The sequence below is a fragment of the Fodinibius salicampi genome (assembly GCF_039545095.1).
Lineage (GTDB): Bacteria > Bacteroidota > Rhodothermia > Balneolales > Balneolaceae > Fodinibius > Fodinibius salicampi.
In genome coordinates, this window is sequence record NZ_BAABRS010000001.1 from 115343 (window position 1) to 173013 (window position 57671).

A 57671-nucleotide genomic window follows, 5' to 3' on the forward strand; every position below is an offset into this window, starting at 1 on the left:
GGCATGCGCACGCGGGGACTAAAGATAGAGTCTACATCTTTAGCAATTTTCATAAAGTCAAAAATGTGTTCCCGACCCTTATACAGCTCCACATTCGGAATCATCTGAGGAGCAACCTGACTGACATACGATTTGATCTTTTTGTGCATTTCGGGATCGTCAACAAGTACCCGATCATACTGTTTTGCAAAAAGATCACGGACCAGGCTCTCGGTCATATCCAGATCTTTATAGAGCAGGGCGGGCGGCTTGGCAGTCTCCAGCCGTTCTAAAATGCCTTCCCATTTTTTGAGGACATTACGCATATCCTCTTCAATTTCCTCTTTGTCTTTTCCTTTAGCTACGGTGCGAATAATTACTCCAAATCCATCGGGGACCATAGAGCCCACCACTTTCTTAAGGCGCCGGCGCTCTTTGCGGCTGTTAATTTTTCGGGATACCGCAATATATTCCCCCATGGGAATAAGTACGAGAAAACGTCCTGCTACCGTAATATCGGTAGAAACCCGTGGACCTTTAGATCCAATAGGTTCCTTAACGATTTGAACAAGCAACTGTTGGCCGGGACGCAAAATTCTGCCCGCCCATTTCTGCTTTTCGTAGTTGGAAATTTTATTAAAGTCTGTCTTCTTCAGCTCATCACGGACGTTTTTGTGGATGGCATCCTTGTCATTCAGCATCTGAACGTATTCTTTCAGATGATCGCCGGCATCAGAGAAGTGAAGAAAGGCGTCTTTCGGGGTACCCATATCGATAAAAGCCGCACGAATGCCGCTCATTACCTTGTGTACCCTTGCTAAGTAAATATTCCCAACCGTTCGCTGGTTTTCGTCAGATTCTATAAAAAGTTGGGCAAGCTCTCCATCTTCCAGCAGAGCTATTCGGGTCTGTTTGCCCGAAGCGTGAATTATAATTTGGTTCTTCATGGAAATATTCTTCTTTCACGCAGCTGTGGTCCTCCGGACTTTCAATCCTGATCAAATATGCATTAGGCATCATCATAACAGATAAAACAGTCTCAATATTCATAAGTCGTAGCGGAGGTCCATCAACCGCTATATTAAAATTCCTGTTAGGAAAAAATTTTGTCGGTGTAGATCTTTGATATTCAGACAGAAAGGGGGTTTGCTGGTTGTCTTTACCAGTAAGTAAAGAAGTAATCCGCTCTACCATACCACATAATGACAACAGCAAATACTTAATAAAAGTGTTAAAAAGCGCTGAAAATTTTTCTGAATTTGTCAAAGGTTTCAAATAAACCTGCAGTTAAATAATATTATCTGAATATAAGATAGACATCACTATAATATACAAGTTAGCCGCCACTTTTGTAAATGTTAAAAATAAGTAGTAGGAGGGAAAATATACGAAGAAGGGATATTTTCTATTTTTCCTCTTGGTTAACTCGCTTTATGCGTGCGCCTAAATTATTATTGGTTACGTAGTTCTGCTGCGTCTCTGATATGTTATATTATTTGTTAAGACGAAGCGCTTATATATTATTTCTTTCCTTTATAATTTAAATAAGTCGTATAACAATATTAATTCGTATTCGTAGGCTTAATGTATTGCCAATTCGAAATGGAATATTCAAATGGTAAAATTATAGATATGGTTTTGAAAACTGATTTAATTTTGAAACTCTCTCTACTGTTCATCCTCTTGCGCGCAATTTCTGTATCTCCAATGCAGGCACAAGACCGAGAACCTATTAAAGTGATGTTCTTAGGGACTACCCACCTTGATAATCCAGGCAGGGATACGATAAATATGGACGTCCCCGATGTACTTACCAGGCAAAAGCAGAAAGAACTGAAGGAGGTTCGTGATGCGTTGGCTAAGTTTAGTCCCAACAAAGTAGCGCTGGAAGTTCAAATGAAGCATCAGTCTGCCTTTGATTCTTTATACCAAGAGTTTCGTAAGAGACAAATTGACACTTTTTCAACCGGTGATTTTGTATCCAAGAGAAGTGAACAGTTTCAAATCGGATTTAAGTTGGCAGATCGATTCGGTCACGATCACGTTTATGCCCTGGATCATTATATACCGATGGAGATGGGTAAAATGATGGAGTTTGCCAAGAAACATGAGCCTGAATTTTTAGAATATTTCAAATCATATAAAAGCAGTCACCATATAACAGTAAAGGACAGCTTGTTGCAAAACGGGACTTTACTTGAGCTTTACCAATATATGAACACCGAACAGAGTGTGAAGAAGTATCACGAACCTTATGTGCGGTCATTATCATTGGCAGATGACAGCTCTTATGTCGGAGCGGATGTGATAGCTGATTACCACCGAAGAAACCTGCGCATTTTTGCTAACTTGTTGAAAATTGCCGAACCGGGTGACCGCATTTTTATGATGTTTGGTGCCGGCCATTCTCCTTTTATACGTCCTTTAATTAAAGATTCTCCACGTATCGAATTCGTTGATCCGATGGACTATTTGTAATAGGGATTAATCTTTACTGGACACTTTGATAATAATCTATTAAAAATAGGTATAGGTAAGAGTTCTCATGGTTATGAAACTCTATTTCTTAAATATCAGGTTACGCATATCAGCTATATAACCTTATAACTATTCCTCCTGTTGGGTTCTCCTGATTCTAGCTCCAACATTGGTAAGCTTTTCCTCTAGATCCTCATAGCCACGGTCGAGGTGATAGATGCGCAAAACATCGGTTTTACCTTCAGCGACCATTCCAGCAAGGACCAGACTTACACTTGCACGAAGATCGGTGCTCATCACTGATGCCCCTTTAAGAGGAGTTTTTCCTTCAATATGTACTGTATTTTCTTCTACTTCCATATTCGCTCCCAAACGAGTAATTTCCGGTACATAACTGAAACGATCGTAATAGATGGTGTCGGTGACCGAAGATTTGCCTTCTGCCTGGGTCATCATAGTCGCCCATTGTGCCTGAAGATCTGTAGGGAAGCCAGGATATATTTCTGTTTTTATGGAAGTAGGACTTAGCTTCGCGGGGGCTTTAACGTAGACCGAATCTTCTCCTATCTCTACCTCAGCACCGACTTTGCGAAAAGTATCCGGAAACTCTCCGAGATCATCTACGTCTACATTTGTCAGCGTGACCTCCGATTCCGGATGCATAGCCGCAGCAATCATAAATGTTCCTGTTTCAATACGATCGGCTGCATTCCGGGTTGAAATCCCATCGAGGCTGTCAACGGCCCGCACCGTAAGCGTACTGGTGCCAATGCCTTCGATGTCTGCCCCCATTTCAACCAAACGCTTACAGAGTAGTACCACATCGGGCTCTTTTGCTGCGTTTTTAATCGTAAATTCTTTCACCCGCAATACAGAAGCCAGAACCAGATTTATAGTAGCTCCTACACTGCTGGGTTCCAGCTTAAAGGTGCCGCCCTCCATCATTTTAGGGGCACGCGCGATGACATAGCCCTCATCCAGCTTTATATCGGCTCCCATCTTGCGCATACCTTCCAAATGCAAATCGACGGGGCGAGGTCCCCATGCACAGCCACCCGGCAGAGAAACTTTCGCCTGACCAAATTTACCCAGTAGGGCCCCTAGCATGTAAAATGATGCCCGCATTTTGCGAACAAGCTCATAAGGGGCTTCCAGATGGGCCAGGTTCGCCGGATCAATGGTAAGCGTACTTTCCTCTTCATCAAAGTTTACATGTGTTCCCGTGACGCGAATGACATTGTTAAAAGTATAGATGTCGCGAAGCTTGGGTACATTTTTGATGGTAGTGGGAGAATTACCCAAAATGGCCGCTGCCATCAGGGGAAGTGCCGCATTTTTTGAACCGCTTATAGGTATTGTTCCTTTAAGAGGGGTAGGTCCTTCTATAATAAACTTATCCACTTGTTTCTATTTCTAAAATTAGTGCATTTTTATCTAATGAATCCCCTTCTGCAGCAGCAATCGTACTTATTACACCGCTGATGGGGGCTTTTAATTCGTTTTCCATCTTCATGGCTTCAAGTACCGCTACGGGTTGACCCAACTCTACTTCATCTCCTTCTTTAACCAGGATTTCAAGAATTTTACCGGGCATGGGAGCATTAAGTGCTCCTTCCCCGATCTCAGCTGCCGTTTTAAATCCAAGCCGGTCGAGCAGGAGATCCTGTTCATCACGAACTTCGACCGAACACCAGCGTCCGTTCAGGGTGAAGGTAACGGTATGTTTGTCATACTCTACATTATCGATCTTATATAATTTTGTTCCCATACGAAGCAGATAACGCCCGTTTTTTTGCTGGAAATGATAGGGACGAGCCTCCTCATCATCAAACAGAACTTTAGAGGAGTCATCGGGAAGTTCTAATTCAATATTTTTACCGCGCACAATTGTTTCGAACTTCATGTATCAGGTGGATTTTATTTCAGAAAGTCCCTTGCTGGTTGCTCGAAAAGTGAAATCCTGCAGGTTGTCGGCATCATAAAAAGCAGTCAGCGCAATTTTATTATTGTCTCGTTCGTAGGCTTCAATAAATCCATAGCTTAGCAGGTTAATAAGGTCATCGCGGAGCTCTCCATAAAGATGACCTGTTTCTTCGAGCACTACCTGGAAACGCTCAGGGAATATGAGTTTCTCAAGAACTTTTTGTTCGGATTCGGTAATTTTTCGCTTACCCATGCAAAAATTGTTCAGATTCAAATCAAAAAGGAAAGATAGGAGGAGCTCAGCTATTTAACAACTCATTGTCCACCCACTTGCACATCGCCATAACTGATTAAATTATCCCGTCCGTCATAAATGAGAATGCGATAGATGTTGGATGTAGACACGCCGGAATTATTGGCAAAATACCCGCTGTTTAAAAGGTAAGAGTCAAAACTAGCTAAATTCATAAATTCATCAATTGGTTGTAGTTCCAATTTTGGGTCATTGGGGTCAATTGCATAGAAGGACAACCTTTCTACCGTATCTATAGAAAACCCGAGATCAATATCAATACGGAAATTCTGATCGAATTGTACTGGATTGGGATAGGCTGGGGTCTGTATTGTAATTAGTCCTGCAAAATGGGGACTGACCCGCCAATCATTTCTATCCTTTTCCCCGCCTTCCGTAGGTTTTCCATGGACAGTCATTTCTGTTATTCCCGTAAAAGGCGGGTTGAACGCTTCATTTTCAAATTGTCGTTGCTCATCGCTTTTGGAACAGCTTAAAAGGAGCACGGAACTGCAAATGAGCAGAGCAAGTATCGAAAATGAATTGATGAACGATTTGTGCATGGAATACCTTCAATAATATTTCTAATTCTGGTTAATAATATCGAACTTTGGCTCCTTATTTAAAAATGAATCTTCAAGAAAGGTGCCCATTGATACAAACGTTTAAATATCCCTTGTTATGCTTTTTTGTTCTGACAATAGCTATTTTGGGCAGGGCAGAGGCACAACAATCATCCATAAGTTACGAACATCCCGAACGACCTCCATCCCTGCAGGAACTGTTGGAGTGGAAAGAGAAATTTACTTACGAAGTTCGGTACAGTTTTTTTAAGGTAGGAGAAGTAGAGACTGAAATTGTGAGGGATACTACATACGAGGGTAAGCGCCTATGGTGGTTGCGCACGGTTATCACATCCAATTCTTCCATTCCTTTCGTAGGAGAGGAAGAAAATCATTACAACACTTTTTTTGTTGAAACGGATACCCTGCCATATACCCGTTTATACTGGCGCGACAATGTGGACGAGGAAGAATACAATGCCGAGCGTTTTATTTTTAATTATGAGCAGGAAAAAGTATTTCTCTCGGAAAATGGAGAGCCTACCGATACCCTGGAATTGACAGAGCCCTCTACATCAGGGCAGTTGATTTTTATGTATAGCCGCTTGTTTGCCGGTACTGAAAAGGCGTATAGTTTACCGGTGTATCTGGAAGGTGAAAAGGGATATATAGATGTGATTAATAGTCGAAAAACTGAAATGCGGGAATACAAAGCTTTTCCCGAAGCAGTGACAACTTATTTTACCGAGGGCGATGCGAATATTGAAGGACCTTTTGGCTTTAGCGGAGAATTTAAGGCGTGGTATCGGGCGGATGATCTTCGCCTGCCACTTGAAGCTCATGCCAAAGTTTGGCTGGGTAATGTAAAAGTAAAACTTATAGATTATAAGAAAGAACGGAGATAGAGATAGAAAATGAAGATACAGTTTAAGAAACTACCTCATGCAAAAGATTTACCTCTTCCATCGTATGAATCAAAATATGCGGCTGGAATGGATATAAGAGCTGCTCTGGAAAAACCTGTTACATTAAAACCCGGAGAACGGGCACTCATTCCAACGGGATTAAAAATGGCGATGCCGGAAGGGTACGAAGCCCAAATGCGTCCCCGCAGCGGGTTGGCATACAGAAATGGGATTACCATGCTGAATACCCCGGGTACTATAGATGCCGATTATCGTGGGGAACTAAAGATGCTTGCTGTTAATTTCGGTGAGGAAGACTTCGAAATTAACCACGGAGATCGTATTGCTCAGATGATTATTGCACCGGTTATACAAGCCGAGGTACACGAAGTCGAAGACCTGTCCGATACAGAGCGAGGAGACGGCGGGTTTGGCAGTACAGGAGTGAAATAGCAATTAGTTAATAGTTAGTTTTTATTGGTAGGTGTTGCCAATTAACTAATACTAAATAACAGATAACTAAAGACTTGTTCGATAAAATACGTCCATATATCGACCTGGTTTCCCATAACCAAAACTATCGCCGGTTGTGGCTCAGCCAGATTGTATCCAATTTTGGCGACTGGTTCGGTATACTGGCCGTTTACGCCCTTATTACCCGTTACTCCGATTCCGAGTTTTTACTGGGACTGATAATCATCGTCAAGATGATGAGTCTGGCCAGCTTTTCACCTTTTGCCGGATACATTACCGATCGCTTTAATCGGCGTCGTATCATGATTGCCTGTGATCTGCTCCGGGCGGTTATAGTAGCGTGCCTTTTGCTGGTGGTTTCCTATGAAACCCTTTGGTTGGCTTATGTACTCACCGCACTGCAGATGATGCTCTCCGCAATCTTCGAGCCGGCCAAAACTTCTTCCATTCCAAATGTAACTACCAAAGAAGAACTGGTAGATGCCAACGTGTTATCGGCCGCCAGCTGGAGTATCATTTTTACTATTGGAATGGGGCTTGGGGGATTGGCGACCGCCTGGCTGGGTACCGACCTTGTTTTTATTATTGATTCGGGTACGTATGTCCTCTCTTCCTGGTTTATTTACCGGGCCGTTATCCCACAGGATGAAATGTCTGATGCTGAGCGAAAGCGAACTCGCAACCCGCTTATAGGCATTAAAGAAGGCTTCCGGTATTTAAAGGATAATCACCAGGTTTTACGACCCACTTTGGCTAAAGGATGCTTCACGATGTTTCTGGGCGCACTTACCTACATGCTAATACTGGTTTCCGAAGAAGTACTGATGATGGGAAGTATCGGGATCGGATCACTTTATTCCGCCCGCGGAGTGGGAACCGGCATAGGTCCTGTTATCGGCCGTCGTATATTTAGCGACGAACAGGATTGGGTACGGGCGATGGGCTATTGTATGATTTTTGGAGGATTAATGTATATGGTGGTAGGCTTGACGACCAGTTTAATAGTTATGCTTCTTTTTGTCTTTATCGCTCATGCCGCCTCCGGTGCTAATTGGGTAATGAGTACTGTTTTACTACAGCGACGTACGCCCGATACATTTCGGGGTAGAGTTTTCAGTACAGAATGGCTGCTGTTTACGCTGGCCCAATCTGTTTCTGTTATGGTGTCATCGTGGATTTTAGAAAATGACTGGTTGACAATACAGCAGACGATGATTGTTTTTGCTCTTCTTTTAAGTATAACAGGCATTATTTGGCATACTACCATAACTCAGGAGGAACAGGCCTTTCAGAAAGAACGCAGGGAAAACTTGACAGCAGCTCATGTAGCAGAATAAGGATGTCAGGTATAGTTCCGGATGTTTGAATAGCATATCGATAATTTTATGAGTACCTGTTTTTTACTGTTTTTATTTGGATATATATAAAAATATCGGATATTAAAGCTGCTTCAGGGTATTTTAAAGTATGTTTATATAGGTACAAAAGTACATCAGGCTCATATCTAAAAATAATTTATGGGGTTTACCGCTATCAGTAAGTTCGAAGTTAGGAATACTTTGGAAAATGAAGAGTTATTCCATTACTGGTACAGGCACTGTGGCAGTGAATCACACCCGTATATCCGCCGGGGATTAAAGCTTGTAAAGCGCAGCTTTTCTTTAGAGTATTTCAACCATATAACTTCTTAATTCTGAAATATCATGTCAGATTCAAATAGTTCTGTTGTACAGAGTTTGGAAGAACATAAGCAAGCGCTGGCGCAAATTATGACAGATCTCTATTTCAAGAATCATCCTGAGTTGGTAGAAGAATACGGTGAAAAAGCAAAAGAGAAATGCTATGAAGATGCGATTTATCACATTAATTATTTAGGTCAGGCTATTCGTGTTGACAGCCAAAAAATATTTAATAGTTATTTAGATTGGGCTCGTACAATGCTCAAAGAACGGGGCGAAGATGTAAATGATCTGATAGATAATATAAAGTTTTTAAAAAAGGCTATTTATCAAAGGATTCCCAGAGATGAAGCTTCTGAGCTAACTCTTTATATCGATCGGGGACTAGCCGTCTTACAGAATGAGGAGGTAAAAGAGCAATCATTTTTTCAATCTGGTGATCCATTAGTGGAAGAAGCCCAAACCTATCTTGACTTTTTATTATCAGGTAAACGTACAGAAGCTGGTGAATACATTGATAAGTTGGTAAAAGAGGGTGTTGCTATAAAGGATATTTATGAGCACATATTTCAAAAGAGTCAGTATGAAGTGGGAGCACTTTGGCAGTCCAATATAATTAGTGTGGCCCATGAACATTATTGTACGGCAGCAACCCAGCTTATAATGTCGCAGTTGTACCCCAAGATATTTTCCACGAAAAAGAAAGGATACAAGCTGGTAGCTTGCTCAGTGGCCGATGAACTACATGAAATAGGTATTCGCATGGTGGCCGACTTCTTTGAAATGGAAGGGTGGGATACCTACTATATGGGTGCCAATATGCCGGCACATAACCTGGTTAGCGCTATAAAAGAGTATGAAGCCGATGTCTTAGCCGTTTCGGTTACTATGCCACTTCATCTTGATAAAGCCGGTAAACTGATTAAAACTATCCGCTCCGATTCGGAAATTAACGACCTCAAAATACTGGTAGGCGGTTATCCATTTCGTATAGAACCTGAATTGTGGAAAAAGCTGGGAGCTGACGGATCAGCGACTTCTGCAAAAGAAGCTATCAAACTTGCAACAAAATTATCTACCCAAAAGTCATGAAACATATAGCTAAAGGAATCGCTTTACTTCTAGATGAAACGGGGTTGATTACAGAAGTTATACAGGATAACATGGCGTTTTTTGAAGATAAAAACCCATGTGGAGCTCCGCTTACCGCCTATTTGTATGATGATAGTGTCCAAAAAAGCTTTGAACTTATTTACAGGATAAAAAAAGAAGGGGCTGCGTTTGATTGGGAGATGCATGCCAGGGTAGGTGGAGGAAACCATTTTCTTACGTTTTCTGGTATTAAAATCGAGAACGGCATTATTATGGTTGGGACTACCAGCTCGGAAGACACCGAAACGTTTTTAAATGGACTAATGGAGATAAATAATGAGCAGCTTAATAAGCTGCGTTATTTTATAAAGAAGAAAGGGGGACAGGAAGCTAAAATTGGAAATGATTTTTCGATGTATAACAATATGTCCAGCCTTAATAATGAGCTGGCCAATACGAAGCGAAAACTGATCAAAAAGACAACAGAGTTGGAACGTATTAATAAGCTGAAAGATCAAATGCTGGGAATGGCTGCCCATGATCTGCGTAATCCCCTGTCAGTTATTCAAAATTATGCAGATTTTTTGATGGAAGATATACGAAAAGGAAGTGTCGGAAAAGAACAATACGAGCTGGCGAAAGAGATCAAAGAATCCAGTGAATATATGGTACAGATAGTGGAGGGCATGTTAGATATATCAGCGATAGAAAGCGGGAGCATTTCGCTTGACAGGGAAGATGTTGATTTACACAGACTCATTCAACGGGCGGTATCTCTCAATCGCCCCTCAGCGGAAAAGAAAAATATTCGTTTGGACATCAGTCTGTGTGATGAGTCTTGTGATAAGTTGATTGATTATCACAAATTTCAGCAAGTATTGAATAATTTGATTAGTAACGCTATTAAATACTCAGAAGCGAATACGACTACCACTGTTGGGATAGAAAAAGATGAAGAAGAAATAATTATTTACGTAGCTGATGAAGGGCAGGGGATACCAGAGGAAGACCGGCATAAATTGTTTCAACCCTTCGCTAAAATTGATGTAGAGGCCACTGCAGGTGAAAAGAGTACGGGCTTGGGATTGGCCATTACAAAAAAAATCGTAGAAGCCCACGGTGGCACAATAGATGTAAAAACAAAGGTAGGTGAAGGAACCACTTTTTACGTGCGCCTTCCCGGCTAATTTTTAAGTATCAGTTTTTTAGTTGAATGACCTCTTGTTGTAGCTGGATGTCAAAAAGAAGAAAACTGCTATACCTGATAAGAAAGTTAACAGTGAAATTGCGATTAGATAGCCGGATGGCCGGATGATAAAAAATGCAGCTACAAACTGAGCAATTATAATAATATAAAGCATAACTGCTATAGTAATACGGTTGATTTTGGTAATAAGATATGCCCCGAATGGGGCTCCAAGCATTACAAAGGGAATACATACCAGCCAATAATTGAATGCTTCGGTCTGCATATCACCAAGTAGAAAGATGTGTAACAGGGTGCCGACGATTGCATTCGAGGTCATCAGTACGACGGAAGTAGGGGTAGCTATTTTCTCTGATAGACCGTATTTCAATGTTACGAATGAAAAGGTGCAAATATCAATTCCATTACCAAATATTGCACTTAGGATGCCTCCAATTATACCTACTAATATCAGTTCCAATTGCTGATAATTCGATAAATCCGGCAATGTCATCCGAGTATCTCTTTTTCGGATGTGATTTATTACAAAAAGCGCAATTCCAAAGCTTAACCAAAACGAGACAAACATCATTTTAGCATAATCGGGTGGGACCAATGGCGCAATCCAGATAGTGCCAATAATGATACCGGCCAGCCCTCCGAAGCCTGAAAGAAGAAGGTATGTTTTTTCAATAGAAATTCTTTTTGCGAGAATCCACAGTGTGGCCGCTGTCATTCCGATACTTTGAATAGCAAGACTGAAATTACGGGCCACATCAGGGGAAATATTGAACACAAGTGTCATAACTGGATAGGCGATGGCTCCGCCGCCTTCGGAACTGGCGCCGGCAATAAACGACCCGAAGATCATGGTAACAGACATAAACCAATTATCCAGAAATAAGCTCCATTCCTGCATTTGGTACATGTACCCCAACCAAATGATGTACGTAACAAGTACAGGAAGACCAAACAGGAGTAAGGTTCTTCGCTCAGGAAAATATCCAGTGATGTTCAACTGTAAGCTCTAACTATGTACTGAAATTTAATAATTTTAGTTACCTAATGAACTGTTTATCTCTTATCTATGCAAATAATGCTTTAAATCCTTTGGCTTGGATGGATTAGTAAGTGAAAAATCAGATTATATTGTAAAATAACAAACGGATATTAACAGGATCCGAAGGAGAGGTGGTTCATTTAACGTTGTTAGATATTTGGGATTTTCTTGCCAACCTGATAACACCTAATGGAAAAAATATCTTTCTATGAAATGACATATGTAAAAATGAAAAACAAGAGGAGCATTTTCTTCTAAAACGGTATGAACTAAGTGGCTTCCTTCGTAATAAAACTATATGAGTATATCACATTTAAATCGCTACTGAAGAGTATATTACCGGAAGAGATAGACGATGAGAACAATAATAAAACAGACGAGGGCCCCGTAAAACTGATAGCTTCGGTACCATGGATTTTTTTTGCTCAGCGATAGCGTTCCGGTCAGCGAAAGTTGCCACACGCTGCCCGGAATGCTATGCTTTACTTTGTTTTTCGTAAAAATGCTGGTGATTATCATCACAGCCGAGCTGAAGATGAATATAATAGTGGCAGAATAGAGATAATGAATAGGAGGTACAAAATGATAAAAGTAGTTATTGATCATTAAGAATATTCCCATCAATCCACCTAAGATTAATGAATAGAAGGAGCTGTTTGCAGTAGCCTTGCTCCAAAATAAGCCAAATATAAAACACGTCACTACGGGCGGACTTATATAAGACAGCACCGCTTGTAAGTATTCCCAGAGCGTTGGGAATTGATTTATAAAAGGAGCCCATAATGAGGCAGCAAAAACGGCTACGAGGATAAATACTTTTCCTACCTTTATTAGGTGTTTCTGGCTGCTTCCGGGACGAACTTTTTTATAAAGATCTAGTGTGGCGATACTTGAAGCCGCGGTAAGTGCAGAATCGATACTCGACATCAGAGCCGCTACAAAACCCGTTAAGACAATCCCCAGGATACCGGCGGGTAGAAAGTCCAGCATCAGCTCTGGAAATATTAGGTTGGGGTTTGCTAGGTCTGGATAAATAATTCGTCCAAGTGTTGCAGGGAGGACAATAATAAATAACAGGGGCAGTTTAAGAGCCGCTGCAAAAATTACTCCTTTACGTCCGGCATCAATAGATTTTGCACCAAGTACGCGCTGAACCATATATTGGTTTGAACAGGCAAAGTAGAAACCAAGTATGGGCAGGCTAATCAAAAGGGTAGGCCAAGGAATGACCTCATCATCCAACGGACGGATAAGACTTAGAAATTCGGGAGCAATCTGTTGTTGGATTTCATTCCATGAACCGACCTCATTATATACAATGGCAGCAACCGCTATCGAACCGAATGTAAGCAGAATAGCCTGAATACTATCAGTTATTACAACGGCGCGAAGTCCTCCGGCTACCGTGTATAAGCCAGAGACCATAGCCATCCCTATAATAAAGACATAAAGGTCGATTTCCGGGAAAATACCTTTAAGAAAAAGACTGCTGGCATACAATGAACCGGCAATATCAATAAATACATTGATGGCGATAGAAATAAATGAAAAATAGGTGCGTGACCGGGAATCATACCTCCGTTCCAGGAATTCAGGCATGGTAATGAGCTGGTGCCTGAGATAATAGGGTACAATAAAGATAGCGAAAAGCACAAGGATGACGGAGCCTGTCCACTCATAATTAAAAACCGAAATACCGGTTTTATAGCCACTGCCGGCTAAGCCAATAATACTACTGATCGAGATATTGGTGGCGTAAAGGGAGAGTCCGATTAGCGGCCAGCTTAGGGTATGATCAGCTAAGAAGAAATCATCCGTCGTGTTATGAGTTTGGGCTTCCTGAAATCCCCTCCAGGTTATAAACAGGAGATATAATGCAATGATTGTAAGATCTAGAGCTGACAATATTAAATGCTTTAAGCGTAATTAGATACAGAAAGGAAGCCTGAATTTTAATTTCATAAAAAGCAACCTTACGAAAAGCCATTGTTAAATGAAAGTCTGAGGCAGACTTTGCTCAAATTTCAGCCTTTTATATTGGGTTAGCTGCTTCTATGAAATTTCTTGTGGAGAAGTTTTATTATTCTAGAAGCACAATCAGCAATTGGAAAGAAGTTGTTGAGTCGGGTAATTTCAAAACATGTAAAAAAGAAACCGACGTTGTGATAAAGTGATCAAATCTGGAAGACAGACTGTTTGTTACTCAAAGTGTTTGCGTTCTTTTTCAAACTCTTCGTTGGATACCAAGCCCTGTTGCCAAAGACCCGTCAGGTAGTCCATACGATCTTTAGTTCCCGGTTTCGTATCGGGTTCCGGTGTTTTTGTTTGTTTTTGTTGTTTCTGGAGTCTCTTTTGCTCAGCTATAGCCCGATCCAGCAGTCCCTTGAGGTTATAGGGATTTTCCATCCCATATAGCGTCATGGAGGTGGCGGAAGTGTGAAGCTCGAGGTCACCCACGTTTAGTTTCGCTTGCAGCCAGTTTTGTTGGACCTCAACCTTGTCTATATTTACGAGATCGACATTGCGCTGGTATTGACTGTCCCGCGAACTTATTTGGGTATCAGAAACGCGGTAGGTGATACGTTTCTGTCTTTTATAGACCCAATACAATCCCAGGAGTCCGATCCCAAACAAGGGGATAAGAAGCACGGAAAGTGCATAGCCCAGAAAATGATTTTTCCAACTGATACCCAGCGTTATAACCTTATCTTTCGATTGATCAGCCATAGTAAAAGAACCTGCTTTTAAAAGAATATTGTATAGAGTGTAAAGGTAGGTAAAATTTGGAAAATTCTAAGGTGAAAGGACTAAGTTTTCCAAAACAGATTTCGTATATTACCACGCTATAATAATACTCTGCTGTATGTGGGCAAAATTTTAGTAATTAATGAGTTTGAAACCCTGGAAATATATTGTTGCTGTATGGCTGACGGTTGTTATTGCAGCCGGCTTTCTGATTCCTATTCCTGAAATTGATATTTTACAGGAATCAGCCCGCAACCTCTTTCTGCATGTGCCCATGTGGTTTACCATGGCTGTCTGTTTTGCCGGGGGATTTATTTATAGCATTAAATATTTGAACAACCCTGATCCTGCAACAGACTTTAAAGCTGAGTCTTTGACACAGGTGGGACTATTATTTGGTATCTGTGGCTTGATTACCGGCTCAATATGGGCACGGTTTACCTGGGGTTCCTGGTGGACTTTTGCCGAACCGCGCATGAATCTGTCTGCGCTGGCAATGATGATATATGTAGCCTATTTTGTGCTCCGAACGGCTTTTGATAATCCTGAACAGCGGGCCAAGATAGCTGCAGTTTTTAATGTTTTTGCGGCTACGACCATACCTTTTTTACTTTATATAATACCGCGTCAGCTACCCAGTCTGCATCCGGGAGCGGAGGGCAACCCCGCTTTTAGTGAAATTACAGCCCCGGAACTGCGATACGTCTTTTATCCTGCAGTTATAGGGTTTGTAGCCCTTTCGATTTGGCTGTACGATATTTTGTATCGCTACAAGAAAGTAAAGTATCAACTTGAACAACAACGAGCATGACTTTTTTACCTATTCAAACACAAGAAGATACGGTTGCAACCGTTGATACTCTTTCGGAGTCGTATGAAGGCTGGGAAGGTACCGCCGGTTTTGAAGATGCCAGCATGTTTATTCAGGCGGCGGCTTCGTACGATCTTATTTTTATTGTTCTGGGCGTAAGCCTGATTATTTGGTTTATCCTTCTTTTCTTTATTATTCGGGTTGATAAGAAAGTAGGAAGACTGGAAGACGAAATTCAACAATCCCAAAACTCTTCTTCTCATGAAACCTAAGTTGATTCTTGGCATTATCGCCATCGTTGGTTTTACATCGTTATTGATGTACAACTTCGGAAACAGCATCAGTACCTACGTTAATTTTGAACAGGCCGTAGAAATGAATAATGCCCATGTAGTTGGCAGCTGGGATGATTCCAAAGATTATGGTTTCTCCATGGAGTCTAAACAGTTTTCATTCTATATGGAAGATGAGGATGGAAATATACGTCGTGTGGTATATCCCAAAGCTAAGCCTAATAACTTCGAAGAGGCCGATCAGCTAGTGGTAATCGGTGAGATGCAGGGTGAAGTTTTTTATGCCGATGAAATGCTGATGAAGTGCCCCTCCAAGTATAATAATGCTGATGAGGCGGAATTTGAAAAGGCAATGCCTGCTAACAGTTAATATTTTATGATTAAGTTTTTCGGAGAGTTTTTTGTCAATGCGGCTTTTTTGACCTCAATTCTGGCCGCTATTGGCTACTTTGTGTATTCCCAAAGAGAGGAGAAACGGTATCTGAAGGTCTCTAACTGGTTGTTTGGTATTCAGGGCCTTTTTTTGCTGGTGGCTTCAGGTTTGCTACTCTATATTATTCTTACCCATCAGTTTAATTTTTATTATGTATATAATTATACCAGCAGCGACCTACAGCTAAGATACCTTATTTCAGCCTTTTGGGGTGGACAGGAGGGAAGTTTCATGCTCTGGATCCTGTTCTCTATCTTTATTGGGTTCGGACTGATGAAATGGGCCCGTGAACCTTATAGAGGTCCCGTACTTTTCTTCTTAACATTGACTCAGGTTTTCCTTTTTTCAATGATCGCCGGTATCCCATTTGGGGACTTTACACTGGGAGCATCCCCATTCCGGACGCTGGCAGAAGCCATGCCTAATGCACCTTTTTTACAGTCTAATCCTGATTTCGTACCCCAGGATGGAAAGGGACTCAATGACCTGTTAAAGAGTCCCTGGATGATGATTCATCCCCCTATCCTTTTTGTCGGTTTTGCGATGATGACCGTGCCTTACTGTTTTGCAATGGCGGCTCTGTGGAAACGCAAGTACAACGAGTGGGTTGGTCCCGCTTTGCCGTGGACGCTCGGCGCAAATGTGGCATTGTTAACCGCTATTTTTTTGGGCGGATACTGGGCATATGTGACGCTTTCCTTTGGCGGTTATTGGGCTTGGGATCCGGTAGAGAATGCTTCCTTTGTTCCCTGGCTGCTTGGCACAGCGGGCATCCATACCATGATTATCCAGCGAAAGAGCTCAACGTCTCAAAAGGCTTCCATTGTTTTTGCGATACTGGCTTATGTAGCCATTGTATATGAAACTTTTTTAACCCGTTCGGGCGTATTGTCCGATTCTTCAGTCCACAGCTTTGTTGATTTGGGGCTGTATAATCAGCTGGTCGTTTTTATGGCGGCTGTAACGTTTATAGGATTAGGACTTTTTATCTACCGGTACAAAGAATTGCCCAAGCAGGAAAAGGAGTCGAAGCTGCTTAGCCGGGAATTTATGACCTTTGCAGGCGCGATGATGCTGTTTCTCATCGGTTTGGTCATTATTCTTGGAACGAGTTCCCCTATTATCGGTCGACTATTCGTAGATAATCCTACCCCGCCGGAAGTCAGTTTCTATAATGATTGGACCATGCCGATGGCTATGATTGCAGCCATAATGACGGTATTGGGTCAGTATCTCTTTTGGAAGCGACAGGATGGGGAATCTCTTGCCCATGATCTCACGCTGCCGGTTGCGCTGACCTGCGTGGTCACTTTAGTCAGTATCTTTATGGGGGAAGTGCGTAACTTATATTATATGCTCTTTTTACTGACGGCCTGGTTTGCCGTAATAGGTAACGTTATCATTATGATTCGGCTGGCCAGAAAGAAACCAATGCTTATTGGCGGGACCCTTTCACATGTGGGGTTTGGAGTGCTTTTGCTGGGTATTTTGGCTTCTTCAGCCTATAATGCTAATCTTCTGGATGATGCCACCAAGAGATATAATGCTGCGATTAAAAATGGAGAAATCACGGACGAGCAGGGATTCCGGAAAACCCAAACCGTTGACTTTTTGGAATTGGAGCTTAATGAACCCAAAGTAATTAATGATAAATACCGGGTTACTTACGAAGGATATACATTAAAAAACCAGGAGCGACCGGGTCAGCAGGAATATAAAATTAAGTTTGAACCAGCTGGTGGCGAAGGGCAGCAGTTTACGTTAAATCCGCAGGTATATCCTATGTTGAGCTCGTCGACTGCCCAGGAGATCCAATGGTCGGTGGATCCGGATGTACGCAGCGGTTTATTTAGTGATATTTATCTGTATGTATCGGGAAGTTCTTTTGTAGAAAGAAAGAATGAACAGGCCAAACAGCAGGGAAATAATACAGCATCGGCTTCCGGAGGCATGGAGGATAGCGTGGCTGTCCAGAAAATTAAATTAGAGCGAGGAGACAGTACCTCCGTAGGTCCCTTTGATATTGTCTTGCGGGATTACCGGCAGGTTGAGGACCAGCAGCTTCAGGACAGTACCGTTGTGGCGGTACGAGCCTATATTGATATAGCCCAACGGGGCAGTGATAACAGTAGAGTTATTGATCCCCTTTATTCCATATATGTGGAGAACGGCCAAAACTGGTCGTATGCGCCCCCACAACAGATACCCGAGTATAATGGTACCGTGCAGTTCAGCAGTATCGATCCTACAACCGGTGAGGTAGAACTTACTTTCCGGGGAGTAAAGGAAGAGGTTGAGGAAGAGTGGGTGCTGTTGGTAGCAGAGGAAAAGCCGTTCATTTCGATCGTTTGGTTTGGAACATTCCTGTTGATGGGAGGATTCAGCATATCCATCTTCCGGCATTGGGATAGAGAACGAAAGAAAAGTTAGCATTTGGATAGGAATAAGAACAAATGCCGCGTTATAAGTTAATTATTGAGTATCTGGGAACTGCTTATAGCGGTTGGCAAAAGCAACCGAATGCGGTGACAGTCGAAGAAACAATAGAGTCGGCCTTGGAGCGCATTACAGGTGAGCCGGTCGATATTATTGGTCAGGGCCGAACCGACAGCGGAGTCCATGCCGAAGCCCAAACAGCCCACGTTGATTTTCCGGAACCCATAGACAAGGATGAGCTTCTTTATGCTCTGGTAGGAGTACTTCCAAAAGATGTTGCGGTGTGGGATATGGAAAAGGTTTCTCTTGATTTTCACGCCCGTTTCGATGCAACTTATCGCCGATATCGCTACTGTATTGCCCGTCGGCCCCGTCCATTGTTTAAAGATACGACGACCACTGAATTTCGTGAACTGGATATAGAAGCCATGAACTATTGTGCTGATTTAATTGAAGGCACACATAATTTTGATAGCTTCACCAAACCAGATAATCAAAATCCCAGTTCGGAATGCGAGGTAAGTCATTCTACTCTCGAAGAATCAGAGGGTACGTTAATATATCGGATACAAGCTAACCGCTTTGTACGCCACTTGGTACGGCGGTTAGTGGGGACGATGCTACAGGTTGGTTTGGGAAAGCGTCCAGTAGAGGAGTTTGAGGATATGTTGTTGAATCCAAGTAAACATAAAAACGGACACGGGGCCCCGGCCATGGGTTTAATCCTGGAAAAGGTTGGATATAAAAAAGTTTGAAAAAGACCTTGACTTGAGTGAATATAAATAATTATATTTGTGCTCTGTTAAAAGCGGTTGAAATTTATACTGTTATCACATAATCCTCGGTAGCTCAGCGGCAGAGCAATCGGCTGTTAACCGATCGGTCGTAGGTTCGAATCCTACCCGGGGAGCCAGGCATCCCTGAAGTGCGAACTTGGACTTTTCCAGGTTCGCACTTTTTTATTTCAGTCCATTCTGCTTCCAGCTTTTTGTCAGCTAAAAAGTTGATCTCAATATCCCCAGTGTTATCATTGTCCACGTGAGAAATCAATGACTGTATTACTGTTTTCATCAGGTCTTCTCTCAGAATAGAATGTAAAATTATCAATGTTAATTGCACGTGCACCAGATTAGCGATACCTTAAGTACATATGATCCTTCCCCAAGATACCCGATTTTATAACTATTCTTGAAATCCTTGTAAAGAAAAGAAGTGGGAGAATGGGATTTCATTTTTTTCGATTAATTCTATAAGAATCGTATGGAGACAGACAGTATTAAAGAACAAATTGACCAGTCCCAAAGTGGTGCTCCAGCAGGAGGACGGGCTGTACGTGATATATTTTCAACAGATGAAATTTTTCATCGCATTGTAGCCACAGCTGATGAGGATTTTAGCCGTTCTACTCGTCTTCTTTTTTTGAGTGGCTTGGCTGCAGGATTGTCCATTGGTCTTACGTTTGTAGCTCGTTCTGCGATGACGAGTGCTGTAGGGCCAGAGTCTTCTTTGTTCCTTGGAAACATGTTATACCCACTGGGATTTATACTAATTGTAGCCGGTAAATATCAGCTGTTTACCGAAAATACGCTTACTCCGGTTACGCATGTGCTCACGCGGATTGCCAGCATACCGGCGCTAATGCGAGTTTGGGGCGTTGTGCTATTTGCAAATGTAGTAGGTGCAGGGGCCTTGGCATATGTATTGGCCAATACTGGGATCTTTGCAGCCGAAGTTGCCGAAGTGGCCCGGGGCTTTGGAGAACACGCCCTGAGTGTATCCTGGCATGATCTGTTCTGGAAAGGCGTATTAGCCGGATGGATTGTAGCCTCGATGGTATGGCTGACCCACGCCGTAAGAGATGCTATGGCTCGTATCGCTATTGTTTTTATCCTTATGTATCTCATTCCTATAGCTGATTTATTCCATTGTATTATTGGTGCGTGTGAGGTGCTTTATTTGATTTTCCAGGGATTAGCAGGATGGGGCGAGTTCGGATATTTCTTTTCCGCAGTTACGCTTGGTAATACAGTGGGTGGAGTAATATTGGTGGCTATGCTTAATTATTCGCAAACACGGCAGAGTCGCTTTCCTGATAGGGACTGTGGTCAGTTAGAGCTTACATGGAAAGAATGGCTATTTGGTCGTAATACAATATTGCCGGATTTTATTCGTCGCCCGCATTCCAATCATGATCAGAAAGAAGAAACGGAGGATACACTGCAGCCCCCTGTCATTGAAGAAGACCATCAGCGTGGAAACCCGGATGCGGAAATTACTCTCTTACAGTATGGGGATTATGAGTGTGAAACCAGTCTTAGAATCTATAAGATGGTAGATAATATAATGCAGGATGAAGATGGGGACATCCGATATATTTATCGTCACCTTCCGCTTAGCCGACGACATCCGCATGCCGAAAACGCGGGCATGGCGGCAGAGGCGGCTGCCGACCAAGGCAAATTTTGGGAAATGCATGACGAACTGTTTGACCATCAAAATCATCTGGAAGATGAAAACCTGCTGAAATGTGCCCGTCACATAAATCTGGATACTGAACGATTTCAAAAAGAAATGTATGCCGAAAAAAACAGGAAGCGCGTGCTGGAGGACCGGCGCTCCGGAGTACGTAGTGGAGTGAGCGATACTAATAATCTGTTTATCAATGGGCAGCGATTCGACAAAGCGATGGAAAAAGAGAACATTCAGCGGGAAATTGAGCGCATCAAAATGACGTTGACATCCGAAGTATAGAATGCATAGTTCTATGGCAATTCTCTGTGGTGATTAATAGTTTGTATGATAATAGTGATGTTGGGATTAAGAACATGCTGGCGTTTTTTTGAGGAGTATTGATTGCAAATACTGGATTCCTCAATGGATCTGAATTAGTCTTCCTACAGTTTAGTGAGCTCGATACAATCAATAAACAACGTACAACGTACTATTCCTATCAATTTTAATTCCCACACTTCCGGCTTTAGGTGCATCGCCGTGCCCGTGTACGACCATCTCCTTGTTGATGTATCCCCGAAAATGAGTGCTATTGGTGACCATCCTCAATAATGCGTTTCTGTTCTTAATAATCTTCCTTTTCAATTTCCCCTCGCGCAAATCTTTTTTTCAAAATATCCAGAGGATCTTCACGGGAATTATAAGAACGATAGGGCAGGGTATTAAATACAATGAATAATATGATTAGCGTTACTACGATCCACCAGACCGAGTGCATCCTGATAAAGTGATGATCATAAAACATGGTCCTTATTTTTTTCGGTCAATATTTGTGCATCATTAATTGTGATGCTGTTGATGTTTATTCCCTTTCTTTGATTCTTTGTTCATCATTCCTGTTTGATCCATCATGTCTCCCTGCATCATCTCCTGCATTTGCTGTTTCTTCTCACCCATATCTCCTTGTTTTTGCTGAGCAAATGTTGTTCCGGCCATTAAAAGAGTAATTGAGAGCGTAAGGATTAAACGTTTCATAGTAGCCACCTAGAATTTTCTATTGATTAGATTAACACTGATTGAATTTTTCTGTTCCCAATGTAATGATTGCTAACTTAAAGCAACCTTACATTGTTGCCGTTAATTGAGAATATCTGATCCCTGTTCATCATCTGGTATTCGGATAGCCTGTTCAATGGGAGTGACAAAAACAATACAGTCTCCTTTTCGTCCGGTATGTCCGTGTTTTTGGATCGTTTGAACTATTGACTCTATATCTTCTGATTCCGCTGCCATTTCCAATTTTACTACATGCGTATGCATAGCGGGAAAATTCAGAGAGCCATGTTTATTCTTTGAATCAGTGTATCGGACTGTTCCTTCGCCCTCAAAGACCGTCATTGAGCAATGCCCTCTATTTTCGAAGTTCTGTGTAGACATCTTCAAGTAACATACGTTTGATATTATGATAATACCTTCGAAACCCAAGCACGAGAACAATCAAATTTACGAGCAATATCAGCTTGTGTATCTACCTTTCCAGAGGCCAACAAGGTCTGGAAGATTTCTCTTTGCTCTTCTCTACTTTTGGTCTTTTTCTTGGACTTTCGGTTAACAGAATTAACCGTTTTGTATTTGTTCGCATTGTCCCAATTTGGGTACTCTTCGGCCAATTTTTCGTAGTGAATTTCATATTTTATTCCTTTTGGACCCCTGTTAACAGATCTGAGAGGCATTATTGCGGTAAAAAGTGTTCGCATTTCAGGGACTCGCGGGGAGCCATCACATTATGAAGTGCGAACTGATAGGTCTTTTTGCTTATCAGTGTCGCACTTTTTTATTTCAGCCCATTCTGCTTCCAGCTTTTTGTCAGCTAAAAAGTTGATCTCAATATCCCCGGTGTTATCATTATCCACGTGTGAAATTAATGACTGGATCACTGTTTTCATCAGGTCTTCTCTCACTCTGCTGTCAGACTTATCCCATAGTTTTATAAACTCATTGAGAATCGTTTTATAGGTATCATCATCTATCACTTTCCGGTTTTCAGGGGGATATCCTCCCAACCAATGTCCTTGTTTAGCAGTCTCTTTTCTTTTTTCACGAGTTCTTGCAACGTTCATCTCCCGCTCAAATTCAGCGAACATAACCATTATATTTTGAAAACTTTGTAGTTGTTTTCACTCCCTGTATTTTTCAAATCTTCCTTTTGTGAGGATTTCTTCTTATAGGTGAGCACGCAGAACATTTTTTGTCCATCGGAGCTCAACGCATATTGGTCGCCATCGAACTGATAGCCGTTGAGTAGATCTGAGGCGATCGTCAGCACATTGACCGCAAAATCATAGTGATTAAGCGGCGTATAGGTTTTAGTTTTGGGCGGTTCCGGTACAGCTAGAATTTGCTCCAGCGAGCATCTTTCGGATCCACACTGTATTAATAATCCTTTCATAGTATTCTCCTTTTGTAATTGTTTAAAATTGGATATAAAGCTGGTAAAGGGGCAAATGCTTAGATTGGGTGTTTGGCAAGAAGGGCCTAAAAACAAAAAGACCGCCTGTTAGGAGCGATCTTTGTTGTTGTCTTCAGGATTTTCTCCCAAAAAAATAGTTGATAAAACAGCTTCGAGAAAATCGATACCTGTTCGTAATATCTCTTTCATGATCGTTTACCTCCGGTGATTATGATGACAATCACCTTTATGATTAACTTTTTTAAGATGGGCATAAGTCGGGTTGGGATTGACGTTAATAAAGCCCAGCTGTTGTATAGCCTTGCTTCACTATTCTTATACCAAGAAATGGAGGAAAATTTGATATAGAGGTTATTGAGGGGGGATGCCAAAGGTTGAACAATTTAAATTGGAATGGTTCTTTCTTTTATTTAAAAAAGGGGCTGCCCTTTTACTAATGAAAAGGATAGCTTAACAACTTTGATTCCATATTAACCCTACTAATAACCTTTCATTCATAGCGCTATGGCTAAATGTAATTTTGATATTGACTATTCACAAGAAATGAATTAGGCTAAAAACATCATCACTTATGAGATCACCAGCAATAACGAAGACATTCAGACTAATGATGATACCGCGGTGTTCTCGATCTCAGTGCCGGGCGGCGAGGTTACAGGTAGTATGGCATTTGAAGACAATCTCAGTTAGTATGTAGTCTTTCCTGAAAAGTTAAAATTTACAGCTATTATCAATGGTGTGATAGTATGTCTATTTCTGCCTCCAAATAGAGTTGTCCGTCTTCGACAATAATTTCACAGTCCAAGACTTCGAATATTTCCTTTTTATGCAAGGGCAGATCAGGATGTGATATGGGAAGTGGACTTTCAGATGGTGATCCCCCTTCGTTTTCCCACCGATTGACCTCTTCCGGGTCAAAATCAGTGACTATATTGTGTTCAATTTTGACTTTTATACGCGGATTTGTTGACTTCATAATGATTGTAATATTCTTATTTCAAGTTTGTTGGTCAGCTCAGGAGAGTTATGTAAGATGCTGGATCAATCACATATACACCATTTTATTATTGATAACAGTACTTATTTGTTTTTTTGACCGGGCAAAACCAAGAGTGGAGCTTGAATATAATAGCTCATATCTTTTGACTGTTTTTTCTGTCCGATCAGAGAAAATGGTTTACTATAACGGATCATAACAACTAATGACATATTATGTCTTTCTATTTGATTAGCCACTCCTTCAAAAAAAGTGATCGATTTTTCCTCTTCGAAATCAATATTTTCGTATGATATGGATTCTTTAACTAGCTCCTTGAACCCATAGAACATGCATTTAGTTTTGAGAGTACTTTCAAGAGCTGTATGAAATACTCTGATTCTTGATTTAAAGAGCTTAGCCAGCTCGACTGTATATTGTAGCGCTTCCAAGTCTCCATCATGGTAATCAGTAGTAAATAAAATTTGATCAAAGCCGGTTACAGGGGCATTTTTAGGAATTGCCAATACAGGTATTTTTGACTCCTGAATGACTTCTGCTGTAGTGCTTCCAAAAAGTAGTTTTTCCAATCCGGTTCTTCCTTTTGTGCCCATTACAATGAGGTCGGATTCAAACGACTGACCAGCCTCTAAAATAGTATTTATCGCCCGTCCCGTTTGGATGTGGGTTTTAATAGGTATATCGGAGTAGATTTCATCTTCATTTATTTCCTGCAGTAATTCTGCAAAAAGCCTTTTGACTTTATTTGTCACCCCTTCTTTTATTTCCTGGGCGAGGGGAGCAAAATCATAGGGTTCTTCAATAGAATGAAGAATATGAATTGTAGCTCTGGTCTTTTTAGCAATATTCAGGGCAAAGGGTAAAGCCTGTCGGGTATTAAGCGAAAAATCAGTTGGGAATAGTATATTGTTAATCATTGTGTCCATGTCCTACTAAATTATTTTAAAATTAGAAATTTTGATGTTAGCCAGATGCAAATAGTGAGAGCAATGAGATCTATCCGGCATATGTAGGGTTTTTGTGTATTCTTATATATCTCGTTGCCAGAATACCCTGATCAGATGCTCATCGTCATAATTATAATTTAGATATCCTTCATAGGCCTTAACCAGGGAATCTCCGATTCTTCGTGCCAGATGAATACCGGTAGTTGTTATAATCGTTTTATCCTTCTTTTCGCTAATATTAATAAATCGCTCAAGTGGATGTTCGGAGATTTCCATGTCCTTGATATTATGGATCATATTCATGATTTCGTCTCGATGGTCATCGAAAAAAGTCCCCTGAAGCTGAATAAGTCCCGCAGGATAATTATCCTCAGTGCGCTGACAGGCCGGACAGGTTACCTCTGACGCCTCTTCCGGGATATCATCCCAGGTCCACCGTCCATTTGTATAGAGCGAACCGCAAACCGAACAAATGGTAGGGTCAGGATGTTTTTTATTTGTTCGGTAGGCATCATGCCTTTGATTATCGAATATTCGTGTTCGTTCCTGTTTAAAATTGGTATCAATATTTTTCATTAGAGATAATGTTAAATGAAAAAGAGAATCATCTTCTGCTGTTAGTATATATATGTTGTTATGATCATTATTTCACTCATAGAATAGCTTTTTTAGAAAGAGTGTAACGTAAGTATTGTTCGTTTAGGTCTGTGAGGGAAAATACTGCAAAGAGTAGCCTGTCGTAGATTACCCTACAGTCAAAACGTATAGTTGAACTACAAAAAGTCTGGGAAAGATGGCTACAAATACTCTTTGTTTAAAAGCAGAAATTTTATTGTTAGTAAAAATCTCAATAAAATAGAATTGGTGTTATGAAGATGCTCAAAGGATTAATTGGCCTGATTGTCGGAGTATTGATGCTGGGAAATATAACCTTGGCCCAGCAACAGTCTCAGCAGAAAATGATGCAGCAGCAGATGAAGGAAATGCAAGATATGAATCAGCGTATGAACCAGATGAATGAACGTGTTCATATGATGAATCAAGAGATGTCGCGCATGATGAAAAAGACGCAAAATGAACAGATGCAGAACCAGTACCAGATGATGCATCGAATGGGCGAACAGGTTGGGCTCATGCTTGGTAATATGAAAAATGCAGCCGAACGCTGCAACCTTATGCTACAAGATCGTCAAATGATGCAGGATGGTGAGATGAGAAAGGATATGGATCAGGTTCGCCAGCATATGCAAGAGATGACCGGCCAGCTTGAAGAAACGGTACAAACGATGGAGCGGATGACCAAAAGACTGCGAGAACATCAGCCGGACCAGCAAAATTAAACCTTCAAGAATACTAGTGCATCGACATTATGAACTATAAAATATGGATGATGTTTCTGGGATTTCTGTTCGGTGGATTAATGGGAGCTGCCCAGGTTTCGGGACAACCGTTCTATTATTATAAAGGCGGTATGCAGTTGGCAAGCGGCTCCTACTTTTTTGTAGAGGATACCCGGAGTTTTTATTTGACGAATGGTCTGGATGTAAGAAACAGCCGATATGGTATATCTGTTGATTTCCCCTTTATTGTACAAAATTCCCCGTGGATCTCATACAGTCGCTATGGAGGGATACCAACCGGAGGCCCCCAACACGAGTCGGTGGGTCAGCACTACGGACGCGGAACGGACCAAAATATGAGAGGAGGTCGCAGGCAGCATATAGACTTGGTGGATACGGCTTCGTATACACAGTCTGGCTTCAGTGATCCATCGCTATTCTTGCAGTATCAGGCCCTGGGATTTGAATCCGGTACAACGGCGTTGTATATCAATACATCGATCAAATTTCCTTTTGCCGACCCTGTAAATGGATTTGGGACCGGGGCCTGGGATATGGGAGTTGGAGGTTCCCTGTCCAGGCGTTTTAATACATGGTTTATCACAGCCAATTTCATGTACTGGCATTTTGGGGACATGCCCGATCTGGAACTGAATTCTTCGTTGAACTACGGAGTGGGAATCGGTAAATCTTTATCCGGTGGACACTGGTTGTTGCTTGGATCTTTAAACGGAATGACAGAAATCATTGAAGGAGTGACTCCTCCAATGTCGGCCGCTCTGGGCATAGGTTATCAGGTGGATAAACGGAGGAGTCTGAATATTAGTACTACTTTCGGTTTATCAGAATCTTCTGCTGATGTAGCATTTGGCGTGGGATGGCAGGTAAAGCTGAATTAATGGATCCATTTAGACAATTACTAGGAAATAATCCGATCAAATAGCGTAATGATCCGCTGATGTAAGAGTATTCCCTACATATCTAAAATGAATATTAACTACATCACAGTCAGGTTTCTAGTCTCAATACAAAAGCCCTCAAATGAATATAATTAATAAAACATTAATTCAATTCAGATTACTATGGCTGTGCACCCCCATATTCTTGTGTTAGGATGTAACTTCGCCGGGCTAACGACCGCTCGCTATATACGTGAGTTTGCGGGCGAACAGGTAAAGATTACCTGCATCGATCGGAAGCCGTATCTATCGTTTATCCCGAATATTCCTATCGAGGTGTGGAATAATAATAATCCCGCTACGGAACTCCATCTACCTTTTATAAAGTTCCTTGACCGGGACAAAATCCGGTTTATTCAGGGCGACATTCGGAATATCGATGTGGAACAAAAAGAAATTGGCTATATCCCTGCTGAGCGGCCCGGTTCTGCCAGTGAAAACATATCCTATGATTATCTGGTTATTGCGCTTGGAAATCATCTGGCTTTTGATAAGATCGAAGGTTTTGCAGAGCATGGTCATACTTTTACGGATACCTTTTATGGGGATGAGATTCGAAGGTATCTCCATGAGGGAGGATATAAAGGCGGTCCCATTGCCATTGGTTCAGACCGGTTTATACAAGGTAAAAGCGATAAACTTCCGGAAGGATTGCCAGTGGCAGAGGCAGCTTGCGAAGGGCCACCGGTAGAGGTGGCTTTTTCACTGGCTGATTGGCTTCAGAAGCGAGGACAGGGAGGAGCTGAAAACATTACGCTGTTTACTCCAGCCGAAGTCATTGCTGAGGATGCAGGAGAACAAATTCTCGATCAGCTGTTGCCCATGATGCAAGAGATGGGGTACGGATACAAAGCTGATACCAAAGGAATTAGCAAAGTTCACAAAGATGGTATCGAATTTAAAGACGGCAGCAGCGTTGAGGCGGAACTGAAAATTATTTTTCCAAACTGGGAAGGACACTCTTTCTTGAAAAACTTACCAATCTCGGATGATCAGGGGTTTATCATTACGGATATGTATATGCGCAATCCCGATTATCCGGAGGTTTTTGCTGTTGGTGATGCAGCATCAATTACGGTCCCGAAGCTGGGATCACTCGGACATATGGAAGCTGAGGTTTTAGCACGTGTAATCGGACAGGAGGTGGGCAACTACAATCCTGAGGGAGAGATAGATCCGATGGAATTTATGCTTATATGCATGGGCGACATGGGAAGTCACAAGGGATTTTATATGCACACCGATGAATGGTGGGGTGGAGATACCAGTATCCTGAAGATGGGATATACACCCCATATGCTCAAAATGGGTTTTAAATCGATGTACTATACAACGGGTGGAAAGATACCTTCTTGGGGCTTGCCGCTTTCTGAGTTTATCGCTGACCGCACGGTCATTTAATACAAAAGGAGAAGATTAAATATGGATTTGAATACAAAAGAAGTGATAAGAAATTTGCAAATATGGGGCGGAGGTCTTGTCCTGTTGACCATAGGTGGGATAGTTTATTCGATTTCGAAAGGGGTTATGCGTATAAAAAAATACCATAGGCAATTTGATCCGGATAATGTCGAGGAATTTGAAGGCAATATCCTGGAAATTATTACAGAAAGTAGCCAGAATCATGAGAAACGAGGTGTTATTCTTATTGTGGAAACAGAAAACAAAAAGATTATCCCAGTTCACCTAGGTCCGGAGTGGTATATCAGTCACCAGCAAAGCAGACTCAAAGATGGTCAAAAGGTTAGAGTGGTTGGGTCGCGCGTTAAATATGAAGATAATCCTGCTATAATAGCTGCCCAAATTGAACACGGCAATAGCAAGCTGATTCTGAGAGATGAAAAAGGGCGACCCCGATGGCAAAGCTGGATAGACTAAAGTTTCAAAAATCGAAGCAAAATAATTACAGATCAAACAGACTATCTTTTAACAAAAAACGTATAAAATTATGGATGCTGCACACTTACATTTGTTAACGAATCATATTCCAATACTGTTGACGTTTCTTTCTGTTGCCATGCTGGTATGGGCGGTTATTAGTAAAAACAGTGAACATTATAAAATTGCTTTTATAGGATTTATCATCGCTGGTCTTGCAGTTATTGTTGTATTCCAGAGTGGGGAAGGCGCTGAAGATATTGTAGAGGAAATTGCCGGAGTTACACATGATTCTATTGAAGCGCATGAAGAAGCAGCAGATATCGCCTGGTGGCTGACCGTGATTTTGGGAGGAGGTGGTATTGCAGGATTATTTATGAATAGGAAGAGGGTAAAAGGTTTTAAACCTTTTGTATGGGTTTTGCTAGTCTATGCTTTACTGACTGCCGGATATCTCGCTTATACAGGGAATCTCGGAGGACATATACGTCATACTGAACTAACAACTGATGAGCAACAGGCCAGCGCTGTAATTCCAAATTCGCGGTCCAAAGAGGATGAGGAAAGGATGTACTTCTACTTCGAAATGACAAAGGAGAACCGTTTTGGGATCGGAGGGTGAGAAAATAAATCTTGCCGACTGGAATAAAATGATATTGAATATTTATTTACTATAAACAAACATCATAAATAAAAATATACCCAAACAAAGGATAATTATAGATCAAGGATAAAAAAAATGTCAAAAACAAACCGCGAGAAATACATCGATAAACTGGCAGCACAGCTGAAAAAATGGGATCACGAGCTGGAAGAATTCGAAGAGCAGAATAAAAAACGGTTCTCCGAATTTAAACAGGATATGACTAAAAGGTTGAATAATTTAAAAACCAAAAGAAGTAAGTTAGACCAAAAAATGGATCAGCTTGAAGAGGTGGGGGAAACAACCTATCAAAGTGTTAGGAAAGATGCCGAAAAATTGTGGAAAGATCTCAAAGATGGGTTTTCATCGCTGCGCAAGAAGGTAAAGAAATAGTTAATACTCTATAACATTCATTTACTTTTCTTTGTCAAGTGTCTCTTCTCCTGGTAAAACAAGAAGGGGCACTTTTGAATAAACGGTCTGCTGTATGTGATCTTGATTGAGAAGAGACTGAATTAAAGTCTTTTTAGTACGTGTCATTACCAGAAGTTGTCCCTTCTTTCTATTCAATGAAGAGAATATGCCACGGGTAAAATCTTTATCAATAATGAGTTTGAAATTTATTTTTTCAGGATTATCAATGTTTTCTTCGGCTAACTTTTTAAAACCCCTAAAATTAATACTGGATTCCAGATTATCTTCGGGAGTGATATGCAGGACAGTGATTTCAGCATCAAATAGCTTAGCCCATGTAGTCAGCTCACCTAAAATTTCCAGGTCTCTTTCCCGGTAATCGGTTGCAAAGATCAAGTGACTGAAAGTGGAATAAGGTTGATCTGTAGGGGCGATGAGTACAGGAATTTTTGAATTGAGCAAAATTTCGGATGATACACTTCCAAACAATACTTTGCCCATATTGGTTTTTCCCGTTGATCCCATGACAATTAAGTCACCAGAAAATTTTAATATATTTGATACGGTATCACCGAATTCGATAGTGGGTTCTATATGTAAATCTTTGTATTCGTCATTATAAACTGCTTCCTGCATCTTGATTTCCGAGCCATAGGCGTAGGGGAGCTTCGAGGAATGCATGACAACTATTTTGGCGTTAACCTTTAGAGCTATTTCACGGGTATAGGTGAAAGCATTTTTAGCAGGTTTGGAAAAATCAGTTGGATGAAGTATCTCGTTGATGTTAAGTAGCATAACAGGATTATCTCTTAGTATTTGCCAGTTCTTTACCCGGCAGCACCAAGAGGGGAACTTCTGAGTAATGACTCATTTCTTTTGATTGTTGCTTAGGGAGTGGGGGGAAGGATTTTTCATAATGTACCATTACAAGTAATGAGACGTTCTGTTGTTCAACTTTATTGATCGCTGCTTCAAGAAAGTGGGTAGATTTATCTTCTTCAAATTCAATGTTTTTATACGAAATTTTTTCGGTTACAAGTTCTTTGAATCCCCGAAACATAATTTCAGATTTGAGATCAGTTTTAAGTATGGAATGATAAACTATGAGTTTTGAATTGAATAACTTTGCCAATTCGACTACGAATTGCAGTGCTTTGAGATCTCCATCCTGATAGTCGGTGGCGAAGGTGATCCGGTTAAAATCTTTATATACTGCCTCGTGTGGCAGGACTAAAACGGGTACATTGGAACGTTGTATTACTTCGGCTGTAGTGCTGCCGAAAAGGACCTCTTTTAACCCGGTCCGTCCCTGGGCGCCCATAATAATCATGTCAACGTTTCGGGTTTTTGTTTCCTCGAGAATAGTGTATACAGCCCGTCCGGTTTGTATGCTGGTTTCAATATTCAGCTCTTTGTATTTGCTATCTCCCAGGATCTCATCCTCCAGGTTTTCGAACAATTTCTTAACTGTTTGGCTTAGGCTTCGATTGACTTCCGTATTTTTAGCTGTTTCATCCGGCATGGTGAAATTATAGGGCTCTTCAATGGAATGCATGATATGTAATTTACCATCACAAGCCCGGGCTATTTCCAGGGCAAAAGTGAGCGCTTCACGGGTATTCTCAGAAAAATCAGTCGGAAATAAAATGTTTTTGATATCAGCCATGATGAATTTTCAGGTCAATTGTATTAAAGTTCATACGTATTTAATTAAATCATTTTAGAAGAAAAATAATGTAGTGATATAGTATCTATCAATTGTAGGGGTTTACTGGTATGGTATAAGATTTACTATTTCTTACGCTCTAGGATATACTATTGTGGTAGTGAATATTTTTGTAAGAAAATGCACTACATGAATAATTCCTATCCAACTACAATATGGCCGTGGGTTATAACTTATAATGAAAAATATTTGGTAGCTAGTTATAAGTTAACGGCTAATATTTAACTCATGCGTAAAGAAAGACGCTATAATAGTACGAAGTAAAGCGCGGTAATCTTTATAAATGTTTCATCGGAGCTACCCCTTAAGGTGTAATTTTAACACATTGTAATGCTGAATTAATAAAAATGGCTTTTCAGAATCTAAAAAATAGGTGATTTAAATTTGAAGTAACGTCGTTTAAAGAACTAAAAACAAAAAAACTAGCAGACAGGTACCCATTGTTTAATAATCGATAATGAAAGAAGCGAATAGCTATATAATAAATATTGCCGCCTTTTTATTGGTGGGAGTGCTGCTGGTGCATATTTTGACGAATGCCCAGCTAATATTACTTCCTTTGGCATGGGCTCTATTTATTGCCCTGTTTATTTTACCGATGACGCAATGGTTAGAGAAGAAGAAAGTTCCCCGTTCCGCAGCAATAATATCAGTATTGGTGATAGTAACTGCTATGATAGGCCTAGTACTGTATATCCTTTCTTTTCAGATTGTTGGTCTATTGAAGGACGCCCCGGCCGTTACCAATAAATTAAATGAGTGGATTTTGTCTCTCCAAGAGATAGCTGAGAAAGCCTTTGGTATTACAAATGAAACGATAGCTCGGCAGGTTTCTAATTCGCTCTCGGGTATTATCAATAATTCATTGGGTGTATTGCAGAATTCACTTTTTTCTGCATTTCAAACAATCACCTTGATTACAGTGATCCCCCTGTACATTTATTTCATGCTTTACTACCGGGATCTTTTCTATGATGGATTTCTTGGGTTGGTTAAAAATTACCGGACAAAGACTTCTGATATTATCAGTAAAGTAAATAATGTAGTTCAACAGTATATGGTTGGACTGATGGGGGTAACCGTAATAATCGGAATCCTTTTCTACATAACATTATCTCTACTGGGAATTAATTATGCTTTATTTTTTGCGGTATTACTGGCTGTTTTTAATCTCGTACCATATATCGGAGTAATTATTGCTTCACTTGCTGTTATCTTATATACCATAGCTACAACGGATTCGCTGTTCTACCCTATTGCTGTGCTTGCCTCGCTTTGGTTTATTCAACTGGTGGAAAATAATTTAATAACTCCTTATATCCTGGGATCACAGGTTCGATTAAATCCTATGGCAGCGCTCATTGCCATATTTGTTGGTGGGAGTATCTGGGGGATATCAGGAATGATTTTATTTATTCCCCTGCTGGGAGTCTTGAAAGTTGTATTTGATGAGTTTGACGAATTGAAACCTCTTGCATTGCTCCTGGGTAGCTATAAGACTCAAAAAAGAATGAAGGGGCAGGAATCTTCGGAAAAATAACAAACGTTTTTAATTGTAGCCTCTGATTTTAAAGAAAGGGAAGAAGGCTGATAAACCCGGCAATGGAAATCCCAAAAATAATCCAGATCAGCACTTTGTTTTTTTGAAAACCCGCCCAGAAAATAAAGAGGCCGGCTTTAACTAGGGCATTCGAGATGACGGATAAAATAATTCCGGAAACGGCCACATCGGAACTAATTTTTGCCATGGCCATTCGAGAGAGCGAAAGGGTGATGGCATCCACATCCATAAGTCCGGATAGCAAAGCCAGTAGATAAATGCCTTCGTCTCCATACCATTGTTGCATGGCTGCAGCAAGGACTAAAATAACCGCTAACAGTAAACCAAACTGGATCGCTGTGAAAAATTGAAGTGGGTTTTTAAGGGCGATATCCGGCTGCTTATCTGGTGAATTTTCCGATTTCTTCCATAGCCATATCGCAGCAATACCTGTAGACACCAACATGATTGTAAGCGGTATCCATAAGGGATATAACAACCCAGGATTTACAATTAATACTTCAATGGCAACTCGTACATACATAATGGATGAAGCGACAAGCACCCCGGCCATAAAGAGGTAATGCGAGTTGAGCTTTTCTTGTTGCCGTGCTAGTTGGGCAAGGCTAAGCGTTACGGCTGTAGAAGATGCCAGTCCACCGGTAATGGCTGTTAATAATGTGCCATGGCGCCTGCCCAAATATTTGATGAGGATATATCCTACAAAAGAAAGTCCGGATATAAGTACCACCATCCACCAGATCCAGTAGGGATTCAGGCTTTGCCAAGGACCGTAACCCTGATTGGGAAGGAGGGGCAACAGGATCACTGAAATTACCAGCAGTTTAATGCCCGCATATATTTCTTTGACTTCAATTTCTTCTAGCCACCGGTGTAGTACCGGTTTCAAACTAAGTAGTGTAATGACGATAACCGTCACGACCAATGCATACAAATGGTATCCCAATGCCGCCCATGCCCCCAGCGAGAAAGTGAGCAGCAGGGCTATCTCCGTGGTGATACCCAGATCATTATCCTCTTTTGTATCTATAATATACGAGGTAATAATCAGCGCGGTGAGCGAGAGAAAAATAATCGGAAGAACCCAGTCACTCGTAAAATGGCTCAACTCAGCCCAAACTCCTCCCAGCAGTCCCACCAGGCTAAACGTACGAATACCCGCTACCCGATCCCCTTCGTCCTCTTTACGGCCAGACCACCCCCGTTCAATACCTATGAGCAACCCGATTCCCAGAGCTGACAGAGTATCCCAAATGATTTGCAGCTGTAGTTCCATTGATTTGTTGCGGAGCTATTTTTTTGTCCAACGAGAAAACCCAAGCTAACAGATTTAAAGGTCAAAACCATATGTTAGCACAGTAAAACAAAAAATAGTTTATTTAACAGGTTTTAATGTCGTTGCGTCTAATACCCTTATTATTTTTTGAGCAAACGCAATCCGTTTAGAACTACCAGCAGGGTACTTCCTTCGTGTCCCACAACACCGATAGGAAGAGGCAACGCAAAGAGAAATACTGAGGCTACCAACATGGCAATGACTGCCAGACTAAAGATGATATTTTGCCAGACAATTCTCCGAGACTTGCGCGCAAGTTCAATCAGGTAGGGCAATTTGTTAAGGTCGTCTCCCATCAATACAACATCGGCTGTTTCCAAAGCTACATCAGTACCTGCTGTGCCCATGGCGATGCCCATGTGGCTGGCTGCCAGTGCCGGGGCGTCATTGACGCCATCACCCACCATGGCTACAGAGCCTTCTTGGACTAGCTGTTTGATAAAATCAACCTTTTCGTCGGGTAGCAGCTCTGCGTGAAATTCATTCATATTAATCTGATCAGCGATAGAACGAGCGACACCTGTCGTGTCCCCGGTCAGCATCAGCAGACGGTTGATTTGAAGAGCTTTTAATTTCTTTATCGCCGCTGGCGCCTGCTCTCGAATTTCATCAGCTACGGCAATTAAGCCAGCTGGTTTATCATCGATAACAACATAAATTACCGTTTTGGCTTGCATTTTTAGTTTATCAGCTTCTTCCTGTATTCCGTTTTCCCAGTATTTGCTGTTGGTATTAAAGAGTTTTTCGTTGCCTACTTGAATGGTTTTACCTTTCAATTGTGCGGAAATGCCTTTTCCGGCCTCTGACTGCACTTGGCTAGCAGAGCCATATTCTATATTTTTTTCGCCCGCTTTTTTTAGAATGGCAGCAGCCAGGTGATGCTCAGAATGCTCTTCAGCTGATGCTGCCATTGAAAGCAGTTCAGATTCTGAAATTGCATCGCTGTTACCGTTTTTGAAAGGAGTAATATCCGTTACCGCCAGATTACCTTTAGTCAGAGTTCCTGTTTTATCAAAGGCAATAATGTCAATTGAAGCGGCCTGTTCAAGGTAGGCGCCGCCTTTAAATAGGATGCCATTTTTTGCTGCATTGGCGATAGCCGAAAGAACAGATGCTGGCGTGCTGATCACCAGTGCACAGGGAGAAGCTACCACTAGTACCGTCATGGCTTGGTAAAATATATCATCGAAAGGTTGGTTCGAAAAGAACCATGGAAATAGGATGAGAAGAATAACCGCAATAATTACCCCCGTCGCATACCAAGGTTCAAAATCATCTAAGAATCGCTGGGTAGCGGCTTTACTGCCTTGTGCCTGCTCAACCATTTTAATGATTTTGGCCAGGGTTGTTTCGTCGGCCAGCTTGGTAACCCGTACAGAAATAACTCCATTTTCATTGAGGCTGGCAGCAAAGACATCATCTCCCGGTTCCTTTTTTACAGGTATGCTTTCACCCGTTATTGCTGCCTGATTTATCGACGTATTTCCGTCTGTTATCTCTCCGTCGATGGGAATGCGTTCTCCGGGTCTGACAATTATGATATCACCTTTTGAAAGGTCTTCAACCGGCCGTTTTATTTCTGAGCCATCGGGATTGCGAACCAGCGCTTCATCAGGGCGGAGTTTCATCAGCGATTTTATTTCACGCCGGCTTTTTCCAAGAGCATAGTCCTGAAGGGTATTGCTCAATGAAAATAGAAAAAGCAAAATAGCCCCTTCCATCCATTCTCCAATAGTGGCCGCTCCCAGAGCCGCGAGTATCATGAGCACATCTACGTTGATGTTAAACTTCATGAGAGCCTTGATGCTCTCGACTGTTCCTGCGTATCCACCGCTTAGATAGGCAAGAATATAGAAAACGATCGTAGTTTGTTCTTGCAGCCAACCCGTCCAGTCACCTACAGCTCCAATGAGCAAGGTAATGGCACAGATCGCCGTCAAAAATGCCTTAAACTTGTTAGTCGAAATAGATATTTTCACAACCTGTATTTAGAATAAACATACTTAGACATTCATAATTATTTATAGTTTGCTATAAAATAAAAAACTAATTTTTCAGCTGGCTACAGTTGTGAGGTTGACTCTTTCCCCGACTTTTGTACAATGGCCGTCCATTTTGCGTCCGGATTGATTCGATCCTGGGCAAGGTCACTTAATCCCATATCGGCTCTTTTTTCTTCTCGCAGGGTATCGAGCAAAATTTCAGCGATATCGTGGTTGTCATGGGCTTTGGCATAAGAGATCGCGGTCCCATATCCGGCTATTTCATAATGATTGATATGCTGTATGGCTGTAACCAGTGCAGCATCAAGAACTTCCGGATTCATACAGCGATCGCTAAGTTTCAATGCTTCGTCAATAATTCCCCTAATTCCATCGCATGACTCACCAGTTGGTTCTTCACTGAGCATATTGAACACCTCTTCCAAACGACCTAATTGCTTTTTTGTTTCTCTGCGATGCATCTGAATAATTTCATCGAGTTCAAAAGAGTTTGCTTGCTCATCCGCCTTTAAAAGATAATTGAGCTGCTGACGTTCACCGTCATATAGGTCACGAAGTTGTTCAAGCATTAAATCGTATAAGTCAAATATTTCAGTTTCTTTATTTTTAATAGTCATGATATATATATTTGATTTTAAGATATCTATATTATTTATGCATTTATGTTTAAATCTACTGTTTCAATACAAAATTATAGAGAAGAAAGCACAGTAAATAGGGTAGGGGATATCCTTACAAAAGTGTGGGGGAGTAGAGTAAGGCAAACTCCCTTTAATTATGGTATGATAGCAAAAAATTGATTTCTGTGTATCGAGTAAAAAGTAATTGGACAAATAATTATGAACAGGGCAGAATTTAGAACAGATCTTTCCTTTGAAGACCTTGAAATAATCCTGGATAATGTCCCAAGATTAGTAATGCTGATAGACTTGGATGGAACCATCCTGTATTGGAATGGGGGTGGTGAGGAGGTGTTCGGATATAAACCGGAAGAAGCTGAGGGTAAACCTGTTTGGTTTCTTTATCCCGATCGTAGACTGGATAACTTCGAGGAAGACCTAATCCAATTGGAAAAGGGTGAAAACCTTTCATTAGAGATAGAGGGCCATCATAAGGATGGTTACGCTATATGGCTGGATGTAAAGAGAACTATGATTGAAGATAGTCGGGGTGAGAAGGTTATTCTGGGGACTGCCAGCGACATCAGCTTACAGAAAAAAACGGAGCTGGAGCTGGCTGAGAGCCAAGCGCGGATCAAGGCAGTTCTGGAAACCGCTGTAGAAGGAATTATTACCATCGATAAGGAAGGACTCATCCAGAGCTTTAACAGGTCGGCTGAAGAAATGTTTGGCTATTCTTCAGAGGAAGTAATTGGGGAAAATATAAGCATGCTTATGCCATCTCCCTACCAGGAGGAACATGACCAGTACATGAAAAATTATCTTGAGACAGGAGAGCGTAAAATTATAGACATTGGCAGAGAAGTAAGAGGCAAACGAAAGGACGGAAGTATATTTCCAATTGAACTGGCGGTAAGTGAGGTTAAGTTTGAAGATGAAATAATTTTTACTGGGTTAATAAAAGATATCAGTGGGCGACGTAAGCTTGAAAATGAGATCCTTCAAATAGCTGAAGATGAACGCCTTCGCATTGGACATGAACTTCATGATGGGTTGGGACAGATGCTTTCGGGCATAAGTCTAATCAGTAGGAATTTGGCACGGAAGCTGGAAGCTAATGGCCTGCCAGCTGCTAAGGAGGTGTTGGAAATTTCTAAGATGATCAGAGAAGCAGATGAACAGGCACGTAAGTTGGCTCACGGATTGGCTCATATTGAGCTGGATAATGAGGGGCTTCAGGTTGCCATGGGTCGACTTTGTGAGCGAATTGAAGTACTAACAAAGACAACTTGTACCTTTAAATGTCCTAAGGATATTGAAATTGAAAATTCTAGTATTGCGTTGCATCTGTACCGCATTGTACAAGAATCTATTAACAATGCTGTGAAGCATGGTAAGGCTACAAAAATATTTGTTCGATTGGAAGTCAGTAAAAATAAATTACAGCTTGTTATTGAAGATAATGGGGTAGGATTTTCGGAGACAGAAAAAAATAGTAAGTACAATAAAGGGATGGGGATTCATACGATGGAATACCGGTCTCATATATTAGGTGGGAAATTGAATATAACTGAAACTCCTGAAGGTTTAACCCGGGTAATATGCAGTATTCCATCTTCAAATATCGAAACTATAAACAAAATATAATCACCTTTATTAATTATGGGTAACGACTCGAAAACAAAAATTATAGTAGTGGATGATCATCCGATGATGCGCAAAGGATTGTCGATGACACTGGATTCGGAACTTGGTTATGAAGTCATAGCACAGGTTGAACGGGCTGAAGAAGTCGTGGAAAAATATGATGAACTTTCGCCTGATCTGGCTATCATAGATATTTCCCTGCCCGGCATGGGGGGGCTGGAGCTGGTAAAGCATCTTGCTGCACAGGATCCCAATCTAAAGATACTAGTGGTATCGCGACATGAGGAAAATTTATATGCAGAACGGGTACTACGGGCCGGTGCCAAGGGTTATGTTATGAAGCAAGAGGCCGGGGAGGTACTGATCAAGGCAGTAAGGAAAATACTCAATGGACGAATCTATGTAAGTGATGCTATCAATGAAAAATTATTGTTGGGCATGGCAAGTGGTCAAAAAAATCTTAATAAATCACCGCTTGACCTATTGAGTGATCGTGAGCTGGAGGTTTTTGAACTTACCGGTAAAGGAAATAATACCCGGGAAATTGCTGAAAAATTACATCTTGCTGTCAAAACCGTGGAATCCTATCGTGCTAGGATCAAAACTAAACTTAACCTTGAAAATGCTACGGAACTCATGATGCATGCGGTGAAATGGGTTGAGACCGAAGACACAAAACTGGATTAATAACACTGAGTTTTAACTTCATCAAAGGAGATACCATCTTGTACTATAGCCTCTGGTCTTTGTTGAGCACAAAGTTTCGGTTTCTATGTTGGCATTAATTGACAATGTGAGGAAAAAAGAGTTATACCCTATCTAAAAAGAATACCTGCTGACAAACGATGATTATTAGTGGGTTTCAGCTTCGTCATTACTTGTAGGGGAATCCCCTATCATTAGAATTACTGCTTTCCTACAAGATTCAATAAGATCATACTGCATATCCGTGTCCTTATAATTCCGTACTTGTAATCAAGAGATAAGCAGATTCGAACGATTAAGAAGAAGCTGTTTATGGAATTAGTAATAGTAATAAGGAGGAGTAATTATGAAAGCAATACAAAAAAGATCAGATTTATCGCCAATTGAGTCTATTCGGCGGGAGATGGATCGTTTTTTTGATGATATAGTGCCTTTCTCGCGAAGAACAGGTAACGGTGGAGTGAACATGGAATTATGGGCACCTGATACGGATGTCAGTGAAACGGATGAAGAATATATCGTATCAGTAGATCTGCCCGGCATTTCTAAAGAAGATGTAGAAGTAAGCTATAAAGAGAACAGGCTGACAATCAGCGGTGAACGTCAACATGAAGAAAAAGAAGAAAAGGAAAATTTTCTTCGCAGGGAGCGGTATCATGGTAGCTTTACGCGTTCATTTACGCTGCCTTCGGCAGGTAAGGATGATAAAATTAAAGCTCGATTTAAAGATGGGGTCCTAAAAGTAACGGTTCCAAAAGCAGAGGTTCAGAAGCCAAAGACCGTACCAATAGACTAACTATCTATAAGAGAAATTGAGACCGGCAAAACTGGTAACCATCACTTTGCCGGTCTATCAAATCTAATAATGTAATACCATCATGAAAACTAATATAAGTAAGACCGATACAATTATACGATTGATAATAGCAGTAATTTTTATTGCCTATGGCATTATGTATCAAAGCTGGTGGGGATTGGTAGGAGTTATCCCCTTAATGACTGCCTTAATAGGGGTATGTCCCATTTATGGCATGTTGGGCTTTTCAACGAGTAAAAATTCTAGAATATTCAGTAGCCCTAAAAAAATAAACTATGAAAAATAAAGTGGCTTTAATTACGGGCGCGGCTACGGGTATTGGCAGAGAAACCGCCATTGCTTTTGCGCGAAAGGGAGCTAATGTCGTAATCTCTGATATCAACGATGAAAAACTTAAGGAAACCCAGAAACTGATAGAAGAGAAAAGAGTTAAGGTTCTATCTGTAAAAGCGGATATATCGAAAGAGGATGATATCCGAAATATGGTTAAAAAAGCCGTAGAACAATTTGGGCGGCTTGATATTGCCTGCAATAATGCTGGCATCGCTGGGGAATCTGCGACTACCGGTGAATATAGCATCGAGGGATGGGACAAAGTGCTCAATGTTAATCTCAGAGGGCAATTCATTTGTATGAAATATGAAATCGAAGCAATGATCAAGAATGGGAGCGGCTCGATTGTTAATATCTCCTCTATCCTTGGTCATGTGGGCTTTGCGGAAGCACCGGCCTATGTTGCATCAAAACACGGACTTCTTGGGCTTACAAAAACCGCAGCAATTGAATACGCATCGCAAGGTATACGGATTAATGCCGTATGTCCGGGCTTTATAGAAACACCAATGTTGGAAGATGCGGGTATTACAACCGTAGAAGAAACCAAGCAATACATTATTTCACTGCATCCAGCAGGGCGGTTGGGCAAGCCGCGCGAGGTAGCTGATGCCATCGTGTGGTTGGCTTCCGATGAAGCATCTTTTGTTACTGGTCACCCGTTGTTAGTTGACGGAGGATATGTGGCGTGGTAGTTAGGCAGTGACTTATTAAAGTTTGCAGAATCTGTTAATCGCAGACTCTGGGCTATATCTTTTTTAAAATTTAGTTCGCAATTTGAAAATGAGCAATCCATTATCTCCCTATATCCTTTGGTTTGAAGAGGTTGGAATAGACGATGTTGGTTTGGTCGGTGGAAAGAACGCTTCCCTTGGTGAAATGATTAAGCATCTGAAACCGCTGGGCATTAATGTTCCCAATGGGTTTGCCACCACCGCAGAAGCCTACTGGGCTTTTATGAAAGAAAACAACCTGAATGCCCCTATTAGTGAGGAAATTAGCAGATATCAGAAGGGAGAGATATCTCTGAAAGAGACCGGCCTTTCTATTCGGCAGATGATTAATAAGGGGGTATTTCCGATTCCATTGGCTGAGAAAATTAGATCGGCGTATTCTGAATTATCCGAGAAGTACGATGTGAAGGATGTGGATGTGGCTGTTCGAAGCAGTGCAACCGCAGAGGACCTTCCAAATGCCAGTTTTGCGGGACAACAGGAGACCTACCTAAACATCCGAGGGGGAGATGAATTAGTGGGTGTCTGTAAAAAGTGTTTTGCATCTCTCTTTACCGATCGGGCCATCTCTTATCGGGAGGAAAAAGGGTTTGATCATATGAAGGTGGCTTTGTCCATCGGAGTCCAGAAAATGGTCAGAGCAGACAAGGCTAGTTCCGGGGTCATCTTTACCGTGGATACAGAATCAGGGTTCCCAAATGTGGTGCTTATCAATGGTTCGTGGGGGCTGGGAGAAAATATTGTGCAAGGTACCGTTAATCCAGACCAGTTTTTTGTCTTCAAACCATTTCTAAATGATGATAAGAAGCGTCCCATTATCGAAAAAATAAAAGGCAGCAAAGAGCTTAAAATGGTGTATGCAACCGACGGGGAAAATAACACGAAAAATTTGCCTACTTCCATGATGGAGCGGCATTCATATGTGCTTGAGGATGAAGAGGTACTCCAGCTGGCCCGATGGGCTACTGATATCGAAGAACATTACGGGAAGCCGATGGATATCGAGTGGGTGAAGGAAGATTCTACCAATCAGCTTTATATCGTACAGGCTCGTCCCGAGACCGTTCACTCACAACAGCTTGATGGAATTTTTAAAACCTATAGACTGCACGAAAATAGAGCCCCTGTGTTGGTAAAGGGACTAAGTATTGGCAACAGTATCGTTCACGGTATTATCAAGCATGTACATGATATCACTGATCTTAAAGATCTGCAGCCTGACCATATACTCGTTACTGAAATGACAGAACCCGACTGGGTACCATCGCTGAAGAAAGTAGCCGGTATTATTACCGATTTCGGGGGACGAACCTGTCACGCGGCCATTGTTAGTCGCGAGCTGGGAATTTCTGCCGTAGTGGGTACGGGAGAAGCGACAAAGGTGCTTAAAGAAGGACAAGAGGTAACGCTTTCAAGCGGAGAGGGAGAAGAAGGAAAGATTTATAAGGGAATGGTTGAATTCGATGTTAATGAGGTTGATCTGAGCAATCTTCCTGAACCTCAAACGGATATCATGTTAAATATGGCCACCCCAGAGTCGGCTTTTAAATGGTGGCGGCTTCCGGTCCGCGGTGTAGGACTGGCCCGTATGGAATTTATTATCAGTCAGCATATTCGCATCCATCCAATGGCTCTGGCCCATCCCGAACGAGTTAATAATGAGGATGAGTTTGCTAAAATCAGAAAGCTAACCAAGGGGTATAGTGATCTTGAGGAATATTTTGTGGATAAACTTTCCAGCGGCATCGCAAAAATAGCCGCCTCTCAACACCCGCATCCGGTAATCGTGCGAACCAGTGATTTCAAGACCAACGAGTACGCTGATCTGATTGGGGGTAATGAGTTTGAACCTGATGAGCAGAATCCAATGCTGGGATGGCGGGGCGCCTCGCGTTATTACAGTGATGGATACCGGGATGGATTTGCCCTGGAGTGTCGGGCACTTAAGAAAGTACGTGCAGATATAGGACTTGAAAATGTGATAATTATGATCCCCTTTTGCCGTACACTGACTGAAGCAAAAAAGGTATTGAAACAGATGGAAGCCTTCGGGTTGCGGCGCGGTGAGAATGGCCTCCAAATCTATATGATGTGTGAAATTCCGAGTAACTACATCCTTACGGAAGAATATGCAGAATTATTTGATGGATTTTCTATTGGCTCGAACGATCTGACACAACTTATTCTGGGAGTGGATCGGGACTCGGCGGAATTGGCCTACCTGTTTGATGAGAATGATCCGGCCGTTAAAAAAGCAATCCGTGATGTAATCAGCCGTACTCACCAGGCAGGACTCAGAATCGGTTTCTGTGGGCAGGCTCCGAGCGATGATACTGATTACGCGGCTTTTCTCGTCGAATGTGGAATTGATTCTATTTCGCTAAACCCGGATAGCGTAATAAATGTAATCAAAAAAGTATACCAGGCCGAACAAAAACGCTCTACTTGAGTTTCTTCTATGTCTTTAACTAAAAATATAACAACTGAGTATCGTAATAGTAAAGGTACTACCGAACCTTCGCGTCACATTGGGCGGGTGCGATCGGCGCGGGGCAGTGTTATTGATGTAGTATTTGAACATGATTTACCCGAGCTGCAAACCAGGCTTGTGATTGAATCGAATCCACAGATTATTGCCGAAGTGTCTACCCATATCGATGATCGAACAGTGAGGGCGTTAGCGTTGAATTCCACCCAGGGATTGAGGCGAGGGACGAAGGTTATTAATTCCGGATCTCCACTGAGTGTTCCAGTGGGCGATGCCCTACTGGGACGAGTTGTTAATGTATTCGGGGAACCGATTGATGAACGTGGATCGATCGATCAGGAGACGATGCGCAGTATCTTCCAACCGAAAGTTTCTTTATTTGAACAGGAAACCGGACAGGAGGTTTTGACGACCGGTATTAAGGCAATGGATTTACTCTCCCCTCTTGAGCGAGGAGGGAAAGCGGGACTTTTTGGGGGAGCCGGAGTGGGGAAAACAGTACTTATTATGGAGATGATCCGGAATATGGTGGCCCGTCACGAGGGCATAAGCCTCTTTTGTGGCATTGGTGAACGTTGCCGGGAAGCGGAAGAGCTTTACCGGGAAATCCAGGAAGCGGGTGTCCTCGAAAATACGACTATGGTGTTCGGACAGATGAACGAACCGCCGGGAGCCCGCTTTCGCGTGGGACAGACGGCGCTTACCATTGCTGAATATTTCCGGGATGTACGTCGGCGTGATGTACTGCTGTTGATCGACAATATTTTCCGCTTTGTCCAGGCCGGGTCTGAAGTATCCGCCCTGATGGGGAAGGTTAATTCTCGTCTCGGCTATCAACCGACCTTGGGGAGCGATCTGGCCGACCTGCAGGAACGTATCTGCAATACAAAGAATGGCGCAATAACATCAATACAGGCTGTTTATGTACCTGCTGATGATTTTACCGATCCGGCTGTCACTCATACTTTCTCCCACCTGTCCTCATTTATTGTTCTATCACGGGAGCGGGCTGGACAAGGGCTGTACCCAGCGATTGATTTGTTAAAGTCGGGTTCTAAAATGCTGTCTCGCCACATTGTTGGTGAGCGTCATTACCAGGTAGCGCAGAGGGTGAAAGAAACGCTGTCCCAGTACGAAGAACTAAAAGATATTATTTCCATGCTAGGCATGGAGGAGCTATCAGCTGAAGACCGGCAGACGGTAAGTCGTGCCCGACGGCTGGAGCGTTTTTTTACTCAGCCGTTTTATGTTACAGAACAATTTACGGGCATAGAAGGAAATAGTGTAAGTATTGAAGAGGCCATAAAAGGTTGTGAACGTATTCTGGATGGCGAATTTGATGACGTCCCTGAAAAAGAATTGTTTATGATCGGTACGATTGATGAGGTAGACAAATGAAAGAATACATAAACATGCAGCTCAAGGTGATGGAACCGGAGCATGTACTGGTTGACCGTGAGGCCGACAAAATTATCGCGGAAGGAACAAACGGTTCCTTCTGCCTCAAACCCCGTCATGTTGATTTTGTGTCGAGCCTGAAGACCGGTATCCTGATGTACGAATCAGGCGGGGAGGAGTATTATATTGCGGTGGATGAAGGAATTTTGGTAAAGATCGGTGAACGGGTGCTAGTTTCGGTTCTCAATGGAATAATGGGGAGTGATCTTTCAAAACTGGAACAGGCCGTCCGGCAGCGATTTGAGAAAACAGAAGCAATGAATAAGGCAGCAGGTATTGCTCAAAAAAGTATGGAAGCGGATCTACTGCTGCACTTCCTGGAACTCGAGGAAACCTGATAGAAACGCCCGAAATGACTGAAAAATCAAACAATAAAAATGAGTTCGCTGATACGGTCCGAAAAAAAACAACGCGCAAGATTCGTTCTCGTGAAGAGGGTGATAAAGGGCTGTGGTATGGATTGGGAATGTTCGGTTTAGTGGGATGGTCGGTGTCGATACCCACCATCTTATTCTTGTTGCTGGGTATCTGGATCGACAGCACCTACAAGAGTACGTATTCATGGACGCTCATGATGCTGATTGTAGGAATTTTTATCGGATGTATGAACGCCTGGTATTGGGTGAAAAAAGAATCAAAAGGAGGATAAGATGACGTATCTGCAAATGTTTTTTTATGTGACGGCAGCTGGAGGTGGAGTTGTACTTGGACTAATTTATTTTGGAGGACTCTGGATCACCGTTAAGAAAGTAAACAACGCGCGGCGCCCTTATCTTCTCTTGGCAAGCAGTTTTTTAGTACGAACAGCTCTGGTATTGGCGGGGTTTTACTTACTTCTGCTTTACAACTGGATATACTTGGTGTTGGCTATGATTACTTTTATCGTTACCCGCCATTTTTTGATTCAGCGCAAAGGCAAGTCTTCTGAATTGATATACGGCTGATGCCATGGAAATTGATATCGATCAAATTATTTATTGGGAATGGGGCTTTCTTAAGCTGAATGCCACCCTTCTGTTTTCATGGTTGGTGATGCTGTTTATGATCGGTATATCGATTATGATTACCCGCAAGCTAACATCCAAAACAGGGATGTCGCGCGGGCAGGCCCTTCTGGAATCATTGGTGGTACTCATTGAAGAACAGATCGAGGAGGCCACCGGTGAAAAAGCGGAGAAGTATATCCCGTTTATCAGTACGCTATTTCTATTTATTGTAGTTTCAAATACGATTAACGTAATTCCGGGCTTCCACGCCCCGACCGCTTCTTTGTCCACCACAGCAGCTTTGGCCCTGTGCGTTTTTGTGGCGGTGCCTGTGTTTGGTATTAGTTCAGCGGGACTTAAAAATTATTTTCGCTATTACATTGAGCCTACCCCTCTGATGCTCCCGTTCAATATTATCGGGGAGCTCTCGCGTACGCTTGCCTTGGCTATCCGACTCTTTGGAAACATCATGAGCGGGAGTCTCATTGTAGCCATACTGCTTAGTCTGACGCCCCTCTTTTTTCCGGTTGTCATGCAGGCCTTTGGACTGCTGATCGGGATCATACAAGCGTATGTATTTGCCATTTTAGCACTTGTTTATGTGGCTTCGGCCGGACGTATTCGCGAAAATAAGGAACAGTCTGAATACGAAAATAACTCTTACAATCATCAAACATCCTGACATCATGGAAAGTATAAGTATCATTGGAATGGTATCCATCATTACGGCCGGCCTTACGATAGCCATAGGCTCTATCGCACCCGCCCTGGGGGAAGGGCGCGCGCTGGCACAGGCCCTGCTGGCTATAGCGCAACAGCCGGATGAAAGTCCGACCATAACACGAACCCTGTTTGTGGGACTGGCAATGATCGAGTCGACCGCTATTTACTGCTTTGTTGTTGCCCTCATTATAATGTTCGCAAATCCCTTCTGGGATTTTGTAGCCGGAGGATAACGTGCAAATCGATTGGTTCACATTTTCTGCCCAGATTATAAATTTTCTGATCCTGCTGTGGCTCTTACGGAAATTCCTGTATGGTCCGCTGCTCAATGTCATGAAAAGCAGAGAGGAGAAAATTTCTTCTAGGCTAAAGGAGGCAAGTACCAAACTCAAAGAAGCGGAGCTCAAGTCACAGAAATATGAAAAAAAAATAATTGAGTTGGAAAAGCAGAAATCCACTTGGCTTGAAGAGGCCAAAAAAGAAGCAGAATCATTCAAGTTGGAACTGATCCAGGAAGCAAGGAATGAAGTGGAGAAGGTTCGGGATAAATGGATGAAGGCGGTAGAAACCGAAAAAAAGATGTTTCTGGAGGAACTTGAAGAACAGTCCTTCCAGAAGGTTATGGATATCGTTGAGAATATTGTAACGGACTTGGCAGATATTACACTTGAAAAACAGGCGGTCAATCGATTCATCAGTCAGTTAAAGGAGATGAAGGAAAAGGACAGACGGCGGATGACCAAAGCGGTGGATGCTGACCAGCTCGAAGTTGCAACGGCCTTTCCGATTGAGGAGGAGGATCGCGAACAAATTGATGCCACTATTCGTCAGCTGCTGGACAGAAAGGACGGCTGCCGGTATAAACATGATCCTGAGCTGGGATTTGGTATTGAAGTACGCAGCAATGGCTGGAAAATAGGCTGGAATATGAAAGGTTATCTCGAGGAGCTGAGATCAGAGGTCAAAACGGTTTTAGGCCAGCTGGAAGACGATACCTGAAAGAAACCCGATGTGCATAATGAGCTCTAACATCTATAGTAGCATGTGAGATAGTAAAATGACTGCCCCAATACTTAATTCGATACTTGAAAAATCCATGACCCGGCTGGATAGGGTGCTCCAGGGAGAACCGAATATACGGCTTCGGGAGTACGGAATCGTGACATCGGTGGGGGAAGGGTTTATCCGCGTTCGGGGGTTACCGCATGTCGGAACTGATGAGCTGGTATACGTAGATGCGCGACAGCGCCGTGTGCCGGGACTGGTTTACAACTTGGATGCCGGAGAAGCCGGTATTATCCTTCTTGATGAAGAGCGATATGTGGAAGCCGGAGATGAAGTTCACCGGTCATCTGATATATTAAGTGTTCCTGTCGGCGATCAGCTTCTGGGTAGGGTAGTGGACAGCATTGGTCGTCCCCTAGACGGCAAAAAGCTGCTGAACACAAATGAAACCCTGCCGGTAGAACGTCCAGCCCCGCCCATCATGCACCGAAGTCCCGTCGAAACTCCACTACAGACGGGTATTAAAGTGATCGATGCCCTGTTTCCGATTGGACGGGGTCAACGCGAATTGATTATAGGTGATCGGCAGATCGGCAAGACGGCAATAGCTGTGGATACTATAATCAATCAGCATGACAAAAACGTAATCTGTATTTATTGTGGTATAGGCAAGCAAAAAGCAGCGGTAGCCCGGGTTATAACAGATCTACAAAAACACGGAGCCATGGATTATTCGATTGTTGTTACGGCCGGGAGTGAAGATCCGGTAGGTCTGCAATATATTGCTCCATATGCAGCTACTAGTATCGGTGAATATTTTATGGAGCAGGGCAAGGATGTATTGGTGGTTTATGATGATTTGACTTGGCACGCCCGGGCTTATCGCGAACTGGCATTGTTACTTCGTCGTCCACCAGGTCGCGAAGCCTATCCGGGTGATATTTTTTATATTCATTCGCGACTGTTGGAGAGGTCTACTCGGCTTAAACCAGAATACGGGGGCGGATCGCTGACAGCCTTGCCCATAGTGGAGACACAGTCTCAAAATATATCGGCATTTATACCTACCAACCTGATTTCCATTACCGATGGACAGCTCTATCTGTCTCCAGAACTTTTCCAAAAAGATGTGATGCCGGCCATTGACTCCGGGAAGTCGGTCTCCCGGGTCGGCGGTGCGGCCCAGCGGCCAGCCTACCGTTCTGTAACCAAAAAGATCCGGTTAGCCTATGCCCAATTCGAAGAACTGGAAGCATTTTCGCGGTTTAGCTCGCGGCTTGATGAAGATACCAAGAGGACCATTGAGCGCGGTCGCCTAATTCGTGAGAGTTTAAAACAGCCACAATTTGAACCCCTAAATATTGGGGAACAAATTTTACTGCTGCTGGCGGTGACCTCAGGGTTGATGGATGACATTCCGCTCGCCCGACTTGAAGAAGCCAAACGGCAGATCCGAGAAACCTACCGAGAGCATTCCGATGCACTGGATCAAAAAATTGACTGGCAGGAAGATATTACGGAAGATGAACGAACATATTTGCTAGATTTGGTAGAAACAGCGTTTGAATCGTTAAAAGAAGAGCAGGAGCATGCAGAAACTTGAACAGCTACAGCGCAAAGTTAAGAATGCGGAAGACCTACAATCTATTGTGCGGACGATGAAACTAATGGCTTCGGTGGGCATTCATCAGTTTGAGGATGCTGTCGATTCGCTTGGTGACTATTACAATACCCTTGAACGGGGTCTGCAGGTTGTGCTTTCCAAAGAATTCAGTGAGGCTCGCCCTTTCCTCTCATCGGGTAATGAGGGTTCAGCCGGGATCATTGTTATTGGTTCAAGCCAGTCGCTGTGCGGACCATTTGATGAGTCGATTCTGACTTATACGTTGGATAAGATCAGAGAAGATGAAAAAAAGGGGGCGCAGTTCTTTGTATTGGGAGAACGGCTGACCGGTTATTTTAGGCAGGAGGAGGAAGTGTTGATAAGCAAACAGTTTATTTTGCCCGGTTCGGCAGGCGGGATCAATGGACTGGTGCTGGATCTACTGACCGGTATTGAAGAGTGGCAAGCAACACAGGATATCCGTTCGATAAGGGTATTGCATAACAAGCTGACTGGCAAGGAAGGTTACACGCCTCGCAGCCAGCATCTTCTGCCATTAAATAAACAGTGGTTGGAACAGCTTATTGATCAGCCTTGGCCGTCCAATAATTTGCCCCAATATTCGGCAGATGGGCATGCTTTATTTCTTTCGCTGCTGAGACAATATCTGTTTGTCTCCCTTTATCGCGCCGTTGCCGAATCGCTTGCTGCCGAGTATAGCAGTCGCTTGTTTGCCATGCAGCAGGCTGAAAAGAAAATAGACGAGCGTTTGGAGAAATTGAATCGGGCTTATACTCATGAGCGCCAGTCATCGATCACCAGTGAGCTACTGGATATTATGGCAGGTTTTGAGGCAGCTCAGTCTATGGATGATTGTAATAGCGAGACAGGTTAGTTGAATACTATCAACAGCAACCATGAATGAACGGCTCACGTTGTGTAAGATAATTCCAACTGGAAATAGTTCATTTTATTTAAATTTAATAATTTCTCCAGTACACCCTTATGAGTAAAAAAGAACAAAAGAATTCAAAGCCAACCGGCAAGCGTCTTGCCATTTTAAGTCTTGGAGCAATTGGAGTTGTATATGGGGATATCGGCACAAGTCCGATTTACGCTATTAAAGAATCGTTTCACTCTTCTTATGGGCTTGCTGCCAGCCCGGCAAATATTATGGGGGTGCTGTCTTTAATATTTTGGTCTCTAATTCTGGTTATCTCTGTTAAATACCTTTTGCTGGTTTTACGTGCTGATAACAAGGGTGAAGGCGGCATTATAGCACTCACAGCACTTGTTAGTCCGCCTACAGAAAAGGCTGAGGGACGTCGGTGGTTTCTGGTTCTAACCGGCTTGTTTGGCGCTGCATTGCTATATGGAGACAGCATGATTACCCCTGCGATATCCGTGGTAAGTGCTATTGAGGGTCTTCAGGTTGCCACTCCGTTTTTTGAACCATACATCATTCCAATTACCATCGGGATACTCATTGCACTCTTTGCGGTTCAGTCGAAAGGGACAGCCGGTATAGGTGCCATATTTGGTCCTATTACACTCACCTGGTTTTTAACGTTGGCAATTCTTGGAATCATTCAAATAGTGCAGCATCCAAATGTGCTTCAAGCTCTTAATCCAGCTTTTGGCTTTAATTTTTTTATTCAAAACGGTTGGGCGGGATTCTTAGTGCTTGGTTCGGTATTTCTGGTAGTAACAGGTGGAGAAGCTCTTTATGCTGATATCGGACATTTTGGTCTAAGGCCTATACGAATTACTTGGTTTTGTGTGGTACTACCTTCACTTCTTCTGAACTACTTCGGGCAGGGTGCACTTGTTATAAATAATCCGGAATTTATTGAGCATCCATTTTTCCATATGATTCCAAGGTGGGGGCTTTACCCGCTTGTTATTATTGCTACAGTAGCTACGATTATTGCTTCCCAAGCTGTTATATCCGGTGCTTTCTCACTTACTCGGCAGGCTGTACAGCTGGGCTACATGCCCCGTCTTAAGGTTAGGCAGACCTCAGAAAAACAATTTGGGCAAATCTATATTCCTGTTATTAACTGGATTCTTATGATCTCATGTATTGGATTAGTACTGGGTTTTAGGTCATCCAGCAATCTTGCATCGGCTTATGGCGTTGCGGTTACCACAGACATGGTATTCACAACCATTCTATTTGGTGTCGTTGCACTAACACGGTGGAACTGGAGTAAATGGATTGTCAGCATTATGGCCTTGGCACTGCTAGCGATCGATCTTTCATTTTGGGGTGCCAATCTGGTTAAAATACCAACTGGTGGCTGGTTCCCACTTGTAATTGCCGGTATTATGTTTACAGTGATGACCACTTGGAAGCATGGACGCAGAATACTGGGCGATAGGCTGCAAGATAAAATTGTACCTCATGAAGAATTTATTGAAAGAGTTCATAAAAAAAATCCGGAAAGAATTAAAGGTACTGCCGTGTTTATGGATTCAAATCCGGAGGGTACTCCTCAGGCTTTATTGCATAACCTCGAACACAATAAGGTGATTCACGAACGGATCATTTTACTTTCTCTCATCATGCGAGAAATACCCAAGGTACCGGATGAAGAGCGTATGGAAATCAAGCCGCTTGGAGAGAATGTTTTTCGCGTTAATGTGGATATTGGATTTTCAGAAGAACCTAACGTTCCAGTTTTACTTCGTAGCTGTGATATTGGTGACTCCGAATTTAAGCTGGAAGAAACAACATTCTTTTTGGGTAGAGAGACAATGCTTGCAACCCAAAAACCGGGGATGGCTATGTGGAGAGAAAAGCTATTTGCCTGGATGTCACGCAATGCCGAACGGGCAGCCTCATATTTTCATATTCCTTCAGATAGAGTGATAGAAATCGGTACACAAATTGAACTTTAGCAAGTTCACAGACCAAATATTTAAGCAATGTGTCATATATGTCCCGGTAGATTTTAAAATGATTAGGTCGTGAGAATATAATGTATAGTGATTCAAAAGAAATGCAGTTATTAGTGAGGATGGACTGATCCTGATATTGGAATTCCTGGTGGATTTGGAACGGGGATTGAGTTTCAGAAAAAGGGTATAGTGAACAAACCCGGGGATCAGAATATCCACCCTGATTGCGATGACAGGAGGCTTATCGATAATCTTATAGGAGTAGGTTGGAGGAATTTACACTTGGAATTGTACTGTTAGGTTTTACGCCGATAATCATGGCTAGATATTTTCAGTATACCCGTAAAACGGGTAAGCTGTATCTTTTTAAGGAAATAGCCGTTTCTTTGACCTTTTCTGTCGGTATAGCTGTAAATAATAGGATACATTATACTTATCAAGGATTACTATAATATCCGATAGATATTTGCCAATATATGAATAGTTAAAGAGGGAAAAGGCTGTAGGTAAATCTCCCACAAAGTTCTAATACGAGTAGACGATTTATTTCGTGGAAATCACTATAAAAAGGCGTTTCAGTATTTTGCATTTAATTATGATTAATGCCATGGTAAATATAAATCAAAGATAATCATGGACTCATGACTTCACAACTACGTATTCTGGTTTATAATTCTCATGATATCAATTAGATTTATATCGCTTTTTGACTCACGATATTTTAGGTAAATGACCTACAAATAAATACGCTTTATCAGCCTAGTTTGCGATAGGTTAAACAAATAATTTTAAAAACATGTGACAATATGAATATCCAAAAAATTCTGGTACCCATAGATTTCTCGGAATGTTCAAAAACGGCAACTTTATTTAGCTTTGAATTAGCAATAAAGCTTGATGCTCGATTATATTTAATGCACTCAATGGACAATATTTTTTCTATGCCATTAGAAGAATTTAAGGAAGAGTTAACTAAAAATGAGCGTTTCCAGCAAGTAAAAGTAAAGACCATAACAGAAGTCGGGGATCCTGATTTGTCAATACTTACAGAAGCGCAGGTATTGGATGCGGATCTCATCGTAATGGGAAGCAAGGGTAGTTCCGGTGGCAAAAAACTGTTGGGAAGCACGACCACAAGAGTTGTTTCTAAATCCAATATCCCGGTACTTGCTATACCCCAGAACAATTCATATGCCGATTTTGAGGATATGGTGTTTATGACTGATTTCAAAGAAGGAGACTTATCCGCATTGTTGGAAATATCACATTGGGCCCGGTATTTTAATGCCAATCTGCATGTTCTTCATATTTTTACTGATGATTCTCTTGAGGAATTGATCAAATTCAGAGGATTTAAGGAAGTCGCTAGAGAACAGGTAGTCTATGAAAAGCTATTCTTTGAGCGGATTTTTAACTCATCTTTTGAAGAGGGATTTTTTAATTATTTAAAAACGCGCAATTCCAATCTGTTTATTTTGCCGCGATACAAAAAAGCCCCCTTTCAAAAACTGATAAAAAAAGATCACGCTCGACAAATTGAGTTCGAGTCCAACATACCCTTTCTCAGTTTACCAGCAGAAAAATTTATAGGGAAGGAACAACAGCACAATACTCTCAAACAATAGAGTGTTTCACTCTTTCCATTTAAATTCGATCTTAATACTAGTGGAAGTAACATCAGATTTAGTACGACGGTCTACATCTATATTTAAAATTACATTTTTGGGTATATCCAGCTTAAAATCATCAGGAAACGCAATATTACCTTACCGGAGACTACTGATCCAAAACCTCAAATATCCCGAGTTCCGATCATTTATTTTAAAGTAATTTTTGTACTCGCCAAAGCTACAGAAGTACTTTTCGACATAGAATCATAATAATTTACAAAGCGGTTGGTTTCGGGGGAGTCATAGGGCGCCAGATTTTGAGCCCATCGAAATGCTATGGGCTGGTAATATAATTTAGTATCGATTTGCAATGGTCCTTCTATATCCTTCAGATTTATACGGAATCGGATACGATCGGTCCCGCCAATGAAATCCTCATCATCAAATGCCTGACCCTGTACCGCAATATCTTCTTTAGCTGTGGATTTGTCGAAGCCATCTGGCAGAATCCTGTTGTCTTTAATAAATTGGATTGCGGTTAGCAGACCCGTGGTCACCTTACCATCAGGGTCGGCCATAATAGCTTCGTAAACTTGTACTTGGTCCTGACTTGTTATTTCTGAATAGTGCGGTTCATATTTTCCATCGTTATCATCGTTGGCATTACCAACAATTGAACCATCCGGACGGACCGCTCCGGATTCAAAAACGATACTACCGTTTCGATCGGTAACGGAAAAATGAATCCAAACACGTCTGGATGGATATGCTGTCGGCAATTTATGGCCTGCCAGATTATTGATAGTAACATCAACTATGGCCTGATTATTTTCCATATAAGCGTTTGCTATCGAAATTTGAGCAGATTTGGTTTGCAGGTGATCTATGGTACGATTGATAGCAGCGTCCATTTCTTGAGGTAAAGCCTGTACGCCCAGTTCATCACGGTATCGATTAAGCATACTCATCATAAAAAAGTTACCACCCCGGAAGGAGTGTCGGGAGACATTTTTGCGGGGTTGTCCCCATACCGAAGATATAACTGTGCTGTCTTGTACTTCAGGCATGTGACAGGATTGACAGCTTTGATCGTCAACAAAACTGCTGTGTTTCCACTCCAAATAGGGGACCTGCTCGGGAAGTTCACCTATAACCTCACCTTCGGAATCAAGTGTGTGGGTGTAGAGAGTATGACAAGTAGCACACATTTCGGACTGTTGAATATGCTTCGATTCTTTTTGCTGAAATCCGGATGAAGAATGCATGATTTTAGATCTGCCGGCATCTACGGGATATGGGCCATAAACTTCTCGTTGTCCCATTGGCTGCAGCGTATCAATAAGGAACCCGCCTACAAAACTTTCACGTTTACCAAAGTTGTCACCCTGGATCTGATGACAGGTTGTACAGGACACACCATCTATAGCAAGCAGATTCTGTTGCGTTACGGCTTTATTTGTAGGAAGGTTTGTAAATACTTCTGTCATCTTTCCGTTTGCATTGGCCTGGTAGTGGGCCATGGGCATATGACAGGTAGAACATTCATTTTCAATAAATGCTTGTGATTCGGGATGATCCATAACTTCACGGCGCACGGCGGCGTGCCAATATGGATCGCGGGCTGAATTGGCCATCATAGAAGCACGCCAGCTTGATCCAAAAGAAATATCCTCTCCCGAAGAAGTTATAAGGTTGTTATGGCAGCTCAAGCAGTTGTCTGCTGTCTGGAAAAGCAGGTGATTTGCTATGGTTACATCCATCCCATGAACCTGTGGCACAGAAACAGAATCTGATGTTCCGAAATTAAAGCTTATCCCTAAAGAAATTACCAACACCGGGAGTATAATAATGAAAATTAAATGTTTATTTACAGATTTTGCCATGAGGTTTCCTTTTCATTGTGATTCTTTACCAGCCTTCAAAGATTCCCCCGTCAAACCAGTCCCACAGGATATACACCATAAGTTGGGTATCCCGCTCAGGGTCGTCCGCCGGAATTCGCACCCCAATATTCAGCATAATATGTTGTCGGGTGTTAAGAGTCACCTGCATTTGGGGTGCAATGTCCCACTGTGTAACAGCTCCTGATTCAATTTCCCTGGAGCCGAGAATCTCAACCATGGGCGACCACGTTCGTCCCCAGGGGATTGGATTAAAACTCTTGCCTATCGCAGCTCGCCAAAAAGCTTCGTCCTCTGCTTTGTCACGGAGCAGGGGATATTCTAGGCCGGTTTGAAGGTGAAAAAATCCTCCACGGGGGAGGATCTGGCCGTAGGATGCAAAAGGCTCCAGCACCGTCGTCCCAATTCCGTATCTGGTAGCTTCATCGCCGGTGGGGACAATAACTTCTCCAGTTAAACTAAAGATGGATCCGCTGTTGAGGTTATGATAGAGCGTTCTTTTTACTCCCAGAGCCATATCTCCAAGGTGTCCACCACTCCAGCCACCATTGCGTTGCTGGGTATATCCGAAAGGAAAAACAATTTCAAGCTGATTCCGGGCGCCAAACCGACGTTCATATACGATTTCATTATTGACAGCGCCTTCATTTTCCATATCAATGGAGGTGGAAAAAACCGCTTCGTCTTCGGGGTATGCCTTTTCCGTAACCAGGGGGCGAGGCAGATTTAGCTCTCCACGTGGCCAGTTGTCATCAGTGCAAAAGGTTCGAAGATGGTCCATGATTTTTTTTAGATCCCGTTCCGACAAAGCTTTGCCAAAGGCAGGCATCTCCTTTGAGAACCCCCGGGTAGGTCCACCTTGATGTGCTATGGCTATCCAGTCTCCATCGGGTTCCCGGGTGGCAAAATTACATTCAGTGAAGTCGGGCGGAGCCACTTCAAGTCCCAGCTGAGTTGTGGAAGTACCTTTGCCGTCGGCTCCGTGGCAATTGGCACATGCCTTCTTATAAAGTTCCGCACCTGTTTTCGGAGGGTTTGCTATCGAGGAGTCGTACGTTAGCGTTGA

Annotated in this window: 60 protein-coding genes and 1 tRNA gene (2 of these 61 running past the window's edge); 37 read left to right on the top strand and 24 right to left on the bottom strand. The window is 42.2% G+C overall.

Annotation, left to right across the window (positions count from 1 at the left end):
• Window positions 1–926 carry the 5' portion of an Rne/Rng family ribonuclease gene (locus ABEB05_RS00500; RefSeq protein ID WP_265786521.1) on the bottom strand. Its footprint begins 823 nt before the window's first position, so 926 of the gene's 1749 nt are visible here — the first part of the coding sequence; it begins with the start codon at window positions 924–926; its stop codon lies beyond the left edge, outside the window.
• 709 nt (window positions 927–1635) lie between these two features.
• Here ABEB05_RS00500 and ABEB05_RS00505 point away from each other — a divergent pair.
• Window positions 1636–2457, top strand: a complete 822-nt coding sequence (locus ABEB05_RS00505; protein WP_265786523.1) for a DUF5694 domain-containing protein — start codon at window positions 1636–1638, stop codon at window positions 2455–2457.
• 129 nt (window positions 2458–2586) lie between these two features.
• Here the strand turns inward: ABEB05_RS00505 and murA are convergent, their stop codons facing one another.
• From murA to ABEB05_RS00525, 4 genes are all read right to left on the bottom strand, one after another.
• Window positions 2587–3858, bottom strand: coding sequence for a UDP-N-acetylglucosamine 1-carboxyvinyltransferase (gene murA / locus ABEB05_RS00510; RefSeq protein WP_265786524.1), 1272 nt, complete (start codon window positions 3856–3858; stop codon window positions 2587–2589).
• On the bottom strand, window positions 3851–4360 hold the full coding sequence (locus tag ABEB05_RS00515) for an acyl-CoA carboxylase biotin carboxyl carrier protein subunit (RefSeq protein WP_265786526.1): 510 nt from the start codon (window positions 4358–4360) through the stop codon (window positions 3851–3853). Before ABEB05_RS00515 ends, murA begins: the two co-directional genes overlap by 8 nt.
• A 3-nt stretch (window positions 4361–4363) precedes the next feature.
• A complete protein-coding gene (locus ABEB05_RS00520; RefSeq protein WP_265786528.1) occupies window positions 4364–4633 on the bottom strand; it encodes a hypothetical protein in 270 nt (89 codons plus the stop codon).
• 62 nt (window positions 4634–4695) lie between these two features.
• On the bottom strand, window positions 4696–5235 hold the full coding sequence (locus ABEB05_RS00525) for a hypothetical protein (RefSeq protein ID WP_265786530.1): 540 nt from the start codon (window positions 5233–5235) through the stop codon (window positions 4696–4698).
• 146 nt (window positions 5236–5381) lie between these two features.
• Here ABEB05_RS00525 and ABEB05_RS00530 point away from each other — a divergent pair, with 146 nt between their 5' ends.
• From ABEB05_RS00530 to ABEB05_RS00550, 5 genes are all read left to right on the top strand, one after another.
• Window positions 5382–6140: a DUF3108 domain-containing protein gene (locus ABEB05_RS00530; RefSeq protein WP_265786532.1), complete on the top strand. Its 759-nt coding sequence runs from the start codon at window positions 5382–5384 to the stop codon at window positions 6138–6140.
• Between the two features lie 9 nt (window positions 6141–6149).
• Window positions 6150–6593, top strand: a complete 444-nt coding sequence (gene dut / locus ABEB05_RS00535) for a dUTP diphosphatase (protein ID WP_265786534.1) — start codon at window positions 6150–6152, stop codon at window positions 6591–6593.
• Between the two features lie 74 nt (window positions 6594–6667).
• Window positions 6668–7951 (top strand): MFS transporter, encoded by a 1284-nt coding sequence (locus tag ABEB05_RS00540; RefSeq protein ID WP_265786536.1) that lies wholly within the window; start codon window positions 6668–6670, stop codon window positions 7949–7951.
• 366 nt (window positions 7952–8317) lie between these two features.
• Entirely contained in the window at window positions 8318–9385 is a 1068-nt protein-coding gene (locus ABEB05_RS00545) for a cobalamin-dependent protein (protein WP_265786538.1), read from the top strand.
• Complete coding sequence (locus tag ABEB05_RS00550; RefSeq protein WP_265786540.1) at window positions 9382–10572, top strand: sensor histidine kinase; 1191 nt, start codon at window positions 9382–9384, stop codon at window positions 10570–10572. The genes ABEB05_RS00545 and ABEB05_RS00550 overlap by 4 nt, the downstream gene beginning before the upstream one ends.
• 18 nt (window positions 10573–10590) lie before the next feature.
• On the opposite strand, the gene ABEB05_RS00555 is transcribed toward ABEB05_RS00550, so the two are convergent.
• The 3 genes from ABEB05_RS00555 to ABEB05_RS00565 all read right to left on the bottom strand — a co-directional run bounded on the left by ABEB05_RS00555 (window position 10591) and on the right by ABEB05_RS00565 (window position 14358).
• A complete protein-coding gene (locus ABEB05_RS00555) occupies window positions 10591–11499 on the bottom strand; it encodes a sulfite exporter TauE/SafE family protein (protein ID WP_345694219.1) in 909 nt (302 codons plus the stop codon).
• A gap of 468 nt (window positions 11500–11967) precedes the next feature.
• Window positions 11968–13536, bottom strand: a complete 1569-nt coding sequence (locus tag ABEB05_RS00560; RefSeq protein WP_265786544.1) for a sodium:solute symporter — start codon at window positions 13534–13536, stop codon at window positions 11968–11970.
• A gap of 294 nt (window positions 13537–13830) precedes the next feature.
• Window positions 13831–14358, bottom strand: coding sequence for a PH domain-containing protein (locus tag ABEB05_RS00565; RefSeq protein WP_265786546.1), 528 nt, complete (start codon window positions 14356–14358; stop codon window positions 13831–13833).
• Between the two features lie 160 nt (window positions 14359–14518).
• Between ABEB05_RS00565 and ccsA the strand changes: the two genes are divergently transcribed.
• The 7 genes from ccsA to ABEB05_RS00600 all read left to right on the top strand — a co-directional run bounded on the left by ccsA (window position 14519) and on the right by ABEB05_RS00600 (window position 21100).
• On the top strand, window positions 14519–15187 hold the full coding sequence (gene ccsA, locus ABEB05_RS00570) for a cytochrome c biogenesis protein CcsA (RefSeq protein ID WP_265786548.1): 669 nt from the start codon (window positions 14519–14521) through the stop codon (window positions 15185–15187).
• Window positions 15184–15459 (top strand): hypothetical protein, encoded by a 276-nt coding sequence (locus tag ABEB05_RS00575; protein ID WP_265786550.1) that lies wholly within the window; start codon window positions 15184–15186, stop codon window positions 15457–15459. Before ccsA ends, ABEB05_RS00575 begins: the two co-directional genes overlap by 4 nt.
• Window positions 15449–15850 (top strand): cytochrome c maturation protein CcmE domain-containing protein, encoded by a 402-nt coding sequence (locus ABEB05_RS00580; protein WP_265786552.1) that lies wholly within the window; start codon window positions 15449–15451, stop codon window positions 15848–15850. Before ABEB05_RS00575 ends, ABEB05_RS00580 begins: the two co-directional genes overlap by 11 nt.
• Before the next feature lie 6 nt (window positions 15851–15856).
• Window positions 15857–18343, top strand: coding sequence for a heme lyase CcmF/NrfE family subunit (locus ABEB05_RS00585; RefSeq protein ID WP_265786554.1), 2487 nt, complete (start codon window positions 15857–15859; stop codon window positions 18341–18343).
• 23 nt (window positions 18344–18366) lie between these two features.
• The gene (gene truA / locus ABEB05_RS00590) at window positions 18367–19104 is read left to right on the top strand and encodes a tRNA pseudouridine(38-40) synthase TruA (RefSeq protein ID WP_265786556.1); all 738 of its coding nucleotides are present in this window, start codon (window positions 18367–18369) and stop codon (window positions 19102–19104) included.
• Between the two features lie 83 nt (window positions 19105–19187).
• Window positions 19188–19262, top strand: a tRNA-Asn gene (locus tag ABEB05_RS00595).
• 347 nt (window positions 19263–19609) lie between these two features.
• Window positions 19610–21100: a formate/nitrite transporter family protein gene (locus ABEB05_RS00600; protein WP_265786558.1), complete on the top strand. Its 1491-nt coding sequence runs from the start codon at window positions 19610–19612 to the stop codon at window positions 21098–21100.
• 168 nt (window positions 21101–21268) lie between these two features.
• Here ABEB05_RS00600 and ABEB05_RS00605 read toward each other — a convergent pair whose 3' ends face one another.
• From ABEB05_RS00605 to ABEB05_RS00645, 9 genes are all read right to left on the bottom strand, one after another.
• Window positions 21269–21403 (bottom strand): hypothetical protein, encoded by a 135-nt coding sequence (locus ABEB05_RS00605; RefSeq protein ID WP_265786560.1) that lies wholly within the window; start codon window positions 21401–21403, stop codon window positions 21269–21271.
• A 22-nt stretch (window positions 21404–21425) separates the two neighbouring features.
• Window positions 21426–21605: an SHOCT domain-containing protein gene (locus ABEB05_RS00610; protein ID WP_265786562.1), complete on the bottom strand. Its 180-nt coding sequence runs from the start codon at window positions 21603–21605 to the stop codon at window positions 21426–21428.
• Between the two features lie 35 nt (window positions 21606–21640).
• Window positions 21641–21835, bottom strand: coding sequence for a hypothetical protein (locus ABEB05_RS00615; RefSeq protein ID WP_265786563.1), 195 nt, complete (start codon window positions 21833–21835; stop codon window positions 21641–21643).
• A 102-nt stretch (window positions 21836–21937) separates the two neighbouring features.
• Window positions 21938–22297 carry a P-II family nitrogen regulator gene (locus ABEB05_RS00620; RefSeq protein WP_425558395.1) on the bottom strand — a complete coding sequence of 120 codons (360 nt, stop codon included), beginning with the start codon at window positions 22295–22297 and terminating at the stop codon, window positions 21938–21940.
• Window positions 22298–22584: 287 nt separating this feature from the next.
• Window positions 22585–22944: a hypothetical protein gene (locus ABEB05_RS00625; RefSeq protein WP_265786567.1), complete on the bottom strand. Its 360-nt coding sequence runs from the start codon at window positions 22942–22944 to the stop codon at window positions 22585–22587.
• Between the two features lie 5 nt (window positions 22945–22949).
• Window positions 22950–23249 (bottom strand): hypothetical protein, encoded by a 300-nt coding sequence (locus tag ABEB05_RS00630; RefSeq protein ID WP_265786569.1) that lies wholly within the window; start codon window positions 23247–23249, stop codon window positions 22950–22952.
• A 751-nt stretch (window positions 23250–24000) separates the two neighbouring features.
• A complete protein-coding gene (locus ABEB05_RS00635; RefSeq protein WP_265786571.1) occupies window positions 24001–24246 on the bottom strand; it encodes a hypothetical protein in 246 nt (81 codons plus the stop codon).
• Window positions 24247–24350: 104 nt separating this feature from the next.
• Window positions 24351–25184, bottom strand: coding sequence for a universal stress protein (locus ABEB05_RS00640; RefSeq protein ID WP_345694220.1), 834 nt, complete (start codon window positions 25182–25184; stop codon window positions 24351–24353).
• A gap of 111 nt (window positions 25185–25295) precedes the next feature.
• Window positions 25296–25790, bottom strand: a complete 495-nt coding sequence (locus ABEB05_RS00645) for a BCAM0308 family protein (protein ID WP_265786575.1) — start codon at window positions 25788–25790, stop codon at window positions 25296–25298.
• A 293-nt stretch (window positions 25791–26083) separates the two neighbouring features.
• Between ABEB05_RS00645 and ABEB05_RS00650 the strand changes: the two genes are divergently transcribed.
• The 6 genes from ABEB05_RS00650 to ABEB05_RS00675 all read left to right on the top strand — a co-directional run bounded on the left by ABEB05_RS00650 (window position 26084) and on the right by ABEB05_RS00675 (window position 30427).
• A complete protein-coding gene (locus ABEB05_RS00650) occupies window positions 26084–26554 on the top strand; it encodes a hypothetical protein (protein ID WP_265786577.1) in 471 nt (156 codons plus the stop codon).
• Window positions 26555–26583: 29 nt separating this feature from the next.
• On the top strand, window positions 26584–27453 hold the full coding sequence (locus ABEB05_RS00655; RefSeq protein WP_265786579.1) for a hypothetical protein: 870 nt from the start codon (window positions 26584–26586) through the stop codon (window positions 27451–27453).
• 183 nt (window positions 27454–27636) lie between these two features.
• Complete coding sequence (locus ABEB05_RS00660) at window positions 27637–28914, top strand: NAD(P)/FAD-dependent oxidoreductase (protein ID WP_265786581.1); 1278 nt, start codon at window positions 27637–27639, stop codon at window positions 28912–28914.
• A 21-nt stretch (window positions 28915–28935) separates the two neighbouring features.
• Window positions 28936–29391 (top strand): MamS/MamX family magnetosome protein, encoded by a 456-nt coding sequence (locus ABEB05_RS00665; protein WP_265786583.1) that lies wholly within the window; start codon window positions 28936–28938, stop codon window positions 29389–29391.
• Between the two features lie 70 nt (window positions 29392–29461).
• Window positions 29462–30013 (top strand): DUF2231 domain-containing protein, encoded by a 552-nt coding sequence (locus ABEB05_RS00670; RefSeq protein WP_265786585.1) that lies wholly within the window; start codon window positions 29462–29464, stop codon window positions 30011–30013.
• Between the two features lie 117 nt (window positions 30014–30130).
• Window positions 30131–30427 carry a sll1863 family stress response protein gene (locus tag ABEB05_RS00675; RefSeq protein ID WP_265786586.1) on the top strand — a complete coding sequence of 99 codons (297 nt, stop codon included), beginning with the start codon at window positions 30131–30133 and terminating at the stop codon, window positions 30425–30427.
• A 21-nt stretch (window positions 30428–30448) separates the two neighbouring features.
• Here ABEB05_RS00675 and ABEB05_RS00680 read toward each other — a convergent pair whose 3' ends face one another.
• Together ABEB05_RS00680 and ABEB05_RS00685 are read right to left on the bottom strand one after the other, a co-directional pair.
• A complete protein-coding gene (locus ABEB05_RS00680; RefSeq protein WP_265786588.1) occupies window positions 30449–31243 on the bottom strand; it encodes a universal stress protein in 795 nt (264 codons plus the stop codon).
• A 7-nt stretch (window positions 31244–31250) separates the two neighbouring features.
• Window positions 31251–32114 carry a universal stress protein gene (locus tag ABEB05_RS00685; RefSeq protein ID WP_265786590.1) on the bottom strand — a complete coding sequence of 288 codons (864 nt, stop codon included), beginning with the start codon at window positions 32112–32114 and terminating at the stop codon, window positions 31251–31253.
• A gap of 517 nt (window positions 32115–32631) precedes the next feature.
• On the opposite strand from ABEB05_RS00685, the gene ABEB05_RS00690 reads away from it, so the two are divergent.
• On the top strand, window positions 32632–33714 hold the full coding sequence (locus ABEB05_RS00690; RefSeq protein WP_265786592.1) for an AI-2E family transporter: 1083 nt from the start codon (window positions 32632–32634) through the stop codon (window positions 33712–33714).
• Between the two features lie 28 nt (window positions 33715–33742).
• Here ABEB05_RS00690 and ABEB05_RS00695 read toward each other — a convergent pair whose 3' ends face one another.
• From ABEB05_RS00695 to ABEB05_RS00705, 3 genes are all read right to left on the bottom strand, one after another.
• On the bottom strand, window positions 33743–35011 hold the full coding sequence (locus ABEB05_RS00695; protein WP_265786594.1) for an MgtC/SapB family protein: 1269 nt from the start codon (window positions 35009–35011) through the stop codon (window positions 33743–33745).
• Window positions 35012–35151: 140 nt separating this feature from the next.
• A complete protein-coding gene (locus tag ABEB05_RS00700; RefSeq protein WP_265786596.1) occupies window positions 35152–37050 on the bottom strand; it encodes a heavy metal translocating P-type ATPase in 1899 nt (632 codons plus the stop codon).
• A gap of 83 nt (window positions 37051–37133) precedes the next feature.
• Window positions 37134–37691 carry a YciE/YciF ferroxidase family protein gene (locus tag ABEB05_RS00705; protein WP_265786598.1) on the bottom strand — a complete coding sequence of 186 codons (558 nt, stop codon included), beginning with the start codon at window positions 37689–37691 and terminating at the stop codon, window positions 37134–37136.
• Between the two features lie 222 nt (window positions 37692–37913).
• Here ABEB05_RS00705 and ABEB05_RS00710 point away from each other — a divergent pair, with 222 nt between their 5' ends.
• The 17 genes from ABEB05_RS00710 (at window position 37914) to ABEB05_RS00790 (ending at window position 54719) form a co-directional block, all read left to right on the top strand.
• On the top strand, window positions 37914–39341 hold the full coding sequence (locus ABEB05_RS00710) for a PAS domain-containing sensor histidine kinase (protein WP_265786600.1): 1428 nt from the start codon (window positions 37914–37916) through the stop codon (window positions 39339–39341).
• A gap of 15 nt (window positions 39342–39356) precedes the next feature.
• Window positions 39357–40028, top strand: a complete 672-nt coding sequence (locus ABEB05_RS00715) for a response regulator (RefSeq protein ID WP_265786602.1) — start codon at window positions 39357–39359, stop codon at window positions 40026–40028.
• A 364-nt stretch (window positions 40029–40392) separates the two neighbouring features.
• On the top strand, window positions 40393–40842 hold the full coding sequence (locus ABEB05_RS00720; protein WP_265786604.1) for an Hsp20/alpha crystallin family protein: 450 nt from the start codon (window positions 40393–40395) through the stop codon (window positions 40840–40842).
• A gap of 82 nt (window positions 40843–40924) precedes the next feature.
• Complete coding sequence (locus ABEB05_RS00725; protein WP_345694221.1) at window positions 40925–41149, top strand: YgaP family membrane protein; 225 nt, start codon at window positions 40925–40927, stop codon at window positions 41147–41149.
• A complete protein-coding gene (locus ABEB05_RS00730; protein WP_265786606.1) occupies window positions 41139–41891 on the top strand; it encodes an SDR family NAD(P)-dependent oxidoreductase in 753 nt (250 codons plus the stop codon). Before ABEB05_RS00725 ends, ABEB05_RS00730 begins: the two co-directional genes overlap by 11 nt.
• Window positions 41892–41979: 88 nt before the next feature.
• Complete coding sequence (gene ppsA, locus ABEB05_RS00735; protein ID WP_265786608.1) at window positions 41980–44379, top strand: phosphoenolpyruvate synthase; 2400 nt, start codon at window positions 41980–41982, stop codon at window positions 44377–44379.
• A 9-nt stretch (window positions 44380–44388) separates the two neighbouring features.
• Window positions 44389–45816: a F0F1 ATP synthase subunit beta gene (gene atpD / locus ABEB05_RS00740; RefSeq protein ID WP_265786610.1), complete on the top strand. Its 1428-nt coding sequence runs from the start codon at window positions 44389–44391 to the stop codon at window positions 45814–45816.
• Window positions 45813–46214 carry a F0F1 ATP synthase subunit epsilon gene (locus tag ABEB05_RS00745; protein WP_265786613.1) on the top strand — a complete coding sequence of 134 codons (402 nt, stop codon included), beginning with the start codon at window positions 45813–45815 and terminating at the stop codon, window positions 46212–46214. Before atpD ends, ABEB05_RS00745 begins: the two co-directional genes overlap by 4 nt.
• A gap of 14 nt (window positions 46215–46228) precedes the next feature.
• Window positions 46229–46525 (top strand): AtpZ/AtpI family protein, encoded by a 297-nt coding sequence (locus ABEB05_RS00750; protein WP_265786615.1) that lies wholly within the window; start codon window positions 46229–46231, stop codon window positions 46523–46525.
• 1 nt (window position 46526) lies between these two features.
• Window positions 46527–46820 (top strand): ATP synthase subunit I, encoded by a 294-nt coding sequence (locus ABEB05_RS00755; protein ID WP_265786617.1) that lies wholly within the window; start codon window positions 46527–46529, stop codon window positions 46818–46820.
• A gap of 4 nt (window positions 46821–46824) precedes the next feature.
• Complete coding sequence (locus ABEB05_RS00760; protein ID WP_265786619.1) at window positions 46825–47544, top strand: F0F1 ATP synthase subunit A; 720 nt, start codon at window positions 46825–46827, stop codon at window positions 47542–47544.
• A gap of 4 nt (window positions 47545–47548) precedes the next feature.
• Entirely contained in the window at window positions 47549–47818 is a 270-nt protein-coding gene (locus ABEB05_RS00765) for a F0F1 ATP synthase subunit C (RefSeq protein WP_265786621.1), read from the top strand.
• A gap of 1 nt (window position 47819) precedes the next feature.
• Window positions 47820–48584, top strand: coding sequence for a F0F1 ATP synthase subunit B (gene atpF, locus ABEB05_RS00770; protein ID WP_265786623.1), 765 nt, complete (start codon window positions 47820–47822; stop codon window positions 48582–48584).
• A 58-nt stretch (window positions 48585–48642) separates the two neighbouring features.
• Window positions 48643–50193 (top strand): F0F1 ATP synthase subunit alpha, encoded by a 1551-nt coding sequence (locus tag ABEB05_RS00775; RefSeq protein WP_286668527.1) that lies wholly within the window; start codon window positions 48643–48645, stop codon window positions 50191–50193.
• The gene (locus ABEB05_RS00780; RefSeq protein ID WP_265786625.1) at window positions 50180–51088 is read left to right on the top strand and encodes a F0F1 ATP synthase subunit gamma; all 909 of its coding nucleotides are present in this window, start codon (window positions 50180–50182) and stop codon (window positions 51086–51088) included. The genes ABEB05_RS00775 and ABEB05_RS00780 overlap by 14 nt, the downstream gene beginning before the upstream one ends.
• Window positions 51089–51198: 110 nt before the next feature.
• Complete coding sequence (locus ABEB05_RS00785) at window positions 51199–53094, top strand: potassium transporter Kup (RefSeq protein ID WP_265786626.1); 1896 nt, start codon at window positions 51199–51201, stop codon at window positions 53092–53094.
• 806 nt (window positions 53095–53900) lie between these two features.
• The gene (locus ABEB05_RS00790; protein WP_265786627.1) at window positions 53901–54719 is read left to right on the top strand and encodes a universal stress protein; all 819 of its coding nucleotides are present in this window, start codon (window positions 53901–53903) and stop codon (window positions 54717–54719) included.
• 191 nt (window positions 54720–54910) lie between these two features.
• On the opposite strand, the gene ABEB05_RS00795 is transcribed toward ABEB05_RS00790, so the two are convergent.
• Window positions 54911–56587 carry a hypothetical protein gene (locus tag ABEB05_RS00795; RefSeq protein ID WP_265786628.1) on the bottom strand — a complete coding sequence of 559 codons (1677 nt, stop codon included), beginning with the start codon at window positions 56585–56587 and terminating at the stop codon, window positions 54911–54913.
• Between the two features lie 25 nt (window positions 56588–56612).
• Window positions 56613–57671: the 3' portion of a c-type cytochrome gene (locus ABEB05_RS00800; RefSeq protein WP_265786630.1), read on the bottom strand. The gene runs 129 nt beyond the window's last position; 1059 of the gene's 1188 nt are visible here — the last part of the coding sequence; its start codon lies beyond the right edge, outside the window — the gene reads right to left on this strand; it ends in the stop codon at window positions 56613–56615.

Coding starts and splice junctions, on each gene's coding strand:
- ABEB05_RS00515 (WP_265786526.1), bottom strand. CDS start 4,360: ATGAAGTTCGAAACAATTGTGCGCGGTAAAAATATTGAATTAGAACTT.
- ABEB05_RS00520 (WP_265786528.1), bottom strand. CDS start 4,633: ATGGGTAAGCGAAAAATTACCGAATCCGAACAAAAAGTTCTTGAGAAA.
- ABEB05_RS00525 (WP_265786530.1), bottom strand. CDS start 5,235: ATGCACAAATCGTTCATCAATTCATTTTCGATACTTGCTCTGCTCATT.
- dut (WP_265786534.1), top strand. CDS start 6,150: ATGAAGATACAGTTTAAGAAACTACCTCATGCAAAAGATTTACCTCTT.
- ABEB05_RS00545 (WP_265786538.1), top strand. CDS start 8,318: ATGTCAGATTCAAATAGTTCTGTTGTACAGAGTTTGGAAGAACATAAG.
- ABEB05_RS00550 (WP_265786540.1), top strand. CDS start 9,382: ATGAAACATATAGCTAAAGGAATCGCTTTACTTCTAGATGAAACGGGG.
- ABEB05_RS00555 (WP_345694219.1), bottom strand. CDS start 11,499: ATGTACCAAATGCAGGAATGGAGCTTATTTCTGGATAATTGGTTTATG.
- ABEB05_RS00565 (WP_265786546.1), bottom strand. CDS start 14,358: ATGGCTGATCAATCGAAAGATAAGGTTATAACGCTGGGTATCAGTTGG.
- ccsA (WP_265786548.1), top strand. CDS start 14,519: ATGAGTTTGAAACCCTGGAAATATATTGTTGCTGTATGGCTGACGGTT.
- ABEB05_RS00575 (WP_265786550.1), top strand. CDS start 15,184: ATGACTTTTTTACCTATTCAAACACAAGAAGATACGGTTGCAACCGTT.
- ABEB05_RS00580 (WP_265786552.1), top strand. CDS start 15,449: ATGAAACCTAAGTTGATTCTTGGCATTATCGCCATCGTTGGTTTTACA.
- ABEB05_RS00585 (WP_265786554.1), top strand. CDS start 15,857: ATGATTAAGTTTTTCGGAGAGTTTTTTGTCAATGCGGCTTTTTTGACC.
- truA (WP_265786556.1), top strand. CDS start 18,367: ATGCCGCGTTATAAGTTAATTATTGAGTATCTGGGAACTGCTTATAGC.
- ABEB05_RS00600 (WP_265786558.1), top strand. CDS start 19,610: ATGGAGACAGACAGTATTAAAGAACAAATTGACCAGTCCCAAAGTGGT.
- ABEB05_RS00605 (WP_265786560.1), bottom strand. CDS start 21,403: ATGGTCACCAATAGCACTCATTTTCGGGGATACATCAACAAGGAGATG.
- ABEB05_RS00610 (WP_265786562.1), bottom strand. CDS start 21,605: ATGTTTTATGATCATCACTTTATCAGGATGCACTCGGTCTGGTGGATC.
- ABEB05_RS00615 (WP_265786563.1), bottom strand. CDS start 21,835: ATGAAACGTTTAATCCTTACGCTCTCAATTACTCTTTTAATGGCCGGA.
- ABEB05_RS00625 (WP_265786567.1), bottom strand. CDS start 22,944: ATGTTCGCTGAATTTGAGCGGGAGATGAACGTTGCAAGAACTCGTGAA.
- ABEB05_RS00630 (WP_265786569.1), bottom strand. CDS start 23,249: ATGAAAGGATTATTAATACAGTGTGGATCCGAAAGATGCTCGCTGGAG.
- ABEB05_RS00635 (WP_265786571.1), bottom strand. CDS start 24,246: ATGAAGTCAACAAATCCGCGTATAAAAGTCAAAATTGAACACAATATA.
- ABEB05_RS00640 (WP_345694220.1), bottom strand. CDS start 25,184: ATGATTAACAATATACTATTCCCAACTGATTTTTCGCTTAATACCCGA.
- ABEB05_RS00645 (WP_265786575.1), bottom strand. CDS start 25,790: ATGAAAAATATTGATACCAATTTTAAACAGGAACGAACACGAATATTC.
- ABEB05_RS00650 (WP_265786577.1), top strand. CDS start 26,084: ATGAAGATGCTCAAAGGATTAATTGGCCTGATTGTCGGAGTATTGATG.
- ABEB05_RS00655 (WP_265786579.1), top strand. CDS start 26,584: ATGAACTATAAAATATGGATGATGTTTCTGGGATTTCTGTTCGGTGGA.
- ABEB05_RS00660 (WP_265786581.1), top strand. CDS start 27,637: ATGGCTGTGCACCCCCATATTCTTGTGTTAGGATGTAACTTCGCCGGG.
- ABEB05_RS00665 (WP_265786583.1), top strand. CDS start 28,936: ATGGATTTGAATACAAAAGAAGTGATAAGAAATTTGCAAATATGGGGC.
- ABEB05_RS00670 (WP_265786585.1), top strand. CDS start 29,462: ATGGATGCTGCACACTTACATTTGTTAACGAATCATATTCCAATACTG.
- ABEB05_RS00675 (WP_265786586.1), top strand. CDS start 30,131: ATGTCAAAAACAAACCGCGAGAAATACATCGATAAACTGGCAGCACAG.
- ABEB05_RS00680 (WP_265786588.1), bottom strand. CDS start 31,243: ATGCTACTTAACATCAACGAGATACTTCATCCAACTGATTTTTCCAAA.
- ABEB05_RS00685 (WP_265786590.1), bottom strand. CDS start 32,114: ATGGCTGATATCAAAAACATTTTATTTCCGACTGATTTTTCTGAGAAT.
- ABEB05_RS00690 (WP_265786592.1), top strand. CDS start 32,632: ATGAAAGAAGCGAATAGCTATATAATAAATATTGCCGCCTTTTTATTG.
- ABEB05_RS00695 (WP_265786594.1), bottom strand. CDS start 35,011: ATGGAACTACAGCTGCAAATCATTTGGGATACTCTGTCAGCTCTGGGA.
- ABEB05_RS00705 (WP_265786598.1), bottom strand. CDS start 37,691: ATGACTATTAAAAATAAAGAAACTGAAATATTTGACTTATACGATTTA.
- ABEB05_RS00710 (WP_265786600.1), top strand. CDS start 37,914: ATGAACAGGGCAGAATTTAGAACAGATCTTTCCTTTGAAGACCTTGAA.
- ABEB05_RS00715 (WP_265786602.1), top strand. CDS start 39,357: ATGGGTAACGACTCGAAAACAAAAATTATAGTAGTGGATGATCATCCG.
- ABEB05_RS00720 (WP_265786604.1), top strand. CDS start 40,393: ATGAAAGCAATACAAAAAAGATCAGATTTATCGCCAATTGAGTCTATT.
- ABEB05_RS00725 (WP_345694221.1), top strand. CDS start 40,925: ATGAAAACTAATATAAGTAAGACCGATACAATTATACGATTGATAATA.
- ABEB05_RS00730 (WP_265786606.1), top strand. CDS start 41,139: ATGAAAAATAAAGTGGCTTTAATTACGGGCGCGGCTACGGGTATTGGC.
- ppsA (WP_265786608.1), top strand. CDS start 41,980: ATGAGCAATCCATTATCTCCCTATATCCTTTGGTTTGAAGAGGTTGGA.
- atpD (WP_265786610.1), top strand. CDS start 44,389: ATGTCTTTAACTAAAAATATAACAACTGAGTATCGTAATAGTAAAGGT.
- ABEB05_RS00745 (WP_265786613.1), top strand. CDS start 45,813: ATGAAAGAATACATAAACATGCAGCTCAAGGTGATGGAACCGGAGCAT.
- ABEB05_RS00750 (WP_265786615.1), top strand. CDS start 46,229: ATGACTGAAAAATCAAACAATAAAAATGAGTTCGCTGATACGGTCCGA.
- ABEB05_RS00755 (WP_265786617.1), top strand. CDS start 46,527: ATGACGTATCTGCAAATGTTTTTTTATGTGACGGCAGCTGGAGGTGGA.
- ABEB05_RS00760 (WP_265786619.1), top strand. CDS start 46,825: ATGGAAATTGATATCGATCAAATTATTTATTGGGAATGGGGCTTTCTT.
- ABEB05_RS00765 (WP_265786621.1), top strand. CDS start 47,549: ATGGAAAGTATAAGTATCATTGGAATGGTATCCATCATTACGGCCGGC.
- ABEB05_RS00775 (WP_286668527.1), top strand. CDS start 48,643: ATGACTGCCCCAATACTTAATTCGATACTTGAAAAATCCATGACCCGG.
- ABEB05_RS00780 (WP_265786625.1), top strand. CDS start 50,180: ATGCAGAAACTTGAACAGCTACAGCGCAAAGTTAAGAATGCGGAAGAC.
- ABEB05_RS00785 (WP_265786626.1), top strand. CDS start 51,199: ATGAGTAAAAAAGAACAAAAGAATTCAAAGCCAACCGGCAAGCGTCTT.
- ABEB05_RS00790 (WP_265786627.1), top strand. CDS start 53,901: ATGAATATCCAAAAAATTCTGGTACCCATAGATTTCTCGGAATGTTCA.
- ABEB05_RS00795 (WP_265786628.1), bottom strand. CDS start 56,587: ATGGCAAAATCTGTAAATAAACATTTAATTTTCATTATTATACTCCCG.